Annotated in this window: 41 protein-coding genes and 3 pseudogenes; 18 read left to right on the forward strand and 26 right to left on the reverse strand. The window is 72.9% G+C overall.

The window, feature by feature from the left end:
* Positions 1-115: 115 nt before the first annotated feature.
* The gene (locus AB0B01_RS24965) at positions 116-550 is read right to left on the reverse strand and encodes a nuclear transport factor 2 family protein (protein ID WP_361723173.1); all 435 of its coding nucleotides are present in this window, start codon (positions 548-550) and stop codon (positions 116-118) included.
* A gap of 36 nt (positions 551-586) precedes the next feature.
* Positions 587-1,315 carry a YafY family protein gene (locus tag AB0B01_RS24970; RefSeq protein WP_361723176.1) on the reverse strand — a complete coding sequence of 243 codons (729 nt, stop codon included), beginning with the start codon at positions 1,313-1,315 and terminating at the stop codon, positions 587-589.
* A 216-nt stretch (positions 1,316-1,531) separates the two neighbouring features.
* Between AB0B01_RS24970 and AB0B01_RS24975 the strand changes: the two genes are divergently transcribed.
* Positions 1,532-2,698 carry a CopD family protein gene (locus AB0B01_RS24975; protein WP_361723179.1) on the forward strand — a complete coding sequence of 389 codons (1,167 nt, stop codon included), beginning with the start codon at positions 1,532-1,534 and terminating at the stop codon, positions 2,696-2,698.
* Between the two features lie 13 nt (positions 2,699-2,711).
* Here the strand turns inward: AB0B01_RS24975 and AB0B01_RS24980 are convergent, their stop codons facing one another.
* Positions 2,712-5,255 (reverse strand): tetratricopeptide repeat protein, encoded by a 2,544-nt coding sequence (locus tag AB0B01_RS24980; protein ID WP_361723182.1) that lies wholly within the window; start codon positions 5,253-5,255, stop codon positions 2,712-2,714.
* A gap of 145 nt (positions 5,256-5,400) precedes the next feature.
* Between AB0B01_RS24980 and AB0B01_RS24985 the strand changes: the two genes are divergently transcribed.
* Positions 5,401-5,544 (forward strand): hypothetical protein, encoded by a 144-nt coding sequence (locus AB0B01_RS24985; protein ID WP_361723185.1) that lies wholly within the window; start codon positions 5,401-5,403, stop codon positions 5,542-5,544.
* Between the two features lie 79 nt (positions 5,545-5,623).
* Here the strand turns inward: AB0B01_RS24985 and AB0B01_RS24990 are convergent, their stop codons facing one another.
* The 5 genes and pseudogenes from AB0B01_RS24990 to AB0B01_RS25010 form a co-directional block, all read right to left on the reverse strand.
* Positions 5,624-6,133: a hypothetical protein gene (locus tag AB0B01_RS24990; RefSeq protein ID WP_361723188.1), complete on the reverse strand. Its 510-nt coding sequence runs from the start codon at positions 6,131-6,133 to the stop codon at positions 5,624-5,626.
* 118 nt (positions 6,134-6,251) lie between these two features.
* Positions 6,252-6,803, reverse strand: a complete 552-nt coding sequence (locus AB0B01_RS24995) for a hypothetical protein (protein WP_361723191.1) — start codon at positions 6,801-6,803, stop codon at positions 6,252-6,254.
* Positions 6,804-6,860: 57 nt separating this feature from the next.
* Complete coding sequence (locus tag AB0B01_RS25000; RefSeq protein WP_361723194.1) at positions 6,861-9,248, reverse strand: SpoIIE family protein phosphatase; 2,388 nt, start codon at positions 9,246-9,248, stop codon at positions 6,861-6,863.
* 286 nt (positions 9,249-9,534) lie between these two features.
* Positions 9,535-10,305: pseudogene (locus tag AB0B01_RS25005) on the reverse strand (tRNA (adenosine(37)-N6)-threonylcarbamoyltransferase complex transferase subunit TsaD); the annotation flags it as partial.
* Between the two features lie 66 nt (positions 10,306-10,371).
* Entirely contained in the window at positions 10,372-10,752 is a 381-nt protein-coding gene (locus tag AB0B01_RS25010; protein WP_361723197.1) for a nuclear transport factor 2 family protein, read from the reverse strand.
* Between the two features lie 199 nt (positions 10,753-10,951).
* Here AB0B01_RS25010 and AB0B01_RS25015 point away from each other — a divergent pair, with 199 nt between their 5' ends.
* Positions 10,952-11,683, forward strand: a complete 732-nt coding sequence (locus AB0B01_RS25015) for a hypothetical protein (RefSeq protein ID WP_361723200.1) — start codon at positions 10,952-10,954, stop codon at positions 11,681-11,683.
* A 43-nt stretch (positions 11,684-11,726) separates the two neighbouring features.
* Here the strand turns inward: AB0B01_RS25015 and AB0B01_RS25020 are convergent, their stop codons facing one another.
* The 3 genes from AB0B01_RS25020 to AB0B01_RS25030 form a co-directional block, all read right to left on the reverse strand.
* Positions 11,727-12,998 (reverse strand): molybdopterin molybdotransferase MoeA, encoded by a 1,272-nt coding sequence (locus tag AB0B01_RS25020; RefSeq protein WP_361723203.1) that lies wholly within the window; start codon positions 12,996-12,998, stop codon positions 11,727-11,729.
* 129 nt (positions 12,999-13,127) lie between these two features.
* Positions 13,128-14,273 carry a DUF6596 domain-containing protein gene (locus AB0B01_RS25025; RefSeq protein WP_361723278.1) on the reverse strand — a complete coding sequence of 382 codons (1,146 nt, stop codon included), beginning with the start codon at positions 14,271-14,273 and terminating at the stop codon, positions 13,128-13,130.
* Positions 14,274-14,281: 8 nt separating this feature from the next.
* A complete protein-coding gene (locus AB0B01_RS25030; protein WP_361723206.1) occupies positions 14,282-14,689 on the reverse strand; it encodes a YciI family protein in 408 nt (135 codons plus the stop codon).
* Positions 14,690-15,418: 729 nt separating this feature from the next.
* On the opposite strand from AB0B01_RS25030, the gene AB0B01_RS25035 reads away from it, so the two are divergent.
* Genes AB0B01_RS25035 through xdhC form a run of 3 tightly spaced genes read left to right on the forward strand, consistent with a single transcriptional unit; the run spans position 15,419 to position 20,173 of the window.
* On the forward strand, positions 15,419-16,918 hold the full coding sequence (locus AB0B01_RS25035; protein ID WP_361723209.1) for an FAD binding domain-containing protein: 1,500 nt from the start codon (positions 15,419-15,421) through the stop codon (positions 16,916-16,918).
* A complete protein-coding gene (gene xdhB / locus AB0B01_RS25040) occupies positions 16,915-19,314 on the forward strand; it encodes a xanthine dehydrogenase molybdopterin binding subunit (protein WP_361723212.1) in 2,400 nt (799 codons plus the stop codon). The genes AB0B01_RS25035 and xdhB overlap by 4 nt, the downstream gene beginning before the upstream one ends.
* A gap of 1 nt (position 19,315) precedes the next feature.
* Positions 19,316-20,173: a xanthine dehydrogenase accessory protein XdhC gene (gene xdhC / locus AB0B01_RS25045; protein WP_361723281.1), complete on the forward strand. Its 858-nt coding sequence runs from the start codon at positions 19,316-19,318 to the stop codon at positions 20,171-20,173.
* 80 nt (positions 20,174-20,253) lie between these two features.
* Here the strand turns inward: xdhC and AB0B01_RS25050 are convergent, their stop codons facing one another.
* Positions 20,254-20,628, reverse strand: a complete 375-nt coding sequence (locus tag AB0B01_RS25050; protein WP_361723215.1) for a VOC family protein — start codon at positions 20,626-20,628, stop codon at positions 20,254-20,256.
* A gap of 74 nt (positions 20,629-20,702) precedes the next feature.
* Between AB0B01_RS25050 and AB0B01_RS25055 the strand changes: the two are divergent.
* Positions 20,703-21,161: pseudogene (locus tag AB0B01_RS25055) on the forward strand (FAD-dependent monooxygenase); the annotation flags it as partial.
* Positions 21,162-21,696: 535 nt separating this feature from the next.
* On the opposite strand, the gene AB0B01_RS25060 reads toward AB0B01_RS25055, so the two are convergent.
* Complete coding sequence (locus AB0B01_RS25060; protein ID WP_361723218.1) at positions 21,697-23,061, reverse strand: NAD(P)-binding domain-containing protein; 1,365 nt, start codon at positions 23,059-23,061, stop codon at positions 21,697-21,699.
* Between the two features lie 45 nt (positions 23,062-23,106).
* On the reverse strand, positions 23,107-23,304 hold the full coding sequence (locus AB0B01_RS25065; protein ID WP_361723221.1) for a hypothetical protein: 198 nt from the start codon (positions 23,302-23,304) through the stop codon (positions 23,107-23,109).
* 128 nt (positions 23,305-23,432) lie between these two features.
* Between AB0B01_RS25065 and AB0B01_RS25070 the strand changes: the two genes are divergently transcribed.
* The gene (locus AB0B01_RS25070; RefSeq protein WP_361723224.1) at positions 23,433-23,804 is read left to right on the forward strand and encodes a metalloregulator ArsR/SmtB family transcription factor; all 372 of its coding nucleotides are present in this window, start codon (positions 23,433-23,435) and stop codon (positions 23,802-23,804) included.
* A 5-nt stretch (positions 23,805-23,809) separates the two neighbouring features.
* Positions 23,810-24,298, forward strand: coding sequence for an N-acetyltransferase family protein (locus AB0B01_RS25075; protein WP_361723284.1), 489 nt, complete (start codon positions 23,810-23,812; stop codon positions 24,296-24,298).
* Positions 24,299-24,463: 165 nt separating this feature from the next.
* Here AB0B01_RS25075 and AB0B01_RS25080 read toward each other — a convergent pair whose 3' ends face one another.
* A complete protein-coding gene (locus tag AB0B01_RS25080; RefSeq protein WP_361723287.1) occupies positions 24,464-25,204 on the reverse strand; it encodes an aquaporin in 741 nt (246 codons plus the stop codon).
* Between the two features lie 67 nt (positions 25,205-25,271).
* Positions 25,272-25,586, reverse strand: a complete 315-nt coding sequence (locus AB0B01_RS25085; protein WP_361723227.1) for a metalloregulator ArsR/SmtB family transcription factor — start codon at positions 25,584-25,586, stop codon at positions 25,272-25,274.
* Between the two features lie 100 nt (positions 25,587-25,686).
* Here AB0B01_RS25085 and AB0B01_RS25090 point away from each other — a divergent pair, with 100 nt between their 5' ends.
* On the forward strand, positions 25,687-26,103 hold the full coding sequence (locus tag AB0B01_RS25090; RefSeq protein ID WP_361723230.1) for an arsenate reductase ArsC: 417 nt from the start codon (positions 25,687-25,689) through the stop codon (positions 26,101-26,103).
* Positions 26,104-26,137: 34 nt separating this feature from the next.
* Here the strand turns inward: AB0B01_RS25090 and AB0B01_RS25095 are convergent, their stop codons facing one another.
* From AB0B01_RS25095 to AB0B01_RS25110, 4 genes and pseudogenes are all read right to left on the reverse strand, one after another.
* On the reverse strand, positions 26,138-26,620 hold the full coding sequence (locus AB0B01_RS25095) for a cytochrome P450 (protein WP_361723290.1): 483 nt from the start codon (positions 26,618-26,620) through the stop codon (positions 26,138-26,140).
* Positions 26,621-26,634: 14 nt separating this feature from the next.
* Positions 26,635-26,811 (reverse strand): annotated as a pseudogene (locus AB0B01_RS25100) (cytochrome P450); the annotation flags it as partial.
* Positions 26,812-26,957: 146 nt separating this feature from the next.
* Positions 26,958-27,260 carry a hypothetical protein gene (locus tag AB0B01_RS25105; protein WP_361723233.1) on the reverse strand — a complete coding sequence of 101 codons (303 nt, stop codon included), beginning with the start codon at positions 27,258-27,260 and terminating at the stop codon, positions 26,958-26,960.
* Between the two features lie 157 nt (positions 27,261-27,417).
* Positions 27,418-28,383: a pirin family protein gene (locus tag AB0B01_RS25110; RefSeq protein WP_361723236.1), complete on the reverse strand. Its 966-nt coding sequence runs from the start codon at positions 28,381-28,383 to the stop codon at positions 27,418-27,420.
* A 106-nt stretch (positions 28,384-28,489) separates the two neighbouring features.
* On the opposite strand from AB0B01_RS25110, the gene AB0B01_RS25115 reads away from it, so the two are divergent.
* The 6 genes from AB0B01_RS25115 to AB0B01_RS25140 all read left to right on the forward strand — a co-directional run bounded on the left by AB0B01_RS25115 (position 28,490) and on the right by AB0B01_RS25140 (position 32,888).
* Positions 28,490-28,840 carry a tetratricopeptide repeat protein gene (locus AB0B01_RS25115; protein ID WP_361723239.1) on the forward strand — a complete coding sequence of 117 codons (351 nt, stop codon included), beginning with the start codon at positions 28,490-28,492 and terminating at the stop codon, positions 28,838-28,840.
* A 49-nt stretch (positions 28,841-28,889) separates the two neighbouring features.
* Positions 28,890-30,146 (forward strand): methyltransferase, encoded by a 1,257-nt coding sequence (locus AB0B01_RS25120; protein WP_361723242.1) that lies wholly within the window; start codon positions 28,890-28,892, stop codon positions 30,144-30,146.
* Between the two features lie 28 nt (positions 30,147-30,174).
* The gene (locus AB0B01_RS25125) at positions 30,175-30,942 is read left to right on the forward strand and encodes a MerR family transcriptional regulator (protein WP_361723245.1); all 768 of its coding nucleotides are present in this window, start codon (positions 30,175-30,177) and stop codon (positions 30,940-30,942) included.
* Positions 30,943-31,168: 226 nt separating this feature from the next.
* Positions 31,169-31,726, forward strand: coding sequence for a DUF6230 family protein (locus AB0B01_RS25130; RefSeq protein ID WP_361723293.1), 558 nt, complete (start codon positions 31,169-31,171; stop codon positions 31,724-31,726).
* On the forward strand, positions 31,717-32,232 hold the full coding sequence (locus AB0B01_RS25135) for a DUF6114 domain-containing protein (RefSeq protein WP_361723248.1): 516 nt from the start codon (positions 31,717-31,719) through the stop codon (positions 32,230-32,232). Before AB0B01_RS25130 ends, AB0B01_RS25135 begins: the two co-directional genes overlap by 10 nt.
* Entirely contained in the window at positions 32,229-32,888 is a 660-nt protein-coding gene (locus AB0B01_RS25140; protein WP_361723251.1) for a hypothetical protein, read from the forward strand. The genes AB0B01_RS25135 and AB0B01_RS25140 overlap by 4 nt, the downstream gene beginning before the upstream one ends.
* A 122-nt stretch (positions 32,889-33,010) precedes the next feature.
* On the opposite strand, the gene AB0B01_RS25145 is transcribed toward AB0B01_RS25140, so the two are convergent.
* From AB0B01_RS25145 to AB0B01_RS25170, 6 genes are all read right to left on the reverse strand, one after another.
* Positions 33,011-33,778 (reverse strand): metallophosphoesterase, encoded by a 768-nt coding sequence (locus AB0B01_RS25145; protein ID WP_361723254.1) that lies wholly within the window; start codon positions 33,776-33,778, stop codon positions 33,011-33,013.
* A gap of 120 nt (positions 33,779-33,898) precedes the next feature.
* Complete coding sequence (locus AB0B01_RS25150) at positions 33,899-35,329, reverse strand: NAD(P)/FAD-dependent oxidoreductase (RefSeq protein ID WP_361723257.1); 1,431 nt, start codon at positions 35,327-35,329, stop codon at positions 33,899-33,901.
* An 81-nt stretch (positions 35,330-35,410) separates the two neighbouring features.
* Positions 35,411-35,815 (reverse strand): thioredoxin domain-containing protein, encoded by a 405-nt coding sequence (locus tag AB0B01_RS25155; RefSeq protein WP_361723260.1) that lies wholly within the window; start codon positions 35,813-35,815, stop codon positions 35,411-35,413.
* 161 nt (positions 35,816-35,976) lie between these two features.
* Positions 35,977-37,416, reverse strand: coding sequence for an aldehyde dehydrogenase family protein (locus AB0B01_RS25160; RefSeq protein WP_361723263.1), 1,440 nt, complete (start codon positions 37,414-37,416; stop codon positions 35,977-35,979).
* 220 nt (positions 37,417-37,636) lie between these two features.
* Complete coding sequence (locus AB0B01_RS25165; RefSeq protein WP_361723266.1) at positions 37,637-38,836, reverse strand: thiolase family protein; 1,200 nt, start codon at positions 38,834-38,836, stop codon at positions 37,637-37,639.
* A gap of 250 nt (positions 38,837-39,086) precedes the next feature.
* Entirely contained in the window at positions 39,087-40,145 is a 1,059-nt protein-coding gene (locus AB0B01_RS25170) for a LacI family DNA-binding transcriptional regulator (protein WP_361723269.1), read from the reverse strand.
* A gap of 44 nt (positions 40,146-40,189) precedes the next feature.
* Here AB0B01_RS25170 and AB0B01_RS25175 point away from each other — a divergent pair, with 44 nt between their 5' ends.
* Positions 40,190-40,480 (forward strand): hypothetical protein, encoded by a 291-nt coding sequence (locus tag AB0B01_RS25175; protein WP_361723272.1) that lies wholly within the window; start codon positions 40,190-40,192, stop codon positions 40,478-40,480.
* A 57-nt stretch (positions 40,481-40,537) separates the two neighbouring features.
* Positions 40,538-42,079: an amidase gene (locus tag AB0B01_RS25180; RefSeq protein WP_361723275.1), complete on the forward strand. Its 1,542-nt coding sequence runs from the start codon at positions 40,538-40,540 to the stop codon at positions 42,077-42,079.
* Positions 42,080-42,217 lie beyond the last annotated feature (138 nt).

The following is a 42,217-nucleotide window of genomic DNA, read 5'->3' on the forward strand; positions in this document are numbered from 1 at the left end:
CCGCCGGCTCGCCCCCGACGGTGAACGTACCGCCCCCACCGGGCGGTACGGGGCCCCTCGCCGCGAAGCAGGTGCAGCCTCTCGCCTGCGGGCCCTGGCGGGCCCTCGCCCGCGGCTACGCGGCGAAGCGGCGGTCGCCGGTCAGCGACCACACGGCGGCGATGCGGCCGTCCGTGACCGAGAACATGTCGATGCCGCTCTTGGTGACGGGTGCGCCCGAGCGGTCGGTGTACGTCGCGGTCCACCGTGCGGCGAGCTGTCCGCGCGCCCCGTCGACGACGGGCGCGCCGTCGACGGCGTAGGTCAGTCCGGTGAGGCTCTGGCGGTGGGCCGCGATGAAGGCGGTGAGCTCGCCGCGTTCGAGTGTGGCGCCGGTGCCGGTTCCTTCGACGGCGTTCGCGAACCGGAGCCGGAAGCCCGGTGCGGTGATCTGCTCGGCGCGTACGAGTTCGCCGTTCCACAGTGCCGTCCAGTCGTCCAGCAGTCCGGCGCCGTGCTCCCGGGTCAGCAGGGCCGTTTCGGACGTGGGGGCGGTGGTCTGGGGAGACATGGGATGCCTTTCCGTTGTCGGTGTGGGCACCAGCCTCTACGCCTTGGGCGACAACCCCCTGTCGGTGTTTACGAGTGCGTCGAGAGCGACGAACTCCCGGCCCAGGGTGTCGAGCGCGGCAAGGTCCACCGGGCGGGGCGGTGGTGTCTCCGCCAGCGCCTCGGCCTCCCGGATGCGGTCGAGGCGGAAGCCGCGTACCGCGGCGCGCAGTCGGCACCAACCGATGAGGTACCAGTGCTCGCCGCCCAGGAATCCCAGGGGTTCGACCGTGCGGTCGGTGGTGGTGCCCTGCGCGTCGGCGTAACGCAGGCGCAGGAGCCTTCGTGTGGAGAGCGCCTCCCGCACGGCGTGGGGCAGGCCGGCGGGCGGCCGTGGGGAGGCGGCCAGCCGGACGCGGCCGGCGAGTTCGTCCGCTGCCCGGCGCTCCCGAGGGGGCATGACGGCGAGGACCTTGTGCAGGGCCGAACGGGCATCGGCTGCGAACGGCGTCCCGGACAGGGCGTGCAGACCCACCGCCAGCGCGGTGGCTTCGGCCGGCGTGATCGCCAGGGGCGGCAGGGTGTGCTGCTTGTCCAGGACGTAACCGCCGCTGCGGCCGGGCTCGGCGTAGAGGGGGACACCGGCCTGCTGGAGGGCGCCGAGGTCGCGCTCGATGGTCCGGGTGCTGACGTCGAAACGCCCGGCCAGCCAGCGGGCGCTTCTGGGCCGGGGAGATGCGGCGCGCAGCTCCTCCACCAGCGCGTAGAGGCGATCAGTACGGTTCACGGGACAGGACCGTAGCCCAGAGCGGGCTGAGCCGGTCCGGCTGAACGGTGTTCACGGGGAGCGGCCACCTGTGGGAGGCCACCTGTGGGAGCGGCCGGGGCCTCCCACACGCTCAACGCCCGTGTGTCCGGGCAGGGGCGGCCTGCGCGCCGGGGTGCTCCGGCCATGGACGGACCGCTTATTTAGGTTGACCTTATTTTAGGTTAGCCTTCCCTTATGAACTCCCTGTACCTGGCCGCCTCGGCCGACTACGCCATGCCTCCGCTCTGGCGCATCCTCACCAAGTGCGGATACTTCCTCGGCCTGTCCGGGGCGATCGGCGCCACCGTGACCTACGCGGCCTCGGTCCGCCCCGCACTGCGCCCACCGGATACCCGCAGCGGCGATGCCGACGCCATGAGACGAAGAGCGGCCGGCTACCTGGCCTGGGCCGGGGTGGTCCTCGTGGTCGCGGGCTACTTCCAGCTCGCCGGCCGCGTGGCCCGGGCGGGCAAGGGCATGCCGTTCGGCGACGCCCTCGCACCGGACCGGATGGCGGACTTCCTGATCGCGCCGGCGGCCAAGGGGGCGTGGATCGCCCAGGGAACGATCTACCTGGTCCAGAACGTCGTCCTGGTCCTCGCGTCCGCCGCCCTGATCGCCCTGTTCCTCCCGCGGGCGCGCCGCCACACCGACACCCTCGCGCTGACCGCCCTGCCCCTGACGCTCACGGTGACGCTGGTGGCGGCGGTGCCGGCCACCAAGCCGAAGAACGCGGACAAGTGGCTGGACCTCGTCTTCGGCCAGACCCACATCATCAGCGGCGTCGTGTGGGTGGGCGGCCTGGCCCTCCTCGCCGTCCTCACCGGCGCCCGCGGCCGACTGAGCGAGGACGCGGGCGCGCTGTGGGCCGACGTCTGGCGCCGGTTCGCCTTCGTCGCCCTGATATGCGTCGGCGCGGTGCTCACTTCGGGCCTGTGGATGAGCTGGAAGCACGTCGGCTCCGTCAGCCAGCTCTGGACGACCACGTACGGCCTGTTCCTGCTCGTCAAGATCCTGCTCGTCCTCGGCATGGTGACCGCCGGCGGCATCAACCAGTTCTGGCTGATGCCCCGTATCACCCGGGCCCGGCGCGAAGACGCCACGTCCTCGCTGCTGCACCTGACGCTGGGACACTTCCCGAAGGTCGTCTGGGCCGAGGTCGCCCTCGGGGTCGCCGTCCTGACGGTCGTGCCCTTCCTCGGCGGCTCCGCCCGCTCGGAGGCGGGCAGCCCGCAGGCCGTCTCCAGCGGCAGCACCTTCGCCGTGGGCGCCCTCCTCGTCCTCACCCTGGCCGCCTCGCTCTACGTCACGGTCAGGACCTCAGAGGCCTTGGCCCGGCGCACGGCTCCGGCAGCGTCCTGACCGGCCGGACGCGTCAGCGCCGGTAGCGGCGCAGCATGAACTCGATCTTCTCCAGGAACCGGCGGGTTTCGGCCGTGGCCCCGTGACCGGGGCCCAGCACCCGGGCCTGGTCCGCGAGCAGATCCCGCAGGAGCGGCAGGGCGCGGGGAAGGTCGCCGGCGGTGATCAACCAGTCGACGAGGTCCCTGCGCGCGGACAGGGCGCCCGGATGATCGGCGTCGAGGAACCGTTCGTAGTCGGCGATCAGTACGGTGAACTCCGCGACGGCGTGCGCGATGTGCCCGCTCTTGCCCAGCAGCATGGCGATGTTGCGCCGCGTGGCGAGGGTCCGGGAGTCGGCGGCGCCGTAGACGCGGACCTCGACGGGCAGCAGCCGCCGGAGCTCGGCGAGGCCCGCGGCGGGATTGAGCTCCCCGCGCCAACTGGCGATGTTGCTGCGGGCGCTGAGCGTCTCGGGGCCGTTCACTCCGAAGGCCTGCTCATACAGGGGCACCAGCTCGGCCAGCGCACTGATGGCGGCAGGGATGTCCCCGGCCTCACCGCGCCACCGCGCGAGGTTCCCCCGGGAGACCAGTGTGTGGGGGTGGTCGGCGCCGTGGATCCGGGTGCGGCGCTCGACGAGGTCCTCGAACCCGCGTACGGCCGCCGCCGTATCGCCGGCCTCGCCGAGGTGCGTGGCGAGGTTGGCCCGGTCGTTGAGGTTCTCGGGGACGTCCTCCTCCCCCCAGGCGCGGGTCCGGTCGGCGATCACCTGTCGCCGTTCCTCCGCCGCGAGCGCCGGATGTCCCGACGCGGCGAGCCAGGTCGCGTAGTGCCCGCGGGCGAGAAGGGTGTCGAGGTGGTCGGCGCCCAGATGCTCCGCTGCCGTGGCGGCGAGTTCCTTGAAGTGGGCGGCCGCGCCGTGGACGTCCCCGTGGCGGCCGAGGCTCGCCCCCAGGCCGAACAGAAGGGTGTGCCCGTCCGGGTCCCACAGGGCCGCGCCTCCGTGACCGGCCAGGGCGCGGGCGTTGAGCCGCAGCGACTCCTGCAGGCCTGCCTTGAACCGCTCGTTCCCCAGGGTCACGAGGGCATCGGCGACAGCCCGTACCCGGCCGCGCCAGGTCTGGGCCGCCGCCGGTTCCCGGCGCGCCGCCTCCCTGGTGGCGCGCTGGACGAGGGCGTGCACCTTCACCTCGCGCCACGGGTCGTCCTCGTCGTCGGTGAGCAGGTTCAGTCGGTGGAGCACCCGTAAGGCCTTGTGCACCTCCTGTGCCTGCACGTCCCGGCCGACCAGTTCCGCGAGGTGGTGGGCGGTGGTGTCCGCGGTGATCAGGTCGCGCGGGATCCCTGCCGGGTCGAGGAGCGAGACCAGCAGCATCACAGCGGGCACCACACCGCCGGGCACGAGCCGGGAGGCCAGGTCCAGCGAGATCGCCCACGTGGTCTCCACGGGGTCCTGGTAGGGGTCCGGGAACTCGGCCGGCCGGGGGAACAGGTCCTCCAGGCGCGTGCGGTACTCGGCGAACTCCGCCCGGTAGGCCCCGACCGTCTTCCCCTCCTGGATCAGGTAGGCGGCGGCGTGCGACAACGCCAGCGGCAGCCGCCCCAGGTCCTCGGCCAGTGCCGCCACCTGCTGCTCCGGTGGGGTACCCGGGCCTTCACCGGACCACAGGCGGGAGTGGCGGGCGAGTTTGTCGAGCAGGAACTCCTGCGCCTCCTGAGCGCTGTAGATGCCGACTTCGACGACCCGCCGCCCCTCGCGCCACAAGCTTTCGCCGCGGTAGCGGGTGGTCACGATCACCTGGCCGGCCTCGGTCGGCCCGGGCCACCACGGCTGCACCTCGGTGGGCAGCTGGACGTCGTCGAGCACGATCAGCCACCGCCGCGAGGTGACCGACAGCCATTCCATCAGCCGGGCGGCGGCCTGTTCCGGCTCGGTGGCATCGGCGCCCAGCAGCCGGGCCGCGGCCTGGGCGTAACTGGTGACGACCTGGTACGGGTCGCGCGCGGACACCCAGATGATCAGCTCCAGGCCGCGGTCCTGCCAGACCTGCCGTGCGTACTGGGCGGCGAGTTGCGTCTTGCCGACCCCGCCCAGCCCCGACAGCACCCGCTCCCGTACGGGGTCGTTCCGGCGGTGGGTGAGGACCACCGACTGGCCGGCCTCGACCGCCTCGGCCACCGGGGCGAGTTCGGGGCGCTTCACGAAGGCGTCCGCGGCCGTGGGGGGCCTTCCGATGCGCACCATCCCGGCTTCCGGGGCGACGCCGCGGCCCGAGGCGTCCTCGAACCGGTCCTTCCAGTAGCCGGCCGCTCCCCGCTCGCCGGCCAACTTCGGGTTGTCGTCCTGGCGGTGGAGGCAAGCCGCGATGTACGCGTCCACCGTCCGGGTCCGGGCCGCGGTCCTGGCTGCCAGCAGGTTGCTCACGCTCTGATCGGAGATCGGCTGCCCGACCAGTTGTGACCGCCGCGCGAGCTCGGCGGGAGCCGGGCTCCCGGCGCGTGCCAGCAGGTCCCGCAGGACCTCCGCCCCGCGCTCGCGTGCCGCCCGCCGCCCCGCCTCGTCCTCGCCGGCCATGCGCGTCCCCTCGTGCTGCTGCCGCAACGACAGTACGCGCCAAGTTCCGCCAAATTCCCGGGGTTGGCCCGAATCCCCCGGCCGCAGGGTTACCTGATGCCCCGCACAGCGGCACACCAGGCCGCATGATCCCAGGAGGTCCGCCATGTCCCGTACACGTCCCCGCCGTTGCCGGCGCCGTCGGCCTGACAGCCGGCTCTCCGCCACCCTGGCCGGAGCGGCGCTGGCCGGCCTGGTCCGCGCGGCCGTCGACTGGCTGGTCGGCCTCGCCGGTGACCTGAGCCCCTGACCCGTCGGCGCGAGACCCGGCGCTTTCCGGCGGAAGCCACGGCTCCGCGGCGACCCGGGCCGCCACCGGGATCCGGTGATCAGTGTCCGGCGGCGGCCTTCACCACGGCGACCGCCGTGCCGATCGCCGCGTCGATCCCGCCCGCCAGCACCGCGTAGATCCTTCCCCCGCCCATCCGCAGGCCTCCGACGCACCCCCAGGCGAACAGGCCGGCCACGTTGACCCATCCGGCCGTCACCAGGGCGGTCTCCAGGCCCATGACCCCGAGGGCGGACGCGCCGATCAGCAGGAGCGGCCCGACCGCGGACAGCAGCAGAGGGCTGCTGATGAAGAGCATCTCCCGCAGTTCCCGCCCCGACGCGAGGGCGCCGTGTGCCACTCGATGGGCCTGCTGGTCGGCCACCAGGGCGGCCAGCCACAGGCTCACGGAGGCGGTGCCGACCGTCGCCACCGCGCCCGGTACGTCCACGTGACCGCTGCCGACGAGTCCGAGGACGACGGAGATCATGGTGATGGTCGCGTAGAGCCGTTCCTTCAGCCGGGCCGCAACCAGCCGCACGTCGACGCCGCCCGGCGCACGTTCCGTCACGCCCCCCACCGTACGGTGCGGGGCCGCCGCCCCTCCGGAACAACACCGGGTACGACGCGGCACGGCGGGGCCGGACGGTGGCGGCTTCGATCCCGCCGCCCCGTTCGGTCCCGCTCGCCTACTTCTTGATCTCGTTGAGGCAGAGCACGAACTGCTTGCCCGACCGGCGCCGGGACCCGCTGGTCTGCTCGTGGTAGCCGATGTCCGACTTGCCTTCGCACCGGGCGGAGTCCAGGGTGCCGGGTATCACCTCGACCACCTTGTAGGCGGCCCCGGTGGTCCCGCACTTGACCACCTGCAGGTCGGGGCTGACCGTGGACCCGTTGTTCTTCAGGCAGTCCCCGACCTTCGCCTGGTCGGCGTCGTCCCGGCTCAGGAAGTAGCCCACGGCGACGACTATGAGGGCGATGACGACGCCGATGATCTTCAGGATCTTCAGGAAGCCCATGCCCCCGCTCCGGGCCGGCGGCGCCGGCGGCGGCGCAGCCCACTGCTGCTGGGGCGGGTACATCTGCTGCGGTGCGGCGCCGTAGGGGGGCTGGGCCTGCTGCTGCGGGAAGCCGGGCTGGGGCGGGTACCCCTGCGGCGGCTGCTGGGCGTACGGGCCGGGCTGGCCGTACGGGGCGGCGGGGCCTGGCTGCGGCGGATAGGTCATACGGGAGTCCCCCATGAGGCGTGCGTACGTCTTTTTGACGTGCGCACGCTATAGCAATCGATCACCATCCCCTCAATCCGGCCGGCCCCCGCGGCCCTCGGTCGTCGGCCGCTTCACCGTGGGCATGGCCTGCTCAGCCCAGATGATCTTGCCCGTGGACGTGTACCGGGTCCCCCAGTGCTGCGTCGTCTGCGCCACGATGAACAGGCCCCGGCCGCCCTCGTCGTCGTTGGCCGCGTGCCGCAGGTGCGGTGAGGTGTGGCCGCTGTCGGAGACCTCGCAGATCAGCGTCTGGTCGCGGATCAGGCGCAGTTGGACGGGGCCGTCCGCGGCATAGCGGATGGCGTTGGTGACCAGTTCGCTCACCACGAGCTCCGTGGTGAACACCAGGTCGTCGAGCCCCCACGCGCGGAGCTGGGCGGAGGCCGCGGCCCGCGCCCGGCCGACGGCCTGGGGGTCGGCGTCCAGCTCCCACACGGCCACCTGCTGCCGGCCGAGGATCCGGGTACGGACCAGCAGCAGGGCCGCGTCGTCGTCGGCCGGGCGCGGCAGCAGGGCGCCGACGGCTTCGTCGCACAGGTCGTCCAGGGGCCGGCCCGACCGGCTCAGGACAGCGCTCAGCACGTCGAGTTGCTCGTCGAGGTCGCGGCCGCGGCTCCGCACCAGGCCGTCGGTGAAGAGGGCCAGCAGGCTGCCTGGGGGGAGGGTCACCTCCACGGACTCGAAGGGCATGCCGCCCAGCCCCAGCGGCGGTCCCGGCGGCAGTTCGGGGAAGGTCACCGTGCCGTCGTCCGGGTCCACCACGGCGGGCAGCGGATGCCCGGCCCGCGCCATCGTGCACGTCCCGGCCACCGGGTCGTATGCGGCGTAGAGGCAGGTGACCCCGAGGGCCTCGTCCTCGGGCACTTCCTCGCCCTCGATGCGCGCCGCGGCCCGCTCGTCGGCGCCCTGGGTGACGAGGTCGTCGAGCCGGGCGAGGACCTCGTCGGGGGCGAGGTCCATCCGGGCCAGCACGCGCACGCTGGTCCGCAGACGGCCCATGGTGGCGGCGGCGCCCAGGCCGTGCCCGACCACGTCCCCGACGACCAGTCCCACCCGGGTCCCGGACAGGGCGATGACGTCGAACCAGTCGCCGCCCACCCCCGCCCGGCTGTCGGCAGGCAGGTAGCGGTACGCGAGCTCCACGGCGGACAGTCGGGGCAGCAGCCTGGGCAGCAGGCTGCGCTGCAGCAGCAGGGCGGCGGCGTGCTCGCGGGCGTAGCGGCGGGCGTTGTCGACGCACACCGCGAGCCGCGCCACGAGTTCGTCGGCGACGGCCAGTTCGCCGTCGTCGAAGGGGTTGGTGCGGTGCTCCCAGATGAAGGACACCGCGCCCAGATCGGTCCCTTCGCTGCGGAGCGGTACGGTCAGCCGGTCCGGTTCGCGTTCCGGGCGGCCGGGGGCAGGGGCCCGGACATCGGCGAAGCCGGGGCCGGGGCCGGATCGTCCGCCGGGACGCTCCCCGGGAGGCCATACCCGCACCATCCGGGTGTCGGGCAGGGTGACGCTGCGCGGCCGGTCGGCGTGGAGCACCGTCTCCAGCAGGTCCACCGTGACCGCATCGGCGAAGGCCGGGGTCGTCACGGCGGCGAACTCCCGGGCCGTGTGGTGCATGTCGAGCGTCGTGCCCACGCTCCTGGCGGCGCGGACCAGCAGCTCAAGGCGCTGCTGGGCGAGATAGCGCGCGGTGATGTCGACCGTCTCCTCGCATACGCCCAGCGGTGTTCCGGCCGGGTCCTCCAGCCGGTAGTACGAGCACGACCAGACGTGGTCGCGGTCGGGGGCGGAGGGCGGACGGCCCCGGTAGTGCAGTTCGATCACGGGCTCGCCGGTGGCGAGCACCTCGCCCATGACCTCCTCCAGCGTGCCGGGCATGCCGGGAGAGACGACGACCCCGTGCGTGACCATGTCGTCCGGGCCGACTCCCGCGTACTCGGCCGGCCCCATCTCCTTGTAGAGGGCGGCGTTCGTCCACACCACGCGCAGCCGGGTGTCGTAGATGGCCAGGCCGACGGGCGACTGCGTGGCCAGCCCGCGCAGCATCGACTGCAGGGCGTTCCACTGCCCGGTCGCGCCGGCGTCCGCCATGGCGAGCAGCCGGGCGGGCCGCGTCCCGGCGCCGCCGGGCTCCTCGCCGCCAGGCGACAGGGCCACGACCGCCACCGCAGCCGGCGCCCTGTGCCCGTCGCGGTGGCGCAGCCGCAGCACGTGCAGCAGGCCCGGCAGGAATTCGGGCGCCACGACGTCGGTCACGAGCTCGGCGAAGTCCCGGCCGAGCACCTCCGCCGCCGTGTACCCGAGCAGCTCCGTGGCCGCCGGGCTCCAGCCCACCACCCGGCCCCCGCCGTCGAGGACCGCCATGGCGGCCCGGGACACGTCGAGGGGGCCCTGCAGTTCATCGAAGCCGGGGATCTCGCTCATGAGGCCTCCCCCCACTGCGCAGGCCGGCGCGCGGCCGGCGGCAGGGCGACGCCCGTCGGTGGTTCCCCGTACGACGCGCGGGCGGTCCGCGCCGCGCGCCCGCCTCGGCACGGGCACGGCGGACGGCCGGCTCGTACGGAACGCCTCCGCCGTGGTCCGGCGCCCGGGTCACGCCTCTCTCCCGGTCACACAGCCAGGATGCCCCTCCCCGCGCCACTGCCGCATCCGGACGGCCGCTGCGCGAACCCGGACGGCCGCCCCGGCCGGTTCCGCGTCGGGGAGCGGTTCACGCGGCCCGGACGGCCTGGCGGGCGCGGGGGGTCAGAGCTGCGTACTCCAGCGGTGCCGACGGGTCGACGGACACGTCGAGCGGGGCCGGTTCGGCGCCGGAGCGGACCAGCAGGTCGCCGACGGCGGCGATCATCGCGCCGTTGTCGGTGCACAGCGTCAGGGACGGGACGCGCAGTTCGATCCCGGCGGAGGCACAGCGCTTCTCCGCCAGGGCCCGCACCCGCGAGTTGGCCGCCACTCCCCCGACCACGACCAGCGTGTTCACGTCATACGCGCGGCACGCCGCGAGCGTCTTGCGGGTCAGCACGTCCGCCACGGCCTCCTGCAGAGCGGCCGCACCGTCCGCGACGGAGAGCTCCTCCCCGCGCAACCGGTGGCCTTCGACCCAGCGGGCCGCCGCCGTCTTGAGGCCGGAGAAGGAGAAGGCGTACGGGTCGTCGCCCGGGCGGGTGAGCGGGCGCGGGAAGACCACCGCCCGCGGGTCGCCGTCCCGCGCCGCCTTGTCGATGGCCGGTCCCCCCGGGTAGGGCAGGCCCAGGATCCGGGCCACCTTGTCGAAGCACTCCCCCGCCGCGTCGTCCAGGGTGTCGCCCAGGTGCAGGATCGGCTCGCGGACGAGGTGCCGTACGAGCAGGGAGGTGTGGCCGCCGGAGACGATCAGCACCACACAGGGTGAGGGCAGCGGTCCGTGTTCGAGGGTGTCGGCGGCGACGTGCCCGGCCAGGTGGTGGACGCCGTACAGCGGCACGCCGGCCGCGTACGCGAGCTGCAATATATGTGCAATAAGCGCCGCCTCCGGACCGGCCTCTGCCCGAGCCCGCCGCCGCACCGGTCAGAACATGGTGTTGTCGTTCTCCGAGGTGGGCGGGATGGCCTGCAGGACGTCCCAGTGCTCGACGATCTTCCCGTCCTCGTCGAGGCGGAAGATGTCGATGCCCGCGTACTCCTCCTCGGGCCAGGTCTGGTGGCAGTGCAGGATCACGTGGTCGCCCTCGGCGAAGACACGCTTGAACTCGACGCGCTTTCCGGGGTATTCGGCGGCCATGCGCTCGAAGTAGTCGATGAACGCCTGCTTGCCGTCGCCGACGTGCGGGTTGTGCTGGATGTAGGTGTCCCCGGCGTACGCGTCGATCGCCTCGGCCGGGCGGCACCGGTTGAACATCAGGTCGTAGAAGGCCTTGACCGTGGCCTTGTTCTTCTCGGGATCGGTCATGGCGCCACCGTAGGTTCACACCCGGTTCGGGCGCGGCGCACCGCGCCGGTCGGACGCATCCGGCCGACCGGCCGGCGGGGAGCCGCGCGGCGACCGCGCGGGCGGCCGTCGGCGAGCCGGGAATCGCCTGCGAAGGGCTGAACGCAGGGTCCCTCCTGCGTAGGCTCGCTCCGGCGCCAAAATGATCGAGGAGGACCCCATGAACCCCGCCGGGGAAGGGCTACGGCAGCTGGACGCGGTCAGCGTCCTCAATGCGAAGGCGACACTCGTCCATCTCCTCGGCCGGGCGGGGGTCCACCCGGAACACGCGGAGGAGCTGATCGGACTCGTCCAGGCCGGCACACTCGCCGTCGCGCACACCGAGATCAGCAGGAGCGGGGAGAGCGCCCCGCGGGAGAAGGGCGAGCCCTACGCGTCCGGCTGGCTCGACGGCGCGCACGCCGTCGGAGACGAGCTCGCCGACATCGCCGAGCGGGCATTGCGGGACGCGGTCGGCGCCGATCCGTCACAGGGCTCCGCGGACGCCCATCGCCCGGTCGGGAGGATGGAGCTGGAGCGGGCGAAGGTGGCCGTCGGGACCCTCTACCCCTCGTTCGCCGCGGTCTCCGACCTCGATCCCGAGGTCTCCGAGCAGGTGCTCACCGCCGTCCTCGGCACGATGAGCACCCGGGAGCGCACCGGGTACGCGGGCCGGCTGACGCGGTTCGCCTCGGCCCACCGCGTACACCTGGAACAGCTGTACGCGCAGTACGGGCCCGGCAGCGCCATCGCGATCCACGGCCGCTACTCCCTCCTCCACTCCCCCACCAGCATCGCCGTCTTGGAACGCCTCGTCACGGAGCCGTCGGCGCTGCGGGAGGAGTGGGACGCGGCCGAACTGCCGCCTGCCTGGCTTGAGGGGCTGACGAGGGCCTGGGACTCGGCCGCCTGACCCCGGCGACCGGCGCGAACCGCCGGTGCGGCCTCGGGTCCTGTCAGGTGGGTGTCAGGAGCAGCGGGACCGGGTCGCCGTCGGCCCAGCCGGGCGGGATCGCGGCGAGCGCGTCGGCCACGGCGGCCCCTCGGAGGAACGCCGCGCCGTGTCCGTCGGTGATCCTGGCTCCCGGCCCGTCCCAGGTGGCGGGCACCAGCCGGGTCAGTCCGGGAGCGGGCCGGACCGGTCCCGTGACGGGTACCTGCGGAAGTGGACCGAGCGTACGCCCTGACAGGCCGGCGATCAGCGGGCCGAGCAGCGTGTGGGCGGCGACCAGGGCGGCGTACGGGTTCCCGGGCAGCCCCACCACCCAGCGGCCGGGGTCGAGTTCCGCGAGCAGCATGGGGTGTCCGGGGCGGCAGGCGACCGTGTCGACGACCATCCGGGCGCCGGCCTCGTCCAGCAGGCGGCGCAGCTGATCCGTGGCGCCGACCGACGTGGACCCCGTGACCACCACGACATCGACGCTCCGCAGCGCCTGGACGGCCTCGGCCAGCAGCCCCGCCGGCCGATCGGGAACGTGCCGCACCCGGCAGGTCTCGCCGCCCAGCGAGGTGACCAGCACCGGCAGGAGCGGCCCGAGCGCATCGCGGACCCTTCCGGGGCCCGGTCGGCCCGCGTGCTCCAGCTCGTCCCCCGTGATCAGTACGCCGACCCGGGGCCGCGGCCGTACCTCCAGCGTGTCGTGGCCGCAGGAAGCGGCGAGCCCGACCAGCGCCGGGCCGATCCTCGTACCCGCCGGAGCGAGGCAGCCACCGGCCGGCGAGTCCTCGCCCGTCCTGCGGATGTGCCGACCGGGCGGCAGCGCCGGGCCCGACACCCGGTCACCGCCGCCGCCCGACGCAGACTCCAGCGGCAGCACGGCGCACGCCCCGGCCGGGACCTGGGCTCCGGTGGATATCTCCACGCAGTCCCCAGCGCCCAGCACGCCCGACCAGGCCGCACCGGCGCGGACGGCCCCGCGGACGCGCCAGGGACCGGGGCCTGCCACCGCGTAGCCGTCCATGGCGGCCGTGTCGAACGCCGGGAGCGGATGCAGGGCGCGCAACTCCGCGGCCAGCGTGAGCCCCGCGGCCTCGGCCAGTGGCACCGTACGGGGGGCCACCGGCCCGGGCGCACCGTGCGCCAGCATCCGGGCCCGCGCCCAGGACACCGCGGGATGCCGTGGCGGCGCGTCGGATGCAAGGACGGGGGCCGGGGTGGTGGCGCGGGCGGTGGCGGGGGCAGGGGCGGTGGCGGGGCCGGACGGGGCGGTGGCGGTCGCGGGAGGCATGGTCCGACCTTCGCCCCGCGGCGTTTCCGGGCGTCACCGGGAGGGTTGCCGCGGCGCTCCGATCCGCTCACCGTCCGCGGGCCGCGGACGTGAGGCGGAGGTGAGGCTCTTCGTGGAGGGGACGGCCCGTCAGCGACCCCGGCAGGCGTTGAGCCGGGCGGCCTGCCGTGTCAGGTGGTCCCGCTCGGCGAGGTCGGGCGCCTTGTGGGCCGCCTCGGCGTAGAGCCGTGCCGCCGTCGCCAGGTCGCCGACGCGCTCGTGGAGGTACGCCGCCACCGCGGCATGGCGGGGCAGTGCGGCGTCCAGCGCCGCGAGCGCCGCCAGTCCGGCGCGCGGGCCGTCGGCCTCGCCTACGGCCACCGCGCGGTTGAGCCGGACGACCGGGCTGTCGGTCAGGCGCACGAGCTCGTCGTACCACTCGACGATCTGTACCCAGTCGGTCTCCTCGGCGGTGGGCGCGTCGGCGTGGAGTGCCGCGATGGCGGCCTGGGCCTGGAACTCGCCCAGCCGGTCGCGGGCGAGGGCCGCCTGGAGGATCTCGACGCCCTCGGCGATCGCCCCGCTGTCCCACCGGCCCCGGTCCTGCTCGGCGAGCGGCACCAGGCTGCCGTCGGGCGCGGTCCGGGTGGCGCGCCGGGCGTGGTGGAGCAGCATGAGGGCGAGCAGCCCGGCCACCTCGGGGTGGTCGATCGCGGCGGCGAGCTGCCGGGTGAGCCGGATGGCCTCGGCGGCGAGGTCGACATCGCCGGAGTAGCCCTCGTTGAAGACCAGGTAGAGGACGCGCAGCACGGTGGCGACATCGCCGGGCCGGTCGAACCGCACGCCGGAGACGGTGCGCTTGGCACGGCTGATCCGCTGCGCCATGGTCGCCTCGGGCACCAGGTAGGCCTGGGCGATCTGGCGGGTGGTCAGCCCGCCGACGGCGCGCAGCGTGAGCGCGACCGCGGACGACGGCGTCAGCGACGGGTGGGCGCACAGGAAGTAGAGCTGGAGCGTGTCGTCCGCCGCGGGTGCGGGGCCGGGCGCCGGCTCCTCGTCGACGCGGTCCTCACGCCGGCGGCGGGCGGCGTCCGACCGGGTCGCGTCGAGGAACTTGCGCCAGGCCACGGTGACCAGCCAGCCCTTGGGGTCCCGAGGAGGGTCGGCCGGCCAGCTGCGGACCGCCTCGACCAGCGCGTCCTGTACGGAGTCCTCGGCCGCCGCGAAATCGGCTCCGCGGCGGACGAGGATCGCGAGCACGCTCGGCGTGAGGCTCCGCAGCAGCGCTTCGTCCATCGGGGTGGTCACTCCGTGATGGTGGGCGGCGCGGCCAGGAACGGGCGCACCTCCAGCCACTCGTGGATCGGCTTCCCGCCCGCCCCGGGGGCGGCCGACAGCTCCCCGGCCAGCTCGACGGCGCGCTCGTAGCTGTCGACGTCGATCACCATCCAGCCGGCGATGAGGTCCTTGGTCTCGGCGAACGGGCCGTCGGTGACCGGGGGGCGACCCTCGCCGTCGTAGCGGACCCACGCGCCCTCGGGGGCGAGCGCCTGACCGTCGACGAACTCGCCCGTCCCCTCAAGCCGGGCCGCGAAATCGTTCATGTACTGCACGTGGGCCGAGATCTCCTCCGGCGTCCACTGGTCCATGGGCACGTCGTTGGCCGGGGCCGGAGCGCCGCGGTAGTGCTTGAGCAGCAGGTACTTGGCCATGGTGTCTCTCCTCGGTGCTGGTGCGACGCGACCCATTGTGGTCGCGTTCACCACGGGGACGGAGCCGGTCGGGGGTTCTCGACATCGTCGTCCGAAGTTTTTTTGCGACGCGGCGATCCCACCGAACGGAACGGTCTGGCCTATGCATGCCCCACAGGTTCATTCTCGTGGAGGATGCCGGTGTGTACGGCCGGTCCGGCTCGAATGTGAGGGGTCGGAGATGGCGGTCCTCCTCGCCGGAGCCCGAGTCCTGGCGGAAGACGCGCGGCCCCGTACACCGTCTCCGGCGGCGCAACCCCGACGGCCGGACAGACCCCGGCCGACGGCTCAGCGGCCGGCGGAGCAACGACGCCGACCGCAAAGACGAGGTGGACCTCCGCCGCACGTCGGCTTGACCGATGGACCTACGGCGACGTAGCTTCTGCCGCACCGGTTCGTGGGTTCATGGAAGGGGGCGAAGTCGGATGTCGATCATCTCCGACGTGCGTCGCCTCACCCACGAGACCGCCTGGGCTCCGGGCCGTGTAGCACACGGCTGCTGAGCAGCCCCTTTTTCCCGGCGTGCCCGACTGCGGCCCCGGCACCTTCCGATCTCCTTTCACCGGCTGCGGCACGTCGTTGCGTGCGGATTCACGCGCCGGGTTCTCGACCTGCGCCACCGCAACAGAAAGCTTTCGAAATGGCGACTAGGACCATCCGATCGACCGCGCTCCGAAACGAGGACGTGCCATGGTAGCGGCGCGGATCACGGTCAACGGGAAAGAAGCCCCGATTTCACCGGCCGCACCCCACACCACGGTGCTGGATTTCCTGCGCGAGCGCGGCCTCACCGGAACGAAGGAGGGCTGCGCCGAGGGGGAATGCGGCGCCTGTTCGGTCCTGGTGGCCCGTCCCGGGGTGAACAAGCCCACCGACTGGGTGGCGGTCAACGCCTGCCTGGTCCCCGTCGCGGCGCTCGACGGTCAGGAGCTCATCACCTCCGAGGGGCTCGCCACCGCCGGCGAGCCCGGTACGGCTCCCACGCTGCACCCGGTGCAGGAGGAGATGGCGGTCCGCGGCGGCTCCCAATGCGGTTACTGCACACCGGGATTCATCTGCAGCATGGCCGCCGAGTACTACCGGCCCGAGCGCTGCGCGCACGCGAAAGCGGACTCGGGCTCGGGATCGGGATCGGGATCGGGATCGAGCGACGGCACCGACTCCGAGCACGGTCCGAACGGTTTCGATCTGCACGCGCTGAGCGGAAACCTGTGCCGCTGCACCGGTTACCGCCCGATCCGCGATGCCGCGTTCGCCGTCGGTACGCCCACCGAGGACGACCCACTGGCGCAGCGTCGCGAGCAGTCCCCTCCGGCACCGGCCGCCACCGCATACACCCAGGACGGAGCCGCGTTCCTGCGGCCGGGCACCCTGTCCGAAGCACTGCAGCTGTTGCGCGAGCAGCCGGACGCGGTGGTGGTCGCCGGAAGCACCGACTGGGGGGTGGAGGTGAACATCCGTTCCCGCAGGGCGAATTGCGTCGTCGCCGTCGACCGGCTGCCCGAACTTCGGGAGCTGCGGGTCGCACCGGACCACATCGAGATCGGGGCGGCGCAGACCCTCACCGAGATCGAACGCCGCCTCGACGGCAGCGTCCCGCTGCTGGCAGAGCTGTTCCCGCAGTTCGCATCCCGGCTCATCCGCAACAGCGCGACGCTCGGCGGCAACCTGGGTACCGGCTCCCCCATCGGCGACAGCCCGCCGGCGCTGCTCGCACTGGAGGCGTCGGTGGTGCTCGCCCACGCCGACGGCGAGCGCGAGGTCCCGCTGGCGGACTACTTCACCGGCTACCGGCAGAGCGTGCGCCGGCCCGGCGAGCTGATCCGCTCGGTGCGCATCCCGCTGCCGCTGTCGCCGGTCGCAGCCTTCCACAAGATCGCCAAGCGGCGCTTCGACGACATCTCCAGCGTGGCGGTCGCCTTCGCACTCGACATCGAGGACGGGATCGTCCGCAAGGCACGCATCGGCCTGGGCGGCGTGGCCGCCACCCCGATCCGCGCCCTCGCCACCGAGGCGGCCCTGGAGGGCAAGCCGTGGGCGGCCCGGACCGTCGAGGCCGCGGCCCAGGTGCTGCAGGCCCAGGGCACGCCGATGGACGACCACCGCGCCAGCGCCGACTACCGCTCCGCGATGCTCGGCCAGAGCCTGCTGAAGCTGTACGTACGAACCACCGAGGCGGTGTCGTCATGAGCCATTTGTCCGAGCGTCCCGAAAAGCCCGTCGTTGGCGTTTCGATGCCGCACGAGAGCGCCACCCTGCACGTCACCGGCACCGCGCTCTACACCGACGACCTGGTCTCCCGCACCAAGGACGTGCTGCACGCCCACCCGGTCCAGGTCATGAAGGCCCACGGCAGGATCACCGCGCTGCGCACCGGGCCCGCGCTCGCCGTACCCGGCGTGGTCCGCGTGCTGACCGGCGCCGACGTACCCGGCGTCAACGATGCCGGAATGAAGCACGACGAACCGCTGTTCCCCGACGAGGTCATGTTCCACGGCCACGCGGTCGCCTGGGTGCTCGGCGAGACCCTGGAGGCGGCCCGGCTCGGTGCCGCGGCCGTCGAGGTGGAGCTCGACGAACGGCCCTCCCTGATCACCCTGCGGGAGGCGATCGCGGCCGAGAGCTTCCACGGCGCCCGGCCCGTGATGCTGACCGGCGACGTCGACGCCGGCTTCGCCGACTCCGCGCACGTCTTCACCGGCGAGTTCCAGTTCTCCGACCAGGAGCACTTCTATCTCGAAACGCACGCGGCACTGGCCCTGATCGACGAGAACGGTCAGGTGTTCGTCCAGAGCAGCACCCAGCATCCTTCGGAGACGCAGGAAATCGTCGCGCACGTGCTCGGCCTGCACAGCCACGAGGTGACCGTGCAGTGCCTGCGGATGGGTGGCGGCTTCGGCGGCAAGGAGATGCAGCCGCACGGGTTCGCCGCCGTCGCCGCGCTCGGCGCCAAGCTGACCGGCCGACCGGTGCGGGTGCGGCTCAACCGGACCCAGGACCTGACCATGTCCGGCAAGCGCCACGGGTTCCACGCCGAGTGGAAGATCGGCTTCGACGACGAGGGCCGCATCCAGGCCCTGGACGCCACCTTGACCGCGGACGGCGGCTGGAGCCTGGACCTGTCCGAGCCGGTGGTGGCCCGTGCGCTGTGCCACATCGACAACACCTACTGGATTCCCCACGCGCGCATCGCCGGTCGCATCGCCAAGACCAACAAGGTCTCCAACACCGCCTTCCGCGGCTTCGGCGGACCGCAGGGCATGCTGGTGATCGAGGACATCATGGGCCGGTGCGCGCCGCTGCTCGGCCTGGACCCCATGGAGCTGCGGGAGCGCAACTTCTACCGGCAGGGCCAGTCGACGCCGTACGGGCAGCCGGTCGCCCACCCCGAACGGATCTCCACCGTCTGGCAGCAGGTCCAGGCCGACGCCGGCATCGCCGATCGCCGGCGCGAGATCGCGGCGTTCAATGCCGCGCACCCGCACACCAAGCGGGCGCTCGCGGTCACCGGCATCAAGTTCGGAATCTCGTTCAACCTCACCGCCTTCAACCAGGCCGGCGCGCTGGTGCTGATCTACAAGGACGGCTCGGTCCTGATCAACCACGGCGGCACCGAGATGGGGCAGGGCCTGCACACCAAGATGCTGCAGGTGGCCGCGACCACGCTGGGTATCCCGCTCCACAAGGTACGGCTGGCCCCGACGCGGACCGACAAGGTGCCCAACACCTCTGCCACCGCCGCCAGCTCCGGAGCGGATCTCAACGGTGCGGCGGTGAAGAACGCCTGCGAGCAGGTGCGCGAGCGGCTGCTTCAGGTGGCCGGCACCCAGCTGGGAACGAACGCCTCGGACGTGCGCATCGTCGAAGGCGTCGCGCGCGCCCTCGGCAGCGACAAGGAGCTGGCCTGGGACGACCTGGTGCGCACCGCGTACTTCCAGCGGGTCCAGCTGTCGGCGGCCGGTTTCTACCGGACCGAGGGTCTGCACTGGGACGCGAAGACGTTCCAGGGCTCGCCGTTCAAGTACTTCTCCTACGGCGCCGCCGCGACCGAGGTGGAGGTGGACGGCTTCACCGGCGCGTACCGCATCCGGCGGGTGGACATCGTGCACGACGTCGGCGACAGCCTGTCCCCGATGATCGACATCGGTCAGGTGGAAGGCGGTTTCGTGCAGGGCGCCGGCTGGCTGACGCTGGAGGACCTGCGCTGGGACACCGGTGACGGGCCGAACCGCGGCCGGCTGCTGACCCAGGCCGCGAGCACCTACAAGCTGCCGAGCTTTTCGGAGATGCCCGAGGAGTTCAACGTCAGGCTGCTGGAGAACGCCACCGAGGAGGGCGCGGTCTACGGGTCCAAGGCGGTGGGCGAGCCTCCGCTGATGCTGGCGTTCTCGGTACGGGAAGCACTGCGGCAGGCCGCCGCGGCGTTCGGGGCCGCCGGAGTCAGCGTGGAACTCGCCTCCCCCGCGACACCGGAGGCGGTGTACTGGGCGATCGAAGCGGCCCGCGGAGGCGGCGCGCAGGGGGACGGCCACGCCCGCAACGGGAACGGGATCGCCACCGACGCGAACGCTTTGAGCAATGCCTGACATGACCTGGGTGACCGCGGTCGCGCGGTTGCGGGCACGCCGGGAACCCGGTGTGCTCGTGACCGTCGCGACCGTGCGCGGCCACGCGCCCCGGCGGGCCGGCGCGAAACTCGTCGTGGGCGAGAACGAGACCTGGGGCTCGATCGGCGGCGGCAACATCGAGGCCGTCGCGATCGATCGGGCCCGCGAGCTGATCGGCGTGCCCGATGCGGATGCGGAGCTGATGGAGTTCGCCCTCAACGACAAGGTCACCAGCCGACACGGCGTGCAGTGCTGCGGCGGAGCCGTCAGCGTACTGCTCGAACCGCTGCCGGTGGTCCACGCGGTGGCCGTCTTCGGCGTCGGGCACGTCGGGCTGGAGCTGGCGCGCATCCTGGCCCGCCACGACCTCGATCTGCACCTGATCGACACCCGCCCGGACGTACTCGCCGACGAACGGCTCGGCGGGCTCGCGGACGCGGTGGCGCAGATCCACGTGCACCACACACCACTGCTTCCGGAGGAGGTGCTCACGGAGCTGCCGCCCGGCACCCACGTCCTGATCATGACCCACGACCACGCCGAGGACGCCGCGCTGTGCGACGCCGCCCTGCGCACCGCCGGTCTCGGCTCGATCGGATTGATCGGCTCGGCCGCGAAATGGGCACGGTTCCGGCAGCGCCTGTCCACCGAGGGCGGCCACGACGCCGCCACCATCGACCGGATCAAGACCCCCATCGGCCTGACCGGGATCACCGGCAAGGAACCCGCCACGATCGCGGTGAGCGTCGCGGCGGACCTGCTGCGCACCTTCGAACAGGACCGCCCGTGGCCGGCGCCGAACGCTCTCGCCGCCGTCCCCGTCTCCGGTAGCGGATAGCGCCCGCCGGGACGCGGTCCTTCGGGTACCGCGCCGGCGCACTCGCACGGCCGAGCGGCTTGGCGTCAGGACGCGCGTGGTCAGAGGGGCTGGAGCCGGTCGCGCAGGAGGCAGAACTCGTTGCCCTCCGGGTCGGCCAGGACGTGCCAGCTCTCGGCACCGGTCTGGCCGACGTCGACGGGCCTGGCGCCGAGAGCCAGTAGCCGCTCCAGCTCGGCGTCCTGGTCGCGGTCGGTGGCGTTGACGTCGATGTGCAGTCGGAGCTTCCCGGTCCGCGGGGCGCTGCCGGGACTGAGGACGAGGGTGGGCTGCGGGCCGCCGTCGGGCGGCCCGATCGCGATGCTTTCGTCGTCCTCGCGGCCGATTTCGACGTAACCGAGGACCTCGCTCCAGAACGCGGCGAGCCGGTCGGGATCGGCGCAGTCGATGACCAACTCACTGATGCGGCATGCCATGCCCGTCAGTGTACGTACGACCCGGCAGCCGATCACCGGCCGCGTAGAGCGCGGCACACGACTACGACGTCGTCATCAGCGGAGCCGGCCTCGCCGGCAGCGCCGCGGCGATCCTGCTCGCTCGACGCGGTGTCCGCGTCGCACTGCTGGAACGCCGCTCGGACCCCGATGCGCACAAGGTGCTCTGCACCCACTCGCTCCAGGCCGGCGCCTACCCGGTGCTGGACGAACTCGGCCTCGTCCCCGCCCTTGAGAAGGCCGGAGCCGTCCACAACGAGGCGCGGTGGTACACCCGTTGGGGATGGATAGAGCCGAGGGCCGCGCCGGCCGGCCCCGCGCTGCCGTACGTGTACAGCATCCGGCGCAGCACCCTCGACCCGCTCATCAGGACCCGTGCGTCGCAGACCCCCGGCGTCGATCTGCTCCCCGGTCACCAGGTGACCGGGCTGGTCCGGGAAGCCGGGCGAACCGTGGGGGTGCGCGCGTCGACACCGCGGGGCGAGCGGGAGATCCGGGCCCGCCTGGTGGTCGGCGCCGACGGCAAGGACTCGGCCGTGGCGAAGTTCGCCGGGGTACCTGCACGGCTGTACGAGAACGCGCGGTTCGGCTGTCTCGCACACTTCCGCAACCTTCCGCTGCACGGCGGGATCGGTCAGTCCTGGTTCCTCGAACCCGACATGGCGTACGCGTTTCCGAACGACGACGAGGTGACGGTGATCGCGGTACTCCCGGACAAGAAGCGGCTGCCGAGGTCGCTCGCGGTGTACGCGCGCAGGCACCGCCGCCGGTTGCGCGGTCACCAGTACCTGGCCGCCGACTTCGCCACGGCCCGTCCGTTCAACCCCTTGGAACGGCTGATGTTTTCAGCGGCAGCGCGCGATGAGTCGGCAGCGCGGCACGTGTTCCTGTTCGCATCCCGTCGGTCCGCTGCGCTTCTTGAACCCCGCGGCCCTGGCCAAGGCTTCGGCCGTCAACTTCAGGCACCGCGGCTCGGACGGGCCCACCGCGCACCTGTCACACACGGAGTCGTGACCGTCCCGCCTCCCACTGGGGTGTGTGGCATGCCGGTCAGCAGCCGCCGGGGGCCGCGGTCAGGGTGCCGATGGCGAGGGTGGCCGGCGCGGCGCAGCACCCGCCGGCGTTCTGCTCGGCGGCTTCCGGCCGGTCGAAGAGGCCGGCGCCGCCGCAGACGCCGGTTTCGGGGAGGGTGAGTTCGACGCGTTCGGCGGCTTCGCGGTCGCCGGCGAGGTGGGCGGCGATGGAGCGGACCTGCTCGTAGCCGGTCATGGCCAGGAAGGTCGGGGCGCGGCCGTAGGACTTCATGCCGACGAGGTAGAGGTCCTTCTCGGGGTGAGAGAGCTCGCTGCGGCCGTGGGGAGGGACCGTGCCGCAGGAGTGCTGGTTGGGGTCGATCAGCGGGGCCAGGGCGAGGGGGGCCTGGAGGCGTTCGTCGAGGCCGAGGCGGAGTTCGTCCAGGAACGACAGGTCGGGGCGGAGGCCGGTCAGCACGATCACCTCGTCCACGGCGTGCAGACGACGGCCGTCGTCACCGACCAGGACCAGGCGGCCCTCCCCGTCCCGCTCGATGGCCTCCGTACGGAAGCCGGTGGCGGCGTCGGCGTAGCCACCGTCGACGGCGGCCTTGGCCGCCAGGCCGAGGGCACCGCGGGCGGGGAGCCGGTCGGCTTCTCCGCCGCCGAAGGTGGAGCCGGAGATCCCGCGGCGCAGGATCCAGGTGGTGTGCGTGCCGGCGCCGTCGTCGGCCTTGGCGAGGTCGGCGAGGGAGGCGAGTGCGGTGAAGGCGGAGGCGCCGGAGCCGACGACGGCGGTGCGCTTGCCCGCGTACCGGGCCCGGACGGCCGGGTCGGTGAGGTCGGGGACGCGGTAGGTGATCCGGTCCGCGGCCGCCTTCTCCCCGAGTGCCGCGAGGCCGCCGGCGCCGGCGGGGCCGGGGGTGGACCAGGTGCCGGAGGCGTCGACGACGGCGCGGGCGAAGAAGCGTTCCTCGCGGCCGCCATTGGTCTCGATGTGGACGACGAAGGGTTGCTGCTCGCGGCCGGCGTCGACGATCCGGTCGCGGCCGGCACGGGAGACCCCGGTGACGCGGGCGCCGTAGCGGACGCGGTCGCCGAGGGCGTCGGCGAGGGGCTGGAGGTAGAGCTCGGCCCAGTCCCCGCCGGCGGGGTACGTCGCACTGTCGGGCTTGGTCCAGCCGGTCGGCGCGAGGAGCTTCTCGGCGGCCGGGTCGACGACTTCGCCCCAGGTGGAGAACAGGCGCACGTGCGACCACTCGCGCACCGCGGCGCCGGCGGCCGGCCCGGCTTCCAGGACCAGGGGCTGGATGCCGTACTCGGTCAGGTGGGCGGCGGCGGCCAGTCCTACGGGGCCGGCACCGATCACGACGACGGGAAGTTCGACGGTGGTCTTGCTCATGGGCGTGTCTCCGGCTTTCGTGCAGGCGGGGGGAGCTTCGCTTCGTCAGCAGCAGTCGGCGCCGGTGGCGACGGCTTCGCGCTTGGCCTGCGGGTCGCGGCAGGCTCCGGCCGCTTCGGCGCGCCCGCTGGTGCCGCAGCACGGCGAGGATCCTGCGGGAGCCGTCTCAGCGGCGGGCTCCGCGGTGGCCGGGGCGCAACAGGAGGCCGCGGTTTCGGTGGCGGGGGTGACCGGCTCGTTCATGACGACTCCCTCGCTGCTTAGATGACTGTCGATGTCTTACGTGGCCAGCATGGCACCTGGTTCGACAGGCGTCAACATAGAAGCATGTCGAATCAGCCGCCTGATTCGACATGTGTCAACATAGGCACATGTCGAATGCGAACGTTCTGCCGCTCTTGGAGCCCGAGGCCGTCGTGCCGTGCTGCCCCCCGCTGAACGAGCGCCCCATGTCCGCGGACGAGGCCGAAGTCGCGGCGAAGATGTTCAAGGCCCTCGGCGACCCCGTCCGCCTGCGCCTGTTCTCCGCCGTCGCCTCCCACGAAGGCGGCGAGGCGTGCGTGTGCGACATCTCCGACGTCGGCGTCTCCCAACCGACCGTCTCCCACCACCTCAAGAAGCTGAAAGAGGCGGGACTGCTGTCCTCCGAGCGGCGCGGAACGTGGGTGTACTACCGCGTCGAGCCGTCCGTGCTCGCCGCCATGGGCGCGCTCCTGGCCGGCGCCGCCAAGGCAACCGTGTGAGCCGGATGCGGATCGAGGCGCTGCTGCCCGAGCGCGCCGAGCAGGTCCTCGCGATCTACCAGGCCGGGATCGACGAAGGCAATGCCACCTTCGAGACCCGGGCCCCGGCCTGGGAGGTCTTTGACCAGGGCAGGCTGCCCCGGCACCGCTACGTCGCCCTCGACGACGCCGACGCCGTGCTGGGGTGGGTGGCCGCGAGCGCGGTCTCGGACCGGTGCGCGTACGCCGGAGTGGTCGAGCACTCCGTCTACGTCCACCCCGACGCCCGCGGCCGCGGCGTCGCCCGCACGTTGCTGGACACCCTGATCGCCTCCACCGAGGCCGCCGGGATCTGGACGATCCAGTCCGGGATCTTCCCCGAGAACACCGCCAGTCTCACCCTCCACCAGCGCGCGGGCTTCCGCGTCATCGGCACGCGCGAGCGGATCGGCCGACATCACGGCGCGTGGCGGGACGTGGTCCTGCTGGAACGCCGCAGCACCGTGGTGATGTGAGCCGCGCTGCACCTTCAGGCAGGGAGCCGCCATCCGGTACTCGGAGGTCCGGACAAGGCCGGGACGGGTACCTGGCGGCATGCCCCGGAGGTGTGTTCGGGCCGTAGCAGGCGGGTCCGTGACCAAGCTTCACCGTCCTCGGTGCCAACCTCCGCTTCACCGCGGTCATGGCCGCAGGCGATCGCCGGAGCTCATGAAGATCAACGCGGCCAGACCGAGTCCGGCCACGGCCCCGACCAGCTGCATGCCGATGAACCCGGCCACCGAGGACGGGGCGATCCCGGCGAAGGTGTCGGTGAACGCACGGCCGATGGTGACCGCAGGATTCGCGAAGGAGGTGGAGGAGGTGAACCAGTACGCGGCACCGATGTAGGAGGCCACCGCAACCGGCGCGAACCGCAGCCGGTCCGTACGCGCGAGTCCGAAGACCAACAGGACCAGACCCGCGGTCGCCACCACCTCGCCGAGGAGCAGGTTCCCCGCCGAGCGGTCATGCGTGGACCACTTCACCAGCGGCTCACCGAACATGGCATCCGCCAGGATCGCCCCCGCGATCGCACCTGCGATCTGGGAGGGCAGGTACGCGGCCAGCTCGCCCGCGGTCAGCCCGGCGCCGGCGCGGCGCGACGTCCACCACTCGGCCAGGCTCACGGCGGGGTTGAAGTGGGCGCCGGACACCGGGCCTAGGAGAGCGATCAGGACGCCGAGACCGAAGACGGTGGCGGTGGAGTTGGCCAGCAGCTGCAGGGCAACGTCATCGGTCAGCCCGGTCGCCTGGATGCCGGAGCCGACCACGATCGCCACGAGGGCGGCGGTCCCGACGAGTTCCGCGGCCGCGCGGGCGACCAGGGGTTTGGGGGGCGGGGTCGCGCAGGGCGCGGGCTGCGGAGCCGGGCCCGCGGCCATGGCGTCGCTCACAGCGGTTCGGCGGTGGTCAAGACGGCGTTCTCCTCGGGCAGGTGGGGCAACGGGGTTACGGGCAGGACCGCTTGAGGTTCGCTTCGGCGGCGGCACGCGCGGTCCGGGCGAGGTCGGCGAACTGACCGGCGAGCAATTCGATGACGTCCGGGCGCAGGCGGTAGTAGGTGAACCTCCCGCACGGCTCCGTGTCCACGACCCCGGCCTCGCGCAGCACCTTCATGTGGTTGGACAGGTTCGTCTGCTTCGCACCCGTCTCCTCCACGAGGTGAGTGGTGCACAGCGTCTCCCGCGCGAGGAGGGTCACGATCCGGAGCCTGAGCGGGTCGGCCAGAACCCGCATCAGTTCAGTGTCGACCGACGTCATCATGCGCTGATACTGTCACATCACCGATGGCTGATATCAGCCTGGGCTGAACCCGCCGCAAGCCGATGACGTGCCGCAGCCTGCCTGCCGTGAAGGAAGAACGATGCCTCCCCGCCCGCTCGCATCCGTCCTGTTCGTCTGCGTCCACAACGCGGGCCGCTCCCAGATGGCCGCCGGCTTCCTGCGGCACCTCGCGGGCGACCGCGTCGAGGTCCGCTCCGCCGGCTCCGTGCCCGGCGACCAGGTCAACCCCGCGGCCGTCGCCGCGATGGCCGAGCTCGGCATCGACATCTCCGACGAGAAGCCGAAGGTCCTCACCCCCGAGGCCGCCCAGGCCTCGGACTACATCATCACCATGGGCTGCGGCGACGCCTGCCCGTACTTCCCCGGCAAGACCTACCGCGACTGGCCGTTGGAAGACCCCGCGGGACAGGGCGTCGAGGCCGTCCGCCCCATCCGCGACGAGATCAGGACCCTCATCGAGGGCTTGATCGCCGAGATCGACGCCGAGAACGCATGAACTCTTCGTGACTCCTGGTCACCCGGTTCCAGGACTAATGGACGCCACGCGCTCCGCGGCGCGTGGCGGACACCGGCAGACCGAGCCGCGGCCGGATCGTGATCCTTGCCGGCGGGTCGACCGCGAACCCGGGAACGGGCTCGAACTCCCAGTACCGCCCCAGGGCGGCCAGCGTCATGCCGCCCTCCATCCGCGAGAAGGTATTGCCTATGCACTGGCGCGGACCGCCGCCGAAGGGGAGATAGGCGAGGCGCGGACGTCCGGGCCGTACCGCGTGACCGGTGAGCTCGTCCGCCGCGCCGGCGGACCGCGCGGTCTCCAGCCAGCGCTGCGGGGCGAAGAGCTCCGGCTGCGGCCACCACCGGGGATCGCGGTGGACGGCCCACGGAATGACCGCGACGAAGCTGTCCTTGGGGACTCGGTGGCCGCAGACCGCGAAGTCGTCCAGGGGACGGCGGGCGACGCCCGCAATCGGCGGGTAGAGGCGCATCGCCTCGGAGAGGACCGCGTCGGCCAGACGAGGCGGGGCAGGTCCTCGACCGTGGGCAGCCGGTCGCCGAGCACCTCGTCGATCTCCTGGTGCATCCGCTCCCGTGCCTCGGGATGGCTGCCGAGCAGGTGGTAGGCCCAGGTGAGAGCGCGGGCCGTGGTCTCGTGGCCGGCCATGAGGAGGGTGATCGCCTCGTCCCGTACCTGGAGGTCCTCCATCGGCTCCCCGGTGTCCGTGGGCAGCCCGGCCAGGACGGCGCCGAGCAGCCAGATGACGAACACCCCGGTGACCGCGGTGCGTTGTACCTCGCCCTGCCGGCCGGCGGCGCGGATGACCCGGCCCCAGACCCGGAAGACCTTGCCGGTCAGGAGGTCGGCCGCGGCCAACGGAGGTGTACGGGAGCCGCGTCATGGGCGGCGAGAACGTCGCGGACCCGGTCGGCCAAGGCTTCTTCGGAAGCGGCGCGGGACGCGGGTTCGGACTGTTCCGGGGCGAATTCAGGGTGCATTGGGGCGAGTTCGGCGAGGCGCTCGCCGAGGAGCGCGAGCCGGTCCAGCTCGTCCATGCCGACACCGGCACGCGGGAACCCCCAGGACGCCTCCCGCTTGCCGGCGAGCAGCCGGCGCAGCGTGGTGACGAAGGTGACCCCGGCGGAGGCGGTGTCCACTGCGGCGATCGTGCCCACGTAGCGGCCGCCCGCGGCCTGGGGGTGTCCCGAACCGACCAACGTCTCCGTCGGCGGCGGGCAGTGCCCTCTTCAATCGAGCGATGGGGCGCCCCCTTGGACGGGGCGCCCCTGAGGTAGCAGACGCGGTGACAGCAGGTCAGCGCACTCGTCCCCTGGGCTTCAGGTGAGTCGGCGGGAGCTCCGGGGCGGGGAGCGGAGCACCGTCGTAGCCCTTCACCTCACCGAACCTCGTCCCGTGCATCCAGTCTTCTCGCGCCTGCGCGATGTCCTCGTGTGACCGTCCGATCCAGTTCCAGAACATCACGATCTCCTCCTCGAACGGCTCCCCGCCCAGCAGCATCAGCCCCGCGTCCGACGACGCGCGCAGCGGGAGTTCCGTGCGGCCGCAGCCGAGGTAGAGCATCGAGCCGGGGAGGACCGGGACGCCGTCCACGTGGGCCTCGCCCGACATGGACAGGACCGCGTACTCGAAGTCCGGGTCCAGTGGGAGCCGGGTCTCGGTGCCTGCGGTCAGGGCCAGGTCGGCGCCGACGATCGGGGTGTACGCCGTGCCCGGCGAGGTCGCCGTGTCCAGGGTCCCCAGGATGACCGTGGCCGTCAGGCCCGGGGCCGTCACGTGCGGAAGCTCCGCATGGTGCTGGAAGTGCGGTTCCACGTTGCGGTGGGCGTCCGGGAGGGCCACCCACAGCTGGGCGCCGTGCAGCAGCCGGCCGTGGGAGCGGGGGCTCTCCTCGGAGTGGCTGATCCCGCGGCCGGAGGTCATCAGGCCGAGCTCGCGCGGGCGGATCGTCTCCAGGCTGCCGACGCTGTCGCGGTGCAGCACCTCGCCCTCGTGCAGCCAGCTCACCGTCTGGAGACCGGTGTGCGGATGGGGGGCGACCTGCATTCCGGGTTCGCCGGCGATGTCGTCCGGCCCGTAGTGGTCCACGAAGCACCAGGCGCCCACCATCCGGCGGCCCAGGTTCGGCAGGAGTCGGCGGACCTCGGTGGACTCGCCGAGCTTGACGGTGCGCGGGCTGAGGAGCTCGCGTACGGGTTCGGCCACGACGAAGCCCCGGCCGCCGCAGACGGAGAGAGCGGGCTGACGATCGAGATTGCTCATGCCCACCAACTTAGTACCGCGGCCACCCCCGCGTTCCGCGGAATGTTCAGCCGCCGTCACGTGTTGGAGCGCCCGTACACACCACCTGAACGGCGGAAGGGACGCGATGAACGCGCCGACGACCTACTTCGGGCACGGGACGGCGGCCGAGCGCTGGGCGCGCGCCCGGCTCTTCTTCGACGCGAAGGAGTACGCGACGGCCGCACGCATCCTGGACACCCTGGCCGCCGAGGCCCCCGAGCAGCTGGCGCCCCGCCTGCTGCTGGCCCGCGCCTACTACCACTCCGCGCAGCTCTCGCGCGCCGAGCGCGAGCTCCGCGCCATCCTGGACCGCTGGCCGGTGGAGGACTACGCGCAGCTGATGCTCGGTCGCACGCTGGAGCGCCAGGGCCGGGCAGCGGGGGCCGCGCCGTACCTGCGGCTGGCCGCCGCGATGGCGGGCGAGTTCCCCGAGTAGCGGCCGCCGTGCGGGGCCCGGCGGCCGCCTCGGATAGCCTGGGACCACGATGAACCGTCTGACCACGCCTTTCGGCTCCTACGAGCTCACCCGCTTCCCCGAGGACCCGCGCGACCGGCTCCGCGCCTGGGACGCCGCCGACGAGTACCTGCTGCGCCACCTCGACGCCGGTACGGGCGACCGCGGCCCGGTGGACCTGTCCGGCGCCCCGCAGATCACCGTGCTCGGGGACCGCTGGGGGGCGCTTGCGACGGCGCTGGCGGCGTACCGCCCGGCGCAGATCACCGACTCCTTCCTCACCCGGGCCGCCACCGAGGCGAACCTGGAGCGGGCGGGGGCGGACAAGGACGCGGTGCTGCTGCTGACCACGCAGGACGCCCCGCCGGAGCGGATCGACGTACTGCTCGTGCGGGTGCCCAAGAGCCTGGCGCTGCTGGAGGACCAGCTGCTGCGGCTGGCCCCGCACGTCCACGAGGGCACCGTCGTGGTGGGCACGGGCATGGTCAAGGAGATCCACACCTCCACGCTGAACCTCTTCGAGCGGATCCTCGGCCCGACGCGGACCTCGCTCGCCGAGAAGAAGGCCCGGCTGATCTTCTGCACCCCCGAGCTCGCGGGCAAGGCGCCCGCCGCGGCCGCGGGCCCCTGGCCGCTCACCTACACCCTCGACCAGGACGCGGGCTCGGGCGCGGGCCTGATCGCCGTCAACCACGCCGGTATCTTCTGCGCGGACCGGCTGGACGTCGGGACCCGGTTCTTCCTGCAGAACATTCCCAACAACACGGCCGGCGCCCGGGTCGTGGACCTGGGCTGCGGCAACGGCATCGTGGGCACGGCGGTCGCCGTCGCCGATCCGGACGCCGAGATCGTGTTCACGGACGAGTCGTACCAGGCGGTCGCCTCGGCCCGCGCGACGTACGAGGCCAATGTCCCGGGCGGGGCCGAGGCTCGTGGCGGGGCCGATGGCCGCGGCGGGGCGGGCGTCCGCGCCGGGCGCCGCGAGCGGGCGGAGTTCATCGTCGGCGACGGGGTGGCCATGCTGCCCCGCGGCTCGGTGGACCTGGTGCTGTGCAATCCGCCCTTCCACTCCCACCAGGCGACGACGGACGCGACGGCCTTGCGCATGTTCGCGCAGTCGCGGAAGGTACTGCGTCCGGGGGGCGAGCTGTGGGTGATCGCCAACCGGCACATGGGGTACCACACGCATCTGCGCCGCCTCTTCGGCAACAGCGAAGTCGTGGCGAGCGAGCCGAAGTTCGTGGTCCTGCGGGCGATCAAGCGGAACGAGCGGCCGCGCCCCATGTGACCTGCCGGTACGTCCTAAACTCGGCCGCGTGAGCAGCCAGGTGGACAAGGACGCGGACGGCGGCGGCAGCGGAGTCGCGCGCTACCGCCGCGAGGAGCTGGCCCGTGCGGCCGGCGTCAAGGTGCGCAACCTGCGCTACTACCAGGAGCGCGGGCTGCTGCCCGCGCCGCGCCGGGAGGGCCGGATCGCCTGGTACTCCGAGGACCACCTGACCCGGTTGCGGTTGATCAGCGACTTGCTCGGACGCGGTTACTCCGTCAACGGCATCTCCGAGCTGCTGCACGCCTGGGAGGCGGGCGGCGGGTTGTCCCAACTGCTGGGCCTGGAACGGGCGATGACCCGCGACTGGGTGCAGGAGGAGCCGGTCACCATGACCCTGGCCGAGCTGCGCGAGCTGTTCGGTCCGGGTGCGACGGCCGAACACACCCGGCGGGCGGCCGAGTTGGGCTACGTACGCATCGACGGCGACCGGGTCACGCACCGTAGCCGGCGGCTGCTGGAGGCGACGCTCGCCCTCGTGCGGCAGGGCGTACCGCTGACGGAGATCCTGGACGCGGGCGACTTCGTACAGACGCAGGCGGCGGCGGTGGCCGACCGGTTCGTCGGACTGTTCCGGCGGCATGTGATCGGTGCGGGCGGCTTGGAGGTACTTTCGGCCACCCAACTGGATCACATCACGGGCGCGGTGGCAGCGCTGAGACCGGTCGCGGGCGAGGTCGTGACCGCCGAGTTCGCGCGGGCCATGGCCCGGCGAGTGGAAGCCGAAGTCACCGCACTGCTGCACCGGGAGCAGTGACCGACCAGTAGGAGTCGGCCGAAAAGGTGCGCTCGAACAACCTTGCCAACCCCCATTGGCACTCTTACATTCAACTCGTCGGTAACAACGGTTCACAGCCGGAATAAGGGACGATCTCATGGCAGATTCCCCGCACTTATCGGATGTTTCCAGCTCGGCCGGCACAGCCGCCGGCGCAGACGAGGACACCGGCGGCGGGCGTGTCCGCTGGCGTCGTTTCGCCCTCCTGACCCTTCCCGCCGTCGCCGTCACCGCAGGCCTCGGCATCGCCCTCGCGCAGGGCGCCCTCGCCGCCTCCTTCGCCGTCTCGGGCCAGCAGTTCAAGGTGTCCGCGGCCAGCCTGGAGGGAGAGGGCTTCGCCCAGTACGGCAGCATCGACGTCAACGCCCGCGAGGAGCTGATCCCCGTAGCGGTCACCGCGATCAAGGAGGCCAAGCTCCACAGCCTCTGCCAGTCGGTGGTGACGACTCTCCCCGTCGTCGGCGACATCTCGCTCAACCTCACCGCGGGCAAGAACACCCCGGTCGAGGCCGGCAACCTGTTCGTGGACGCCACCCAGCTCTCCGGCAACGCGGTCTTCACCAACATCGAGATCGGCCGGGACGCCTCCACCCTCGACAAGGGGCCGGCGGAAGCACAGGGCATGCAGGACCTGTTCGCCCAGCAGGCCGACACCGTCAGCATCACCGACCTCCAGCAGACGGCCTGGGCGACCAACGCGGGCACCTTCAAGCTCTCCGGCCTCAGCATGGGCATCAGCAAGGGCAAGAAGGAATGCTTCTGAGCGCTTGGCGGCGCTGGCGGCGGTGGCGGCGAAGCAGGCCGTTCTGGGGCGGTCTCCTCGCGATCCTCGCCGGCGCCGAGATCTGCGCCCTGCCGCTCGCACCGCTGAAAGTGATGCTCCAGCAGGGAGTGGCGGGCATCCCGTCCGTCCTGATGGGCATCGTGCTGATCGTGCTCGGGCTCACGGCCTGGTTCTCGCCCGCACAGCGCGGTCTCGCCGGCGTCCTCACCACGCTCATCGCCACCGCCGCCCTGGTGCTGTCGAACCTCGGCGGCTTCCTGATCGGCACCCTGCTCGGGATCCTCGGCGGCGGACTGATCTTCGCCTGGCAGCCGTACGCCGCCCCGCGCCGCTCCCCCGCGGCCAAGACCCCCGCGTCCGAGACACCCGAGCCCGGGACCCCCCCGTCCGATACCCCCACGAGCTCCGCATCCGAACCCCCCGCGCCGAGCCCCGCCCCCACCCGCTCCACTTCGTCCCCCGATCCCCAAGGAGCACAGCCATGAGCCGCACGCGACGCACCGCGCTCGCCCTCGGGACGGCCGCAGCAGCAGCGCTGTCGGTGGCCTCGGCCACCGCCCCCGCCACCGCCACGCCCTCACCGCCGGCCGGGTCGACCACGGTCACCCCGGCCGGGCACGCCTTCCAGGCCACCCTCAGCGGGAAGGCCACGCTCAAGGCCGGATCGGTCACGGTGACCTGTACGGTCTCCGTCTCCACGGGCACCGTGCCGGCCGCCCCCGGCAACCAGAACGCCGCGGGACCGGTCTCCTCGCCGATCTCGCCGCCGACGTACAGCTCGTGCACCTCCAGTGTCTGGGGGGTCACCCCGACCGTCACCACCAGCGGTTCCTGGTCGGTGTCGATGCAGAACGGCTCCCCGATCACCGCCACCATGACCGTCCCGACCGGCGGGCTCGTCGTGCACACGACCGGCCTGGCCACCTGTACGGTCACCGCGGCGCCCTCGGGCCCGGCGAGCGTCGGCGGAAGCTGGGCCAACGGCGCCCCGCCGAGCCTGACCTTCACGAACGCCTCCGTACCCGCCACCGTGACCGGCGGCTTCGGCTGCCCGACGAGCGCGACGTCCTCGACCTTCAACGCCGTGTACAAGGTCACGGACACCACCGACCCGGCGCAGCAGATCACCGTCGGTCCCTGAGCCCGGCCCGCACCGCGCCCTGCGAAGCGGCCCGCCGGCCCCGGAGCGACTCCGGGACCGGCGGGCCTGCGGCGGTACCCGGTCACCTCGCGGCTCCTCATCCGCACGCGCGACGGCAGCAGCTACCGGGCGGCGGTCGGCACCACCCGGTAGTGGGTCGTCAACCGGCCGTCCTCGCCCAGCACATGGAAGGCGACGACGGGCGGCTCGTCGAAGTGGACGTACGGGTTGGACCCGGTCGCCGCCTCCCAGGGAAGCCGCGTCGTGGAGACCACACCCGGGGCCACCAGCAGCGGACGGCCGGCGAAGGTGGTCGCGGCCGCGGTGTGCGCATGGCCGCACAGGAACGCGGTGAGGTGGGGGTGGCGCTGCGCGAGCGCGGCCAGCCGCTCCTCGCCGAACTGCCGGATCCCGTCGACATACGGAATGTGCAGCGTGACCGGCGGGTGGTGGAAGGCCACCAGCACCGGCACCTCGTGCGGGGTGTCCGCCAGTACGCCGTCCAGCCAGGCCAGCGTGGAATCCTCCAGCAGACCCTGGTGCTCGCCGGGGACCGACGAATCGCACACGGCGAGCACAAACCCGCCGCCGCGCAGTACCTGGTCGACCGGCGCCGCCGAAGGCCGCTCCTCCCCGAGCAACCCCTGCCGGAACGCCACCCGCTCGTCGTGGTTTCCGGGGCACAGCAGCATCGGGTGCCGGGAGACGAGCACCTTGCGGGCCTCCTCGTATTCGGCGGGGCTCCCGTGGTCGGTGATGTCACCGCTCACCAGCACCGCATCGAGGTCGTAGGGCAGCCCCTCCAAGTAGTCCAGTACGGCCCGGGTGCGGTCGGCAGCCCGCGGGTCGCCGTCGAAGTGGGTGTCGGTGAAGTGGGCGATCACGATCACGGTCGGTGGCTCCTCTGCTCTGCGGTGCCGCCATTCAGCAGCTGCTACGGCCGCTCTGCCAGGGCCAATTCGCCACAAGTGGCCCGCGCCGGCAGCTCCGAGCGCAGGGCCGATCCGCCCTCAACCGCGGTACGTCTCCAGCAGCCTGAGCCAGATCTCGCTGACCGTCGGGAAGGCCGGGACGGCATGCCACAGCCGGTCGATCGGAACCTCACCGGCGACCGCGATCGTGGCGGCGTGCAGGAGTTCGGCCGCGCCCGGCCCGACGAAGGTTGCGCCGAGGAGGACTTCGCGGTCCAGGTCGACGACCATCCGGGCCCGCCCGCGGTACCCGTCGGCGTACAGGCCGGCGCCCGAGACCTTGCCCAGGTCGTAGTCGACGGCGCGGACCCGGTGTCCGGCCCGTTCCGCCTCGGCGAGGGTGAGCCCCACCGCGGCCGCCTCCGGGTCCGTGAACACCGCCTGCGGCAGGGCCCGCGTGTCCGCGGTCGCCGCGTGCGCGCCCCAGGGTCCGGCGTCGAGCGAGGGGGCGCCGGCCGCGCGGGCGGCGATGGCCGCGCCCGCGATCCGGGCCTGGTACTTGCCCTGATGGGTCAGCAGCGCACGGTGGTTGACGTCACCCACCGCGTACAGCCAGTCGTACCCGCCCACCCGGCAGCTGTCGTCGACCGGGACCCAGTCGCCGGGTGTCAGTCCGACGGTGTCCAGCCCGATGTCCTCGGTCCGCGGTGAGCGCCCGGTCGCCATCAGCAGCTCGTCGCCCTCCAGGATCTCCCCGCCCTCCAGCACCACCTGCACCGGCCCGGTCGACCCGTCCCGTACGACCGCCTCGACCGCCACCCCCGTACGGACCACCGCGCCGGCCTCGCGCAGCGCCTCGGCGACCAGCTCCCCCGCGAAGGGCTCCATCCGCGGCAGCAGCCGACCGCCCCGCACCAGCACCGTGACCTGGGAACCGAGGCCCTGCCAGGCGCTCGCCATCTCGGAGGCCACCACCGAGCCGCCCACGATCAGCAGCCGCCCGGGCACCTGCCGGGCGGAGGTGGCCTCGCGGCTGGTCCACGGCCGCGCCCCGGCGATCCCCGGCAGATCCGGGACCACGGCGCGGCTGCCGGTGGCGACGACGACGGCGTGCCGGGCGGAAAGCACGTGGTGCTCCCCCTCGGGGCTGGTCACGGCAACCTTCCGGATTCCGTAGAGGCGGCCGTGGCCCCGGTAGACATGGGCTCCGATGGACTCCAGCCAGTCGACCTGGCCGTCGTCCTTCCAGTTGCCGGTCCAGTAATCGCGGTGCTCGAACGCCGCGGTCGTGTCGAGCGGGCCCCCGACCGCGCCCGCCAGGCCCGGCACCCGGCGCGCGTCGGCCCGGGCCAGCACCGGGCGCAGGAGGGCCTTGCTGGGCACACAGGCCCAGTACGAGCACTCCCCGCCGATGAGCTCGCTCTCCACCAGGGCGGTACTGAGCCCGGCGGCGCGCGTGCGGTCCACGACGTTCTCGCCGGCGGGTCCTCCGCCGAGGACCACCACGTCGTACTCCACCGCTTCCGACATGCGACGCACCTTCCACGGGGCAGCGGGCTGATGTCCCGCCACCTTACGTGGGGTCAGGGAGGCGCGCGTGAAGGGCGGGGCTCAGGCCTCGGTCGTGCCGGACCCCGCCGCGCCCTCCGCCGAAGGCTTCTGCGAAGCCGCGATCTGCGCGCGCACCTCGTCCATGTCGAGCGCGCGGGCCTGCCCGATGAGGTCGGTCAGGGCCGCCTCCGGCAGGGCGCCGGGCTGCGCGAAAACGGCGACCTGGTCCCGGACGATCATCAGCGTCGGGATCGAGGTGATCTGGAAGGCCGCCGCCAGCTCCTGCTGCGCCTCCGTGTCCACCTTGGCGAAGACCAGGTCGGGATTGGCCTCCGCGGCCCTCTCGAAGACCGGGGCGAACTGCAGGCAGGGCCGGCACCAGCCCGCCCAGAAATCGATCAGCACGAACGGGTTCTCGCTGACCGTCCGGTCGAAGTTCTCCTTGGTGAGCTCGACTGTAGCCACGGTTCCAGACCTCCTGATTGCCTCGTATGCTGCATGAACGACCGAGGCGTCCCCGGCATTCCGGTTCGCCACCGCCCGGCGTCCCCGCGGACCGGGCCGGGCGTCCCCGGCCACCCCCTCTGCGCAGCGGGAAACCGCTGTACGGCAGCGGCGGCCGGCAGCTAGAACGGGTGTCCCGGCGGCGTGGCGCGCAGTGTGGTCCAGCGGAGCTCCGTGAAGGCCTCCAGGTTCGCCTCCCCACCGAAGCGGGCCCCGGTGCCGGAGGCACCGACGCCGCCGAAGGGGGCCACCGCCTCGTCGTTCACCGTCTGGTCGTTGATGTGCGCGATACCGGTCGGGATCCGCCCCGCCAGGTCCAGCCCGCGCGCCGCGTCCCGGGTCACGATGCCGAGGGACAGACCGTACGGGCCCGCCGAGGCAAGCGCCACCGCCTCCTCCTCCGTCGTGAAGGACCGCACCGGCGCCACCGGCCCGAAGACCTCCTCCGCGTAGGCGGGCGAGTCCTCGGCTACGCCCGCCAGCACCGTCGGCCGGTAGAACAAGCCTTCGTACGTGCCCCCGGTGACCAGCTTCGCGCCTTGCTCGGCGGCGGCCTCCACCAGCGCATGGACCCGCTCCAGCTGCCCGCGGTCGATGAGCGGGCCCAGGTGCACCCGGTCCCGGTACGGGTCCCCCACCACCAAAGCCTCGGCCCGCGCGGCGAGGCGCTCCACGTACTCCTCGTACAGGGAGGCGTGGACCAGGTGCCGGCCCGCGGTCATGCAGATCTGGCCCTGGTGGAAGAAGGAGCCCCAGGAGGCCTGTGCGACGGCCGCCTCGACATCGGCGTCGGCGAGCACGACCAGCGCCGAGTTGCCGCCCAATTCCAGGTGGGCGCGCTTGAGGTGACGGCCGGCCAGTTCGCCGACCGCGCGGCCGCTCGCCGTGGACCCGGTGAACGACACGACCCGCACCAGCGGATCGGCGACCACCGCGGCCCCCGTCCCGGCGCCCCCCGGCAGTACCTGGAGCAGCCCGCCCGGCAGGCCGGCGGCGGCGAAGACGGCGGCGAGCGCCAGGCCGCCGCACACGGCGGTCCGGGGATCCGGCTTGAGCAGCACCGCGTTGCCCAGGGCCAGCGCCGGGGCGACGGAGCGGACGGACAGGATCAGCGGGGCGTTGAACGGGGCCACCACCCCCACCACCCCCGCCGGGACCCGCCGCGTGAACGACAGCCTGGGCGCCTCGCTCGCCAGCACCTGCCCGGCCGGGCGCGAGGCCAGCGCCGCGGCCTCGTAGCACTCCTGCGCGGCGACGTGCAGCTCGAAGTCGGCCTTGCCGGGTATGGACCCCGACTCCCGTACGAGCCATTCCCGCAGCTCGTCGGCGTGGGCGGTGAACAGGTCCCCGGCGCGGCGCAACACGGCGGCCCGCTCCTGGTGGGTGGCCCGCGCCCAGTCGTGCCGGGCGGCCTCGGCCCGTTCGGCGGCCGCCGCCACGTCGGCGGGGGCGGCCAGGTCGAGCGTGGCGAGGGTACGGCCGGTGGCGGGTTCGACGACGGGGGCCGGACCGCCGGTCAGGGCGGGTCCGTCCTGCCAGAGCGTCGGTTCGAGGAGCGGCATGGCGCGGGGCCTCCGGGGGAAGGGGCGGCGGGGGGCGGCAGCACGCGCCATCGTGCCAGACCGGAGGCACCACATCTGTTCAGTTATTGGGCAGTTGACGGGCCGTCGTGACCGGAAACGATCGACGACACGGCTCGGTCGGTACCGCCCTGCCGGTACTGCGTCGCCGGTACCGCCTTGCCGCTGCCGCGTTGCCGTGGTGGGCCGGGGCCGGGCCCGCTCAGCGCTCCAGGACCAGTGCGATGCCCTGCCCCACACCGATGCACAGCGCCGCCATACCGGTGCCCGAGCCGGCCGCGGCGAGCTGGTGCGCCACCGAGCCGGCCAGCCGCGCCCCGGAGGCGCCGAGCGGGTGCCCGATCGCGATGGCCCCGCCGCGCGGGTTGACCAACGCCGGGTCCAGCTCCGGCCAGGCCGCGAGGCAGCCCAAAGCCTGGGCCGCGAAGGCCTCGTTGAGCTCCAGCACGCCCAGGTCGGCGAAGCTGCGGCCGACCTTGGCGAGCGCCCCCTCCACGGCGTCGACCGGGCCCAGCCCGAACAACTGCGGCTCGATGCCTGTCACCGTGGAGGCGCTGATCCGGGCCAGCGGCTCACGGCCGGTGGCCGCCAGCCCCGCCTCGTCGGTCAACAGCAGGGCCGCAGCACCATCGTTGAGGGGCGAGGCGTTGGCGGCGGTGACCGTGCCCGTGCCGTCCGTACGGAAGGCCGGCTTGAGGCGGGCCAGCGCCTCCGGCGTGGAACCCTCCCGGATGCACTCGTCGCGGACGAGTTCCACCCCGGGGTACGGGACGACCTCGTCGTCGTACAGCCCGGCCGCCCAGGCCTCGGCCGCCTTGCGGTGGCTCTCCAGGGCGAACAGGTCCTGCGCCTCGCGGGTGATCCCGTACTTCTCGGCGATGAGCTCGGCGCCCTCACCGAGCGAGACGGTCCACTCGGCGGGCATGCGCGGGTTGGTCATCCGCCAGCCCAGCGTGGTCGACCACATCTGCTGGTGGGCGGCGGGGAAGGGCCGCTCGGGCTTCTGGACCACCCAGGGGGCGCGCGTCATCGACTCGACCCCGCCCGCGATGGCGACGGAGGCGTCCCCCAGGGCAATGGCCCGGGCGGCCTGGATCACGGCTTCGAGACCCGATCCGCAGAGCCGGTTGACGGTGACCCCGGGGACGGTCACGGGGAGGCCGGCGAGCAGCACGGCCATGCGGGCGACGTCCCGGTTGTCCTCGCCCGCGCCGTTGGCATCGCCGAAGACGACGTCGTCGATACGGGCCGGGTCGAGGTCGGGCGTACGGTCCACCAGCGCGCGGACGACATGCGCGGCAAGGTCGTCGGGGCGCACCCCGGCGAGGGCGCCGCCGAACTTGCCGATCGGGGTGCGGACGGCGTCGACGACGTACACGTCGCGGACGGTGCGGATGCTCATGGGGGCTCTCCTGGGCGGATCCGTACGGGCGGCGCCGGGCCCGGTGCCGTGGTGGGCGCCGGGTACGAAGCCGGGCGCGCCCGGTGGGGCGCGCCCGCAGTCTCCGTCCGGCGGTCACCGGCTGTCAACGATCTCCTGGGGGGAGGGCGATCCCGGGGAGGTCCCGGCGAGGATCCCGGCGAGGGAGGGAGGCCGGGGCCGGGGCAGGTGAGGGCGCACAGCCACTCGCCGTCGTCGTCAGCGGCGGCGGTCAGGTCGACTCGCGCTGGACGGCCGAGGCCGTCATCAGGTCGTGCTGCCGGGTGATCTCGGAGGGCTCGCGCACCGCCCGGTCCACCAGCGACGCGAGATGGTCCCCGGTGGGCAGCTCCAGCTGCACGGTGCTCAGCCTGGGCCGCAGCAGCCGCCCGATCAGCAGATCGTCCGCGCCCATGACGGCGACGTCCTCGGGAACCCGCAGCCCCTCGTCCAGGAGCGCTCGCATCAGCAGCATCGCGTACTCGTCGTTGTACGCGAACACCGCGTCGAGCCCCGAGGAGCGCCAGCGTGCGACCAGGGCGGCGGCAGACTCCTCCGAGTAGGCGAGCGGGAGCGGCTCGACGGCTGCGCCCGCGACGGAGCGGGCGCCCGCCAGCCGGGGTCCGGAGAACAGCTCCAGGCCCTCCTCCTCCGGCACCACCACCCCGATCCGCCGACGACCCCGTTCGAGGAGGTGCGCCGCGGCCTTGGCCCCGACCTCGGCCTGGTCCATGACGAGGGCGTGGGCTCCGGGAACACCGACGGGGCCCAGCGTTATCACCGCGCGGGCCCCCGCCCGCTTGAGGGTGGACACGTTCTGCGCGGACAGGGTGGTCTCGCCGAGCGAGATCACCGCGACGGGCCGCAGCTCGGCCCACGCACGGGCCGCCTCGTCACCGGTGAGCCCGAGGCTGCCGTACTGGACCACCGTGTAGTCGAGGCGGCGCAGCGCCCATTGGAGCTCGTTGAGGAAGGCGCTGTAGAGCGGGCCCGCGGCCACGTGCGAGGTGGACAGCAGCACGATCCGGGTGTGGCCCGCGCGCAGGCTGCGGGCCGCCGCATGCGGGACGTAGCCGAGTTCCTCGGCGGCCTCGCGGACCTTGCGGCGGGTCGGCTCGCTGATGCGTACGGCTTCGGCGTTGTTCAGGACGTACGAGACCGTCGCGCGCGACACGCCTGCGAGCCGGGCCACGTCGGCGCTGGTCGGCACGGGGGGTGCCGCCGGGGCGGGGGCCGGGACGGGCGCCTGGGCCGACTGCTTCGGCGAGGGCGATTTCGATGACTGAGACATTGCCGAGGCATCTTTCCAGACCGATCACCGCCCGAGTCCGGCGGATGGCCGGAATCGCGTGCCAGACAGGGGTTACACGATTTATTGACACGTGTAATCCGGGCGACGCGACCGCCCTGAGCCTCGCTCCGCTCTTCGGCTCGGATCTGCTGCCGGCGGAGCCGGTGGTGCCCTCACTGGTGCAGCCGGCGGACCCGAGTTTCCTGATCTCCACGGAGCGGGCGGCCATCCTCAAGGGGCGCGGCTTCGAGGTGCGTTCGGTTGCGGCCGCCGGACACACCATCCACCGGGACGACTTCGACGGATTCACGTCTTCTCCGCAGGGCTGGATCTAGCTGCGCACGAGCGCTCCCCGTTACCGTCGGTCTACCGAGCGGTAATGGGGAGGGTCGATGTCGGTCACGACAGGTTCCGCTGTGTCTTCTGCTTCTCCGGCTTCCTCTGCTTCTTCGCACGCGTGCGGGGACTTGCAGGGCATGGTGAACGCACTCGGCGAGGGGAGCGTCTCCGCACGTCAGTTGACGGAGCGGACCCTGGAGCGGATCGCCGCCGCGCAGCCCCGGCTGAACGCCTTCCGCATCGTCCGGGCCGAGGCCGCGCTCGCCGAGGCCGACGCTGCGGACCGGCGGCTCGCCGCCGGTGAGCGGCTGCCGCTGCTCGGCGTCCCGCTCGCCGTCAAGGACGACATGGACGTCGCGGGCGAGCCGACCGCGTTCGGCTGTGCGGGATCGTTCCCGCCGAAGACCGCCGACAGCGAGGCGGTACGAAGGCTGCGCGCGGCCGGCGCGGTCATCGTCGGCAAGACCCAGACGCCCGAGCTGGGGCAGTGGCCGTGCACGGAGGGGACGGCCTTCGGCGCGACCCGCAATCCGTGGAATCCGACCTACACGCCCGGCGGTTCCTCGGGCGGTTCGGCGGTCGCGGTGGCCGCCGGGCTGGTCCCGGCGGCACTCGGTTCGGACGGGGCGGGTTCCGTACGGATCCCGGCGGCCTGGACGCACCTGATCGGCGTGAAACCGCAGCGCGGGCGCATCTCCACGTGGCCGGAGCCCGAGGCCTTCCACGGGCTCACGGTCAATGGTGTGCTGGCCCGTACGGTCGCCGATGCGGCGCTGCTGCTGGACGCGTCGAGCGGCTCGGATCCCGGCGACCTGCACCGCCCGGCCCCCATCTCGGCGCTTGAGGCGACCCGCCGTACCCCGCGGCGGCTGCGTATCGCCCTCTCCTTCGGCATGGCGTTCACGGCGACGCCCAAGTCCCTCGACCCTGAGGTGCGTTCCGCAGTGGAGCGACTGGCCGGGCACTTGGAGTCGCTGGGGCACGAGGTGGTGCCGGAGGATCCGCGCTACGGACAGATGGGCCTCACGTTCGTCCCCCGCGCGACGGCGGGCGTACTGGAGTGGGCGTCCCGGGTGGCGGACCCCGAGATGCTGGACCCCCGCACGCATGAGGCGGTGCGGCTGGGCCGCGTACTGAGCGGCCGGCCGCTGCAGGCCTCCCGGCGCGCGGAGGCCGGCCTGCAACGGCGGGTCGGGGAGGTCTTCGCCCGCTTCGATGTGGTGCTGACCCCGACGACTGCCACGGGACCCCTGCGGATCGGAGCCCTGGCGGGGCTGGGGGCGATGGCCACGGACCGCGCGATGATCGCCGCCTGCCCGTACACCTGGACGTGGAACGTCCTGGGCTGGCCGGGGGTGAACGTCCCGACGGGCTTCACCCGCACCGGCCTCCCCCTGGGCGCCCAACTCCTGGGCCCGGAATCCTCGGAGCCCCTGCTGCTGAGCCTGGCTGCGCAACTGGAGGCATCGGGCGCGTGGGAGCAGCAGTGGCCGGCGGGCTGGGGGCCGGAGGAGCCGAAGGGGCCGGAGGAGCCGAAGGGGCCGGAGGAGCCGAAGGGGCCGAAGGGGCCGGAGGCTTCGGGCGGCAGGGTCTGAGCGGACCGGCGTCGGTGGGGGTTCGGGGGCGTCCCGTCAGTCCACTGTCCTTCCGTGTCGGTCCGGGCCGTCAAGGGCGCTCCTCCTCGTTCCTCGTCGTCGCGTCGCTTCGCGATGGCCTTCGGCCACCCTTGACTG

Source organism: Streptomyces sp. NPDC044571 (assembly GCF_040647115.1).
GTDB lineage: Bacteria > Actinomycetota > Actinomycetes > Streptomycetales > Streptomycetaceae > Streptomyces.

What these genes read in the sequence shown, in the direction of transcription:
- AB0B01_RS25140 (WP_361723251.1), top strand. Translation starts at nt 32,229, where the DNA reads ATGAGCCGCACGCGACGCACCGCGCTCGCCCTCGGGACGGCCGCAGCA.
- AB0B01_RS25050 (WP_361723215.1), bottom strand. Translation starts at nt 20,628, where the DNA reads ATGGCATGCCGCATCAGTGAGTTGGTCATCGACTGCGCCGATCCCGAC.
- AB0B01_RS25065 (WP_361723221.1), bottom strand. Translation starts at nt 23,304, where the DNA reads ATGAACGAGCCGGTCACCCCCGCCACCGAAACCGCGGCCTCCTGTTGC.
- xdhC (WP_361723281.1), top strand. Translation starts at nt 19,316, where the DNA reads ATGACCTGGGTGACCGCGGTCGCGCGGTTGCGGGCACGCCGGGAACCC.
- AB0B01_RS25120 (WP_361723242.1), top strand. Translation starts at nt 28,890, where the DNA reads ATGAACCGTCTGACCACGCCTTTCGGCTCCTACGAGCTCACCCGCTTC.
- AB0B01_RS25135 (WP_361723248.1), top strand. Translation starts at nt 31,717, where the DNA reads ATGCTTCTGAGCGCTTGGCGGCGCTGGCGGCGGTGGCGGCGAAGCAGG.
- AB0B01_RS25160 (WP_361723263.1), bottom strand. Translation starts at nt 37,416, where the DNA reads ATGCCGCTCCTCGAACCGACGCTCTGGCAGGACGGACCCGCCCTGACC.
- AB0B01_RS25000 (WP_361723194.1), bottom strand. Translation starts at nt 9,248, where the DNA reads ATGAGCGAGATCCCCGGCTTCGATGAACTGCAGGGCCCCCTCGACGTG.
- AB0B01_RS25010 (WP_361723197.1), bottom strand. Translation starts at nt 10,752, where the DNA reads ATGACCGATCCCGAGAAGAACAAGGCCACGGTCAAGGCCTTCTACGAC.
- AB0B01_RS25180 (WP_361723275.1), top strand. Translation starts at nt 40,538, where the DNA reads ATGTCGGTCACGACAGGTTCCGCTGTGTCTTCTGCTTCTCCGGCTTCC.
- AB0B01_RS25150 (WP_361723257.1), bottom strand. Translation starts at nt 35,329, where the DNA reads ATGTCGGAAGCGGTGGAGTACGACGTGGTGGTCCTCGGCGGAGGACCC.
- AB0B01_RS25025 (WP_361723278.1), bottom strand. Translation starts at nt 14,273, where the DNA reads ATGGACGAAGCGCTGCTGCGGAGCCTCACGCCGAGCGTGCTCGCGATC.
- AB0B01_RS25030 (WP_361723206.1), bottom strand. Translation starts at nt 14,689, where the DNA reads ATGGCCAAGTACCTGCTGCTCAAGCACTACCGCGGCGCTCCGGCCCCG.
- AB0B01_RS25080 (WP_361723287.1), bottom strand. Translation starts at nt 25,204, where the DNA reads ATGGCCGCGGGCCCGGCTCCGCAGCCCGCGCCCTGCGCGACCCCGCCC.
- xdhB (WP_361723212.1), top strand. Translation starts at nt 16,915, where the DNA reads ATGAGCCATTTGTCCGAGCGTCCCGAAAAGCCCGTCGTTGGCGTTTCG.
- AB0B01_RS25115 (WP_361723239.1), top strand. Translation starts at nt 28,490, where the DNA reads ATGAACGCGCCGACGACCTACTTCGGGCACGGGACGGCGGCCGAGCGC.
- AB0B01_RS25070 (WP_361723224.1), top strand. Translation starts at nt 23,433, where the DNA reads ATGTCGAATGCGAACGTTCTGCCGCTCTTGGAGCCCGAGGCCGTCGTG.
- AB0B01_RS25090 (WP_361723230.1), top strand. Translation starts at nt 25,687, where the DNA reads ATGCCTCCCCGCCCGCTCGCATCCGTCCTGTTCGTCTGCGTCCACAAC.
- AB0B01_RS25110 (WP_361723236.1), bottom strand. Translation starts at nt 28,383, where the DNA reads ATGAGCAATCTCGATCGTCAGCCCGCTCTCTCCGTCTGCGGCGGCCGG.
- AB0B01_RS25170 (WP_361723269.1), bottom strand. Translation starts at nt 40,145, where the DNA reads ATGTCTCAGTCATCGAAATCGCCCTCGCCGAAGCAGTCGGCCCAGGCG.
- AB0B01_RS25175 (WP_361723272.1), top strand. Translation starts at nt 40,190, where the DNA reads ATGGCCGGAATCGCGTGCCAGACAGGGGTTACACGATTTATTGACACG.
- AB0B01_RS25085 (WP_361723227.1), bottom strand. Translation starts at nt 25,586, where the DNA reads ATGATGACGTCGGTCGACACTGAACTGATGCGGGTTCTGGCCGACCCG.
- AB0B01_RS25035 (WP_361723209.1), top strand. Translation starts at nt 15,419, where the DNA reads ATGGTAGCGGCGCGGATCACGGTCAACGGGAAAGAAGCCCCGATTTCA.
- AB0B01_RS25075 (WP_361723284.1), top strand. Translation starts at nt 23,810, where the DNA reads ATGCGGATCGAGGCGCTGCTGCCCGAGCGCGCCGAGCAGGTCCTCGCG.
- AB0B01_RS24975 (WP_361723179.1), top strand. Translation starts at nt 1,532, where the DNA reads ATGAACTCCCTGTACCTGGCCGCCTCGGCCGACTACGCCATGCCTCCG.
- AB0B01_RS25015 (WP_361723200.1), top strand. Translation starts at nt 10,952, where the DNA reads ATGAACCCCGCCGGGGAAGGGCTACGGCAGCTGGACGCGGTCAGCGTC.
- AB0B01_RS25165 (WP_361723266.1), bottom strand. Translation starts at nt 38,836, where the DNA reads ATGAGCATCCGCACCGTCCGCGACGTGTACGTCGTCGACGCCGTCCGC.
- AB0B01_RS25020 (WP_361723203.1), bottom strand. Translation starts at nt 12,998, where the DNA reads ATGCCTCCCGCGACCGCCACCGCCCCGTCCGGCCCCGCCACCGCCCCT.
- AB0B01_RS24980 (WP_361723182.1), bottom strand. Translation starts at nt 5,255, where the DNA reads ATGGCCGGCGAGGACGAGGCGGGGCGGCGGGCGGCACGCGAGCGCGGG.
- AB0B01_RS24965 (WP_361723173.1), bottom strand. Translation starts at nt 550, where the DNA reads ATGTCTCCCCAGACCACCGCCCCCACGTCCGAAACGGCCCTGCTGACC.
- AB0B01_RS25060 (WP_361723218.1), bottom strand. Translation starts at nt 23,061, where the DNA reads ATGAGCAAGACCACCGTCGAACTTCCCGTCGTCGTGATCGGTGCCGGC.
- AB0B01_RS24995 (WP_361723191.1), bottom strand. Translation starts at nt 6,803, where the DNA reads ATGGGGGACTCCCGTATGACCTATCCGCCGCAGCCAGGCCCCGCCGCC.
- AB0B01_RS24985 (WP_361723185.1), top strand. Translation starts at nt 5,401, where the DNA reads ATGTCCCGTACACGTCCCCGCCGTTGCCGGCGCCGTCGGCCTGACAGC.